The sequence below is a fragment of the Paenibacillus sp. PastM-3 genome (assembly GCF_029893965.1).
In the GTDB taxonomy this organism is placed as follows: domain Bacteria; phylum Bacillota; class Bacilli; order Paenibacillales; family Paenibacillaceae; genus Paenibacillus_AQ.
The window spans coordinates 288,358-346,028 of the sequence record NZ_JARXXP010000001.1; the positions used below are offsets into that span (position 1 = coordinate 288,358).

The following is a 57,671-nucleotide window of genomic DNA, read 5'->3' on the forward strand; positions in this document are numbered from 1 at the left end:
AGCTTCAACTGTTATTGCCCCTTCCGGTAAGGGAGCTTCCAGGGGATTAATTCTGCTTCTGGCTGCTACTTCTGGTCTTGCTGTAGCTAACCTGTATTACAATCAGCCGCTGCTCGCGGAGATCGGCCGCACGTTCGGCGCTTCCTCCAATGCGGTAGGCTATGTCTCTATGTTCACGCAGATTGGTTATGCGCTGGGCATGCTGCTGTTTGTACCGCTCGGAGATATCCGGGAACGGCGGACGCTGATTTCGCTGCTGCTGATCGCGGTGGCTCTGTCGCTGGTTGGCTTTGCCGTTTCGCCGTCCCTGCTGTGGATGTATATTGCCAGCTTTGCTGTCGGCATTACGACCGTGGTTCCGCAGATTATTGTACCGTTCTCGGCACAGCTCGCCCGGCCGGAAGAACGCGGCAAGGTCATCGGAACGGTCATGAGCGGGCTGCTGTTCGGTATTTTGCTGGCCCGCACCGTCTCCGGCATCATCGGCGATTTCTTCGGCTGGCGGTCGATGTATTGGATTGCCGCTGTATTGATGCTCCTGCTGTCGGTGATCCTGTACCGTCTGCTTCCGCTGACCAAACCGGAAACTTCCGCCTCCTATAAGCAGCTGCTTGGTTCCATGGTCCAGCTGGTCCGGAAATACCCCACCTTGCGTGAAGCTTCACTGATCGGTGCCTGCATGTTCGGCTCATTCAGTGTGTTCTGGACTTCTCTGGCTTTTTATCTGGAGGGTCCGCCATACCATTACAGCAGTGCAATCGCCGGCTTGTTTGGTCTGATCGGTGTAGCTGGCGCGGCTGGTGCACCGGTAGTCGGACGCTTGGCAGACAGAGTCGCGCCTAAACGGATCATCGGTTTGCTGATTCTGCTGACCTTACTGTCCTTCGGGCTGTTCGGCTTATCCGGCCTGACCATCTGGAGCCTGGTTGCCGGAGTCATTGTGCTGGATCTTGGTGTGCAGGGAACGCAGGTCAGCAACCAGGCCCGGATCTATGCGCTGGAACCGTCTGCACGCAGCAGGATTAATACCGTGTTCATGGTCAGCACCTTTGCCGGCGGCGCGCTTGGTTCCACGTTGGGCAGCTATGCCTGGCAGCACTGGGGCTGGAGCGGTGTCTGCTGGAGTGGAGGCATTCTGGTAACTGCAGCACTGGCTATATGGGCTGTGCACCGGATTATATATAGGAAAGCAGAGCTTGCGGTAAGCTGATTGCGCATTCTTCTATATTCTATCTGGAAAGAGGAGATTAATATCGCAAATCCTGCTCCGCCATTTTCTGAAGGCAGCAGGTATGATGAATTGACATGTAAAGGCTGAGCACGCATTGTTTGCGGGTTCAGCTTTTTCTTAATGGACGGCAAAGCCGTTTCTTCTTGTGATACAAAAATCACATACAATATGCCCCCGGGGGGGATATATTTCATGATAATGGTTCTCAATATAAACGTAGTGGGAGTGAGGAATATGGTAGAAGTGAATACTGCTGCACATCCGGAAGCATCCGCTCTGCGGGCTGTCTGGGAGAAAAATGGCGGCATCCTTATTGCTGCATCCTGCCTGGTGCTGATTGCGCTGGCCTGGATTCTGGAGAAGCAGGGGCTGCAGGCGGGCGCGGTTGTCCTGTTCGTGCTGGCTTATGCAGTAGGCGGGTACCGCAAAGCCCTTGAAGGGCTTGAGACATTAATCAAAGACAAGGATCTTGATGTCGATCTCCTGATGGTTGTTGCGGCAATCGGGGCAGCTGCTATCGGCTACTGGCTGGACGGGGCGATTTTAATCTTTATTTTTTGCCTGAGCGGCGCGCTGGAGGAATACTCCATGGAGAAAACCAATCAGGATATCGCCGCTATTCTGAAATACCGTCCTGAAGAAGCGGTACTTTTGAAAGACGGGATTGAAGTGACAGTCAGAGCTTCCGGTCTGCTGCCGGAGGATGTTGTCAGAGTAAGACCCGGTGAGCGGATTCCCTGCGACGGCATGATTCTGGAAGGGAGCTCGGCTGTGGACCAGTCGAATATAACCGGGGAATCGGTACCGGTTGACAAAATGCCGGAGGATGAAGTCTATGCGGGTACAATGAACGGGCAGGGGGCACTCCTTATTCGGGTTACCAAGACAGCCGAAGACACGCTGCTCTCACGAATTATACATATGGTACAGGAGGCCAAACATGAGCTTCCGCCCAGTCAGCTTTTTGTAGAACGGTTTGAAGGCTTTTATGCAAAAGCGGTGGTTGCCGCAGCGCTTCTGCTCATGGTACTGCCGCCTTATCTGCTGGACTGGTCGTGGGAGGATACCATCTACCGGGCAATGATCTTCCTGGTGGTTGCTTCTCCCTGTGCTCTGGTGTCCTCCATTATGCCTGCTGTTCTCTCCGGAATCTCCAATGCCGCGCGTAAAGGGGTGTTGTTCAAAGGAGGAGTCCATCTGGAGGGAATCGGTGGTGTGCAGGCGGTGGTTTTTGATAAAACCGGAACCTTGACCGAGGGAAAACCGGCTGTTACAAATGTATGCCCGGCCGAGGGAGTAACGGAAGCTGAACTGCTGGCGGTAGCGGCTTCACTGGAAAAGCTGTCCCGGCATCCGATTGCCAGTGCGGTAGTAGAGTATGCTGATGCGCGGGGGTTTGCGTGCGAACCGGCCGAGGCGATGCAGGATGTGACCGGGCTCGGCGTCAGCGGAATGGTTAACGGGTTACCTTGTGTTGTCGGGAAAAGAAGCATGCTGCATAATCTTGAAATACCGGAATTGTATGAAGCAGCTGCAAAACAGCTTGAGGCAGAAGGGAAGACCGCCTTGTATGTGGAGGCAGACGGGCGGCTGATCGGACTGCTGGCAGTGCAGGATGTGGTCCGCAGTCAGGCGGCGGAAGCCGTTGCCAGCCTCAAGGCAATGAACAAAACGGTCATCATGCTCACCGGCGATGCCCGCCATACGGCAGAGGCAATCGCACGCAAGACCGGGATCGATGAAGTTTATGCCGAAATGCTGCCGGACGGGAAGCTGGAGATGATCAGGGAGCTTACCCGAAAATACGGCAAGGTAGCGATGGTAGGGGACGGTGTCAATGATGCCCCTGCACTTGCAGCGGCTTCAGTGGGCATTGCCATGGGCGCCGCTGGCAGCGATGTTGCGCTGGAAACGGCTAATGTGGTGCTGATGAATGATGATATTACAAAAATTCCGTATGCTATTACACTCGGAAGCCGGACGACCCGGGTTATTAAACAGAATATTACCTTTGCCCTTGCCGTTATTGTTATACTGGTTATTTCGAATTTCTCGGGCGGATTGAATCTGCCATCCGGGGTTGTAAGCCATGAGGGAAGCACGCTGCTGGTGATTCTCAGCGGACTTCGCCTGTTAAGATAAGTTTGATTATGAATCTATTCCTGATATAATACCCCTAGCTGATAGCTTTGACAGAAAATTGTAAATACACCCGGAGGGAATTATGGTCCAGGAAGCAAACGATGAATTTCACGATGAGGATTACGAGCATAAATACCGGAAGCAGATTGTGAACCGTCTGGCCCGGATTGAAGGTCATGTCAGGGCTGTTAAAGTAATGACGGCAGAAGACCGCGACTGCTCGGAGGTGCTGCTCCAGATCGCTGCCATCCAGAAAGCGCTGGACAAGGCCGCGAAGCTGCTGCTGAAGGATCATTTGGAGAACTGTGTAGTCAAAGCCGTCCACCACGGCAACCAGGAGCGGGTGCTGGAGGACCTCAACAAAGCCCTTGATAACTATATCCGTTAAGCAACAGGCCGGAAGATCAGCTCTTCCGGCCTGTTGCTTGCGGACAACCTTCCATAAGGTGGAATGCCCAATGTCATAGAAGAGCTGTTCCGGAATATGATATTTTCTAGGCAAATTTCATGCCAAGGAGGCAGACTCTATTGATTACTCCGGATAATCTTGAAACGTATTATGTGAGAATAGGCAGGCTGAAGCAGCGTTATCTGCCGGAGCGGTTTGAACAGGAATTGCCGGTGTTCAGCTCCCATAAGGAGGCAGCAGACTGGTTCCGCTCGTTATTTAGCGGAGATTTTATTTTTGTCGAGGTCATGGAGGCGGCAGGCGCGCAGCAATATTACCAGTATGACATTATACATGACCGGGAAATCTGGGAACGCAGACAAAGGGATATCCGGGAAAAGGGGGCAGCAAGCGGGCCGGGAATGCTTCTGTGCGCCCAGCGTGTGGATATTTACGAGGACGGCTCGGTGCATTTGGCAGTATAAGCCGAATAAGTTAAAAGCGGCCGTCCGGGACGATTGATCTGTCCGGGCGGCCGCTTTAATTACCGGAGCATTAAGGCGGCGTCAGTACGATGCGCCCGCCGTCCAGCTCCTGTGCAATAACAGCTCAGATTTTGAACCGGGCGGACAATTCCTGCAGCTCCTCAGCCATTTCACTCAGTGATTTGACGGCACCTTCGACGTCCTTCATGGTTGCCGTCTGCTGCTCGGAGGCAGCTGCAACGTTCTGTGTCTTGTTGAAGGAGGAATCCGCGATTTCTTCGGTCACGATCAGGGAGGCGCTGACCTCCTCGGAGCTGGCCGAGATCTGCTGGGCGGCGGCAGAGACATCCTCCAGCTGCAGGTTCACTTCCTGGATGAAGCTGACAATCTGCTCAAAGGTCTCTTTCGCTTCCTGCATGCCAGCAAGACCGAGGCTGATCTCGCTGCTCTCCTTGTCCATCATGGAGGCAGCCTCCTGGGACAGCGTCTGGATTTCCGAGAGGATGGAAGCGATCTGCTCGGAAGACTGGTTGGACTGCTCGGCAAGCTTGCGGACCTCCTGGGCCACGACGGCAAAGCCCCGTCCGTGCTCACCGGCGCGTGCAGCCTCAATCGAAGCATTAAGAGCCAGCAGATTGGTCTGTTGGGCAATCTCTCTGATCAGGTCTACAATAGCGCCGATCTCCTGCGAGTAATGATGCAGCTTGCGGATTACTGCTGCTGATGCCTGGGAGGTGGAGAGAATTGTATCCAGCTGGCCGCTGACGGTGGTGATCTTCGCGCCGCCGTGTACCGCCTGCTCGGTTGTGTAGCTGGTTACGCCGGAGATATCGGTGACCGACTCGGCAACCTTCTGGATGCCGGTGGAGACCTCATCCATGGCCCGGCTGCATTCCCGGGAACTGCTTAGCTGGGTAGCCGACCCGTCGGCTACTGCCTGAATTTCTTCGGCAATGTGACTGCTGGCCTCAGCAGTCTGTACGGAGCTGGCCAGCAGCTCCTCAGAGCTTACTGACAGCATCTGGGAATGCTCGCCGATCTTGGAGATAATGCCCCGCAGTCCGGCAATCATCTCATTAAACCCTGTAGTGAGCACACCGATTTCATCTTTCGAGCTGTAGCTGCCTTTGACGGAGAGATCGCCGTTCTGGACGTCAAGCATCAGCGAGTTCAAATTGTTCAGCGGCCGGGTAATCATACGGGATAGCAAGAGACTTACAGTACCGCACACAAGCAGGGAAGCTGCCAGCATCAGAATCAAATCCAGCATGCTGGTCGAGGCGTCCTTTTTATTGCTGCTATTCAGCTCTGCGGCCGCATTCTGGTTCAGCTTTTTGATGGATTCAAGTCTATTCATAATTTCAGTGCGGACCGGAGTCAGCTGATTTTCGAAAAGGGTATAAGCTTCAGCCGGCTGGTTGGCTTCAAGTCTGCCGAGCATCAGATCGCGGGCTTCGTTGCTTACCGGAATCAGCTCTTTAAATGAATCGTACAGTTGCTGAACATCCTCCGGCATCCCGATCGACTCGATTTCTTTCTGGGCGGCAATGTTACCCGTGATGATCGCAGCGATAGAGTCATTAATTTCCTTTTGCCGTGCGGCTGTCTGGTTGGAAGGGATCACCAGCTGCAGCTGCAGCGTATTGATCTGTGCGTTGCCCATGATAATCCCGCTGATCAGCTCGTTGGGAACCATGTATTGATGGTACATCTGCTTGGCGTTTGCATTAATCTTGCTCAGGTAATGATACCCTGTGAAGCCGACGAGTATCATGAACACAATGGATAGCCCGACTAACCCCGTAATTTTTACCGAAACCTTTTGATCGACCAAAAACCTCATCACGACAACAACTCTCTCTCTCATCTCTAGATGTAATAAATATTAAAATCCATGTTATTAATATCGTAAAAAACAGCTCCAATCTAAAGAGCAGGGATTACTTTTTGTACCAGCTTCCCGGGCAACGGTATGTATGAGCAGCAAGTTATCTGCATAAAGACAAGGATGGGGTTTTATTGCAAAATAGCGTGGAAATGCCTATCTTTCCCGTAGAAACGCCTCTTATTGCCAGGCTGGCCGGGTCTCTATAATGGGGGTGTATACCAACATATTTTTACTGAGGAGGATTATAATGCGTAACAAGTTTGCCATCTGGTCACTTGTAGCGGCGATGCTGGTCTCGACCCTGTACCTGGCTGCCGGTTCCTTCGGAATCGTAGCCGCCGCCGGTGGACAGAATCTGACCCCGGGCAAAACAGTCACCGCAAGCGGCCAATCCCAGACGTACACACCTGACAATGTAAAAGACAGCAATCCGGGCACCTACTGGGAAAGTACGAACAGCTCATTTCCGCAATGGATTCAAGTTGATCTCGGGACAAGTACCAGCATTGACCAGGTCGTGCTGAAGCTGCCGCCTGCCTGGGAGACGCGCACCCAGACCTTGTCTGTTCAAGGCAGTCCGGACGGAGCTTCATTCAGCACCCTTGCCAGCAGTGCTGCTTATGTATTTAACCCTGCATCAGGCAACGCAGTAACAGTTGACTTCATCGCTTCCAGCACCCGCTATGTCCGGATCACTGTGACGGCCAATACCGGCTGGCCTGCCGCGCAGTTCTCGGAGGTTGAAATTTATGGCGCGGCCGGTGCAACACCGACACCTGCACCGACAGCTACACCTGCTGCCGGTACGTATCAGGCTGAGTCAGCAGTTCTCTCCGGCGGTGCAAAGGTGAATACCGATCACACCGGATTTTCGGGTACGGGCTTTGTAGACGGCTACTGGACACAAGGGGCAGCCACTACATTTACGGTTAATGTGCCGGCTGCCGGTACACGCAATGTTACTCTCCGGTATGGTAACGGAAATACCTCCGAACAGACCTTGAGCCTCTATGTGAATGGGGCCAAAATCCGCCAGACCTCGCTGCCGAGCCTGTCTGGCTGGGATACATGGGGTACAAAGACAGAGGCGCTGAATTTGAATGCCGGGAACAATACGGTCGCCTACAAATATGATGCCGGTGACAGCGCCAACGTGAATCTTGATCAGATCACAGTTGCGGACACCGTAACAGCTACACCTACTCCAGTTGTGACTCCAACCGTTACTCCAGCTCCTACGGCGGCGCCCACACCTACGGTTGCGCCTACACCTGCGCCAACCCAGTCCGCAACGCCTTCACCAACCGCTCCTCCGGGCAGCAATATCGCGATCGGCAAAACCATCACCGCCTCCTCTGTAACCCAGAACTTTACAGCAGCAAATGCTAACGACAATAACACCGCAACCTATTGGGAAGGTGGCAGCAACCCGAGCAATCTGACTCTGGATTTGGGAGCCAATCAGAATATCACCTCGATTGTCCTGAAGCTGAACCCGGCTACGGAATGGGGAACACGGACCCAGACCATTCAGGTGCTTGGTCATAATCAGACTACAACCACCTTCAGCAATCTGGTCTCTGCCCAGAGCTATACGTTTAACCCGGCCACCGGCAACACCGTTACTATTCCTGTAACAGCAACGGTCAAGCGCCTGCAGCTAAATATCACAGCTAATAGCGGCGCACCGGCAGGACAGATAGCCGAATTTCAGGTATTCGGCTCACCGGCCGACAATCCCGACCTGACGATTGCCGGAATGTCCTGGACACCGGCAACTCCGGATGAAGCTGCTGCAGTTACGCTGATTGCCACCGTAAAAAACACCGGCAATGCAGCATCTGCAGCAACCACGGTTAACTTTTACCTCAATAATGAGCTTGCCGGTTCCGCTGCCGTCGGTGCGCTGGCCGCCGGTGCATCATCTACGGTATCGGTTAACGCCGGAACCCGCGCTGCAGCCAGCTACACTTTAAGTGCCACAGTGGATGAAAGTAACCTGGTCATCGAGCAGAATGAAGCGAACAACAGCTATAATCATAGTTCTGCGCTTGTCGTTAATCCCATTTCCAGCTCTGACCTGACCGGAACCGTCTCATGGAGCCCGGGTACACCGGCAGCAGGCAGCAGCGTTGCCTTCTCGGTCAGCCTAAGGAATCAAGGCATTATTGCCTCAGCAGGCGGGGCCCATACAGTAACAGTTGTGCTTAAAAATGCCGCCGGTGCCACCGTACAGAGCTTTAATGGTACTTATAACGGTGTGATCGCCGCAGGGCAGGCCGTTCAAGTGTCCGTGCCGGGTACATGGACAGCCGTAAACGGCAATTATACAGTGACAGTTACGGTAGCGGCAGATGGAAATGAAGCCGTTTCCAAGCAGAATAACAATACAAGTATGGCAAATCTGGTAGTATACGCGCTTCGCGGAGCAAGCATGCCATACAGCAAATATGATACAGAGGATGCAGTGAGAGGCGGGGCGGCTGTACTCAGAACAGCCCCGACCTTTGACCAGTCGCTGACCGCATCGGAAGCTTCCGGCCAGAAGTACATTGCTCTTCCGTCAAACGGCTCTTATGCCGAATGGACCGTAAGATCCGGGCAGGGCGGAGCAGGGGTAACGATGCGCTTTACCATGCCGGATTCCCCGGACGGCATGGGACTTAACGGTTCACTGGATGTCTATGTCAACGGCAGCAAGGTCAAGACGGTTGCTCTAACCTCCTATTACAGCTGGCAGTATTTCACGGGTGATATGCCGTCAGATGCACCGGGCGGCGGACGTCCGCTGTTCCGCTTCGATGAAGTGCACTGGAAGCTGGATACGGCACTCAAGGCCGGAGACACCATCCGCATCCAGAAAAATAACGGCGATGCCTACGAATACGGCGTGGACTTTCTGGAGATTGAACCGGTTCCTGCGGCAATTGCCCGTCCGGCAAATTCGGTAGCTGTTACAGACCACGGCGCAGTGGCAAATGACGGCCAGGATGATCTGCCCGCCTTCAAAGCCGCCGTTACTGCAGCAGTTGCAGCGGGCAAACCGCTGTATATCCCGGAAGGAACCTTTAACTTAGGCGGCATGTGGGAGATCGGCTCGGTCAGCAGCAAGATCAACAACATCACCATAACCGGCGCCGGCTTCTGGCATACCAATATCCAGTTCACCAATCCAAATGCAGCCGGGGGAGGCATCTCTCTGCGTGTCACCGGGCGGCTTGATTTCAGCAATGTCTACATGAATTCGAACCTGCGTTCACGTTATGGCCAGAATGCCATCTATAAAGGCTTTATGGACAATTTCGGCACCAATTCGGTGATTCATGATGTGTGGGTGGAGCATTTTGAATGCGGGATGTGGGTTGGAGATTACGCGCATACACCGGCGATTTATGCCACCGGACTGGTTGTAGAGAACAGCCGGATCCGCAACAATCTGGCCGACGGCATCAACTTTTCCCAGGGCACCAGCTACTCTACCGTGCGCAACAGCAGCATCCGCAATAACGGGGACGACGGGCTCGCCGTCTGGACCAGCAATACTAACGGGGCTCCGGCCGGAGTAAATAATACCTTCTCGTACAATACGATTGAGAATAACTGGCGGGCAGCAGCGATTGCCTTCTTCGGAGGAAGCGGGCATACAGCGGATCATAACTACATCATTGATACGGTAGGCGGTTCCGGCATCCGGATGAATACGGTGTTCCCCGGATACCATTTCCAGAACAATACGGGCATTGTGTTCTCAGATACAACGATCATTAACAGCGGCACCAGCCAGGATCTTTACAACGGGGAAAGGGGGGCCATCGACCTGGAAGCCTCCAATGATGCCATCAAAAATGTGACCTTTACCAATATTGATATCATCAATACCCAGCGTGATGCGATCCAGTTCGGCTATGGCGGCGGATTCGAAAACATAGTATTTAACAGCATTAATATTAATGGTACAGGACTCGACGGGATTACAACCTCGCGCTTCTCCGGACCGCATAAAGGTGCTGCCATCTATACCTATACAGGCAACGGATCGGCAACCTTCAACAATCTCGTCACAAGCAACATTGCTTATCCGAATCTGAACTACATCCAGTCCGGTTTTAATCTGACCATTAACAATTGATAGCTTTACCAGCCGGCAGGAAGGAGGGGGTCTTCAGGCCCTCTCTTTTTACCCATAAGATTAATGTTGTTAATAATAAGTGGTGTGAATTTAACTAATCTATCCGGCATAATGCGTTATTCACGATAAAAAACAGGAAACCGGTTTCTGAGTACATAATCAGCAGAAATAGCGAGATTTAACCAGATAAAGCTCGGGATATTAGCTCAAAAGATCCATTGACCGCGCTCCATTGCGGATACTATAATCAGAATCAGGAAAAATTCATTGGTGCAGAAGCGGCAGCCGCCGCTATATTCCATTTAATTTATGCAAGCGCATACAATGCAGCTTTTCCGCTCAAGCCATGGGGGTGATGGAGGGTTTAGCACAGGCCGTGTGCCAATAGCCGAAAGTTCTTTTATTACCTTTTTTGCAAACGTTTGCGCATTAAAAGATGTAGGCTTCAATATCAAACATTTGATCAGGAGGTAGTCTATTTGGTAAGAAATAAAACGAGGCGTTTACTAACCTGGCTGGTTATTTTTGCACTCTGCTTCAGCTTGTTCGGCGCGTCAGGCGGTGCATCCGCCAGCAATACCAATTATACCGTTACTTACACTAACAGCACTGCAACGGCTGTAACCCTGCATTGGACAACGAATAACTGGTCGAGCGTCACAGACACCCCAATGACAAGAAACGGAACGACCTTCACCGCTGATTTGGCAGTTGCTGAAGGAGCAACCTTAACGTATTGCTATCATATCACCGCTCCAACCGACAGCTGGGATAATAACGGCGGTAAAAATTGGACCGTAACAATCCCCTCTGCCGGCAGATATGAAGCGGAGAACGCAGCATTAACAGGCGGGGCCAAAGTAAACACTAATCACACCGGCTACTCGGGAGCGGGCTTTGTTGACGGGTATACGGCCAGCGGCGCGGCTACAGCTTTTACAGTGCAGGCTTCAGCTGCAGGCACATACAATGCTACTCTGCGTTATGCGAACGCGACAGGCAGTGTCAAGACGGTATCCGTATATGTGAACGGGATCAAAATCAAGCAAACCGCACTTGCGAGTCTGAGCAGCTGGGACGCCTGGGGCGAACAGAGCGAATCGCTCAGCCTACAGGTCGGAAGTAATACCATCACCTACAAATACGATTCAACCGACAGCGGAAATATCAATATCGATTATGTAACGATTCTACCCGGATCAACACCAACACCAACGGTAACTCCGGTGCCGACAGTCCAGCCAACCGCAACTCCATCTGCTACTCCTTCACCAACTCCAGTACCAACCGCAACACCAACCCCAACACCTACGAATATACCAACAGCAACTCCAACAGCCAGCGGAACCCCATCACCAACAGCAACGGCAGCCGGCATTACGGTCCATGTGAAAAAGCCGGCAGACTGGAACTCGGCAATACGTATCCATTACTGGAACCTGAGTCCGTCATCGGTACCTGTCAGCGGAGCCTGGCCGGGTATTCTGATGATATCCGACGGTAATGACTGGTACAGCTACACTATTCCAGGCGCTTCAAGCACAAGCCTGATTTTTAACGACAGCAACGGCAAACAGACCGCTGATTTGACCCGTAATGTAAAAGAGAGCTGGTACTATTCAGACAATGTCTGGTATACCGCTAATCCTGAGGCGCTTAAGACACCGGTCATCACAGTCTCGCCGGCTCCAAAAACCTACGATGCTGCACAAACGGCTGCACTATCAAGCAGCAATACCGGCGACAAAATCTACTATACAACCAACGGCTCTACACCTACGTTAGACTCCGCTTTATATACGGCTCCAATCCAGATATCGTCCTCAATGACGATAAAAGCGTTTGGCGTGAACGCGGACGGTGTTGCAGGCAGTGTGTCCTCTTTTGCCTATGTAATTGACCTGGACGCCGATCTGCAGCCGCCGGTCATTACGCCGAATCTGCCGGTAGGACAGTCCGCTACAGCGGTAAATGTCTCTTTTAACATCAAAGACAACAAAGCGGCCGCCGTAACCGCCTACTATACGGATGACGGAACAGAGCCTACTACCGGCTCCAAAGTATATGTTACAGGAAATACACTTGCCGGAGTGACAGGACCGCAGATTCTGATCTCCAAAACAACGACCCTGAAGTTTCTGGTGATCGATGCCGCCGGCAACCGGGCGACCCAAAGCTTTGTTTACAGCATCGGCAGCAAAGGGGATTTCCGCGAGGACTCCATATACTTTGTGATTACCTCCCGCTTCTATGACGGCGATACCAGCAACAACGCCCATGCCTGGGATGATGCCAAGGCCGGCAACCCGGATTCTGACCCTGCCTGGAGAGGGGATTTCAAGGGACTGATCCAAAAACTTGATTACATCAAAGCGCTCGGCTTCAGCGCCATCTGGATAACCCCTGTCGTACAGAATGCCAGCGGTTATGATTACCACGGCTATCACGCGATTAATTTTGCCAAAGTCGATCCGAGATACGAGTCAGCAGGTGCCTCCTACCAGGATCTGATCAACGCCGCCCATGCCAAGGGCATCAAGGTCATTCAGGATATCGTCGTCAATCATACCGGCAACTTCGGCGAGGAGAACCTGTTCCCGATGTTTAAGAAGGATGAAACCAAGCCTGACACAATATCGAATCTGCTCAAAATAACCGATAAGCTGCCGGCCAATTACGATTCCATGACCCCGGACCAACAGTACCAGGCCAGACTGGCCCTGATGAAGACTGCCGAGACCAACAACAATATCTATCACACCGAAAAAAGCCTTTCCTGGGAGTCATACACTGTCCAGACCGGGCAGATCGCCGGGGATTGCGTGGATCTTAATACGGAGAATCCGGTGGTCAACCAGTATCTGATCGACAGCTACAACCAGTATATTGATATGGGGGTTGATGCTTTCCGGGTGGATACGGTGAAGCATGTCAGCCGGTATATTTTTAACAAATACTTTGTTCCGGCTTGGAAGGAAAGGGGCGGCTCGGGCTTCTTCATCTTCGGTGAGGTCGCTACCCGCTACAGAGATGTCTGGAACAGCGGCATCCCGGCGATTTCGACGCCGTTCTACACCTGGAAGTCGGCCAAAGCCTACCCTGGCGACGGTCAAAATGACTACGCTTCCAACAAGCTGTCCGTTGAACAGGAATGGGCGGATAACTCTACAACAGCGGGTCAGCCGACATCGAACAATGCTTTTCTGATCGGCAACAATTATCATACTCCGGACTATTCGATGAAATCCGGCATGGACGTAATCGACTTCCCGATGCACTGGGCATTCAAAACTGCGCAGGAAGCGTTCAGCATGCGCAGCGGAGACCAGTTCTATAATGATGCTACCTGGAATGTGACTTACGTGGATTCTCATGACTATGCCCCTGACCAGGCACCGGAAAATCAGCGGTTTGCCGGAACTCAGGATACCTGGGCTGAGAACCTGGCGCTGATGTTCACCTTCCGCGGCATCCCGGCCATCTACTACGGCTCGGAAATCGAGTTCCAGAAGGGTAAAGCAATTGATGTTGGCCCGAATGCGCCGCTTAGTACAACAGGACGCGCTTATTTCGGCGATCATATTGAGGGTAGCGTTACTGTGCAGGATTTTGGAAGATATACGAACGCTACGGGTACTCTCGCTGAATCACTGAACTATCCGTTGGCCAAGCACATCCGTCAGCTCAATCTGATCAGAAGAGCCGTACCTGCCCTGCAAAAGGGCCAATACTCCACAGAGAATGTCAGCGGCAATCTGGCCTTCAAAAGAAGATATACCGACGCTTCCAAAGGCATTGACAGCTTTGCGCTGGTCACCATCTCCGGCAACGCTACCTTCACAGGCATTCCTAACGGGACCTACGTGGATGCTGTGACGGGGGACATCAAAAGTGTAACGAATGGCACCATCACACTGAACTGCTCCGGTAAAGGCAATGCCAGAGTCTATGTGCTTAACGGCAGCGGCGGGATCGGTGAGAGCGGAACGTATTTGAAATAGGCAACTGGTCAGATGAACAGATGAATTAATTTTGCATAAATTATGGGGCAGCCGTATCCGGCTGTCTTTTTTCTTCAACAATGAAGGTCTTGTGTTAAAATAGATAGGCAATTATCAAGCACGAAAAGAGTGAAATTATGCGGATTGGTTTTTTTGACTCCGGAATCGGCGGAATTACGGTGCTGCATCAGGCCCTGAAGCTTCTGCCAAATGAAGATTACCTGTTCTATGCCGATACGAAAAATGTGCCATATGGAGAGAAAACGAAAGAAGATGTGAAACAATATATTTTTCAGGCTGTGCAGTTTATTGCGGAGCAGCAGGTAAAAGCCATTGTCATTGCCTGTAATACAGCTACCAGTGTCGCTATTGAGGAGCTGCGTGAACGGTATGATTTTCCGATCCTCGGGATTGAACCGGCCGTGAAGCCGGCTGTGCAGAAATGGAAGATTCACCGCAAAAAGGTGCTCGTTCTGGCCACTAACCTCACCCTGAAGGAAGAAAAGTTCAATAATCTGGTCAAGCGGCTTGACCACCGGGATATCGTTGACAGTCTGGCGCTTCCGGGTCTGGTTACGTTCGCCGAGCAGCATGAGTTTAAGGATGAGCTGGTCAAAAGCTATCTGGAGCAGGAGTTATCACGTTTTGATCTGGGCCAGTACGGAACGGTCGTGCTCGGCTGTACCCATTTTCCTTACTTCACCCATGTCATCAGGGAGCTTTTTCCGGAAGGGACGGACTTTATCTCAGGCAGTATTGGTACAGCTAACAATCTGAAGCGGATCCTGGAGTGTGATCATCTGCTGGAGAGCGGAAGCGGAGATATCGCCTTTTACAATTCCGGAATCAGAGTGGAAGATACAGCTACGCTGGAACGTTACGGGCAGCTGCTGCGGATGCTGGATGGGCTATAATCACAGGCAAAATGAATTGAGCAATCTGCCTAATCCTGCTATACTTTTCGCATGTGAATGGGATTGGGGGTTATACTGATGGCACATATTAATTGCTCATTGGCTAGGCTGTCCTCATGCAGAGCCTAATCAGGGGCGATACTTTGCGTGGGGTGCGATAGAATAAGGAATTCATTCGCCCAAACTGGATTTTATCGTTTCTAATAATAGGCTTTGCACCGGTATGAATGCATCTATCATATCAAAGGGGCGAAAACCTATGAATACACCATTTATTAGAAACCATCAATTGAATGTGATTAAGAAACAAACGGATTTCCTGCAGAATACGTTACGTACGGTCGCTGACCGGAGAGTACTGGAGACAGTAAGGTATACAGCAGCTGCAACGGTTGTTAATGCCTTTAGTGAACTGACTGTGGAGCAGCGGCAGATGCTGGAGCAGATCTCTTCTTTCGAGTCGGGCTATGATTTCCAGCGATTCCTGGACAGTCTGGAGCCGATGATGGTTCCTTATCCGGACATTACGCTGAAACAAATCCAGAAGCTTTTTCCCAAGACCAAGAAGCTGAGGGTACCGGATCTGAACACGATTGATTTCAGGTACGTGACCTATCTGAGCTGGATGGACATTGCGGCCAATAAGCTGTTTATTGTCTATCCGCATCACGGGCAGTTTATCGGGATTGAGGGAAGGCTTATCCCAACGAATAAGAAGGGCTACTGCCTGTTCTGCAACCGGCATCAGGAGCTTGCGTTCCTCTCGGTGTCGACCAAGCCTGTGCATGCTTCGCAGGATAACATTGCTTCTGTGGGCCAATATGTCTGTATGGACAATCATGCCTGCAATCACAGCATCACCAGTACGGAGGCATTGGAGAAATTCATCCTGTCTGTGCGGAAATCCTGATGATATTAAGAGACGGCTGCCCTTAGCGGGTCAGTCGTCTTTTTGCTTACACAACATGGCTGGGGCGCGGGGCAGAAATAGTGGCGGTTTTTACATTTAAGAACATATGTTCTTAACCTGAAAAAAGTCCATTTTTCGGGTATACATAACTAGCCAAGGTGAGTAAATCTACCGTTGCAAGCAGAATCCAAAGAGAAGATTCCATGTATTTTAGGGGTTTTGCGTGGCGGTGGTCAAAAGTGGCGTTTTTCGCGCCAGGGAACAAATGTTCTATTTGAGGGGAGTCCTGGTTTCGGGCTTTCTTTTTTTTTGCTATAAATCTCCAGAACGTACAGCAATCTTGCAAAAGTACAGTAACATTTGTATACGCGGCGTGCTATTTTGAGCTTGCAGTAAACATATGAAGGAGGCGGAATAGTTGAACAAGCTGAGAAAATGGAAGCTGACTATTTTTATTATGGCCATGCTGACTCTGATGCCGGCGGGAGCGGGAAATGCGGCACCTGTACTTGAATTGGTTCCTTTTCCGATGGATTCCAGCAATCAGGCCGGATGGTGGTCACCGCTTGCTACTTACGGGCTCGGTTTTGAGTACGCTTACATGGCTTATAATGCGCCGGGGTCCATTCCGGGAAAACACACGGTTGCTATTGCCAGACGGGATAATGACGGGAATTGGAGCAAACTGCCGCTTATGGACGGCACTACACCTGCAGAGTACATCGATGATCTGGGTCATAATCAGCCTTCCATGGCCAGAGACGGCAGCGGCCGGTTTCATGTGTTCGCGTCCATGCACAGCAATCCCTGGCGATATTACCGCTCAGATACGGTAGGCGGGATTCCGCAGAATCATTCAGATGAGCTGCCTCAGGGTATGACGGTAACCTATCCGGTGCTGACAACAGCTCCCAACGGGGATTTGTATTTGCTGGTACGTGCAGATAAAGATCCGGCAGGCAAAAGAGAGGCCGTTCTGTTCCGCTGGAACAACGCTGATTCAGTATGGACTCAGGTCCAAGTCATCGCGTCTCACCTTAACCGGTCTGTCTACCCGGACGATCTTGTTTTTGATGCAAACGGGGATCTTCATATTTTATTCGAGTGGGCGTATTTTGCAGCCAGTCCGCTGCGTCACCAGTTGTCGTATTTAAAATATAGTCCCGCTACGAACGAGTTCACCAAAGCAGACGGAACGCCGGCTGCAACACCGGTAAGCCTGACAACAGCGGATATTGTACAGCCCATGGCTCCAGGAGAAGCCTATGTTCAGAGCGGCAGCGATCCCGGCGGTCCGGGTGTACAAAGCGCCAAGCTAACGGTAGATTCAGCAGGCAGTCCGGTTATCGCGTACCGGTACCGTGAGGAAGGGAGCACGAGCTTTTCAGTTAAGCAGGCTACTTATGGCCCTGGAGGATGGAACCTGCAGACCGTCTATAATGCAGCTCCAACTACAGCGGCAATTGATGTGACCTGGACGGGAAATTCAGCAAGAATCTATTATGTAAAAAGCAGCGGGGCTGACCGCGCCTTCATGGCTGTCAACACAGGCGGAACCTGGACGGAAACTTCGCTTGCGCCGGGCATTCCGATTGAGCGGCTGGCGGTGGACCGCAGCCCTAAAGGCATAGATATTTTGTATCTGGTGGATGTGACGAATCTGAAGCTTTATTACGGACGCAACCAGTAAAATAGAAGGGAGGTGCCCTTACCGCTTTTGCGGAGGACGCCTTCTTTTTACATGAAAAATAGATGGGGTCAGTTACAGAATTGCGGGTTCACAAATTTGCCAATTGCACTGCTAATTATGAGAAGGTTTACACTGTTCAGAACAAGAATATAGCCGAATAACCATTTTGTGAGAAAAGAGCTGAGGAGTATGAGTGACAATACCTGATTTCGGCAAAAATATAACAGAAGCGCTGGATGAAGAGTGCTCCGATTACCAGCATACTGAATGCTAATGACTTTGAGCCTGTAAAAGGGTTATGACAAAAGGAGCGTCTTAATCGAGTCTTAATAAGGTACTGAGGAGTGTTAATACATATGGTCTACGAATTTGACAGTGAGATAAAGATGCTTGAAGGTAAAATGAAATGGAAGGTCATGAGATCATTTTGCCGGAATATTTTACAAAAAGCCTTGTAGATCACCAGCTGCGGGATACCTTTCTGGTACAGCCTGATTACATAAAGCGGGAGCAGATCAACCACATTGAACTGGCTAAAAAGGAGGAAACGAAGCATAACCGGATTCAGGCGTTAATTACTAAGCTGAAAAGCGTATTAGAATCGAATAATCAGATTCTCTAACGAGGGTCTAGCTGACAGCAAGAAGAAACGCGCAAATCCATCGATTCACGCGCTCTTATGAAACCTCTGTATCGCTTCCGTTTGTTCATATCGTCCTTATAATGTCAGAATTCCTGCGAGGTGGGACGCAGAACGATTTCATTGATATCGACCTCCACCGGCTGTTCGATGGCAAATGTGATGGCCCGCGCGACCGCACTAGAGGGAATGGCGGATTTGTAAAACTCCATTACAGTGGACTGCGCTGTGCCCGTGGTGTTGAATTTCAGGTCGCTTTCCACGGCTCCAGGCTCGATAGACGTTACCCGCACTTTGTCGCCTACTTCATGACGCAGCCCCTCAGAAATCGCGCGCACCGCGAATTTCGTACCTGAATAGACGGTGCCACCCGGTGAGAAGACCTTGATTCCGGCAACCGAACTGATGTTGATGATGTGACCGTTTTTCTTGGCAAGGAAGCCCGGTAAAACCGCAGCAATGCCGTATAGTACCCCTCTAAGGTTGATGTCGATCATGGCATCCCATTCGTCGGTGTTCACCTCGGCCATGGGACGGATCGGCATAAGACCTGCGTTGTTGACAAGCACGTCCAGTTTGCCGAAATCGGCAATAACCGCATCGACGACAGCCTTGAACTGCACCTTGTCGACGACATCGAGAGGATAAGCACCGGCCTTGCCACCAGCCTGCTTGATCTGCGCAACTACCTCGTCGAGCTTGTCCTTCCGGCGCGCGGCAACTGCCACGATCGCTCCCTTGGATGCGAGCAGCCGCGCGGTTTCCGCTCCGAGACCAGTGCCCCCACCCGTGATCAGCACAACCTTGTTTTCAATACCTTCGCTCATGTTATATCTCCTCTGTAAATGTATTGGGGTCAGCGCCCCATCAATGCTTTAGGAACTTAGATAAAGTCAAACTGCGATCCTAAGGACTTGTGTAATTAGACAACCAAGTTGGTGTCCGATAAAAATAGGTTACTCAGAGAGTGCTCGGATTATTGTAAATCAAAATTAACAATTATTAACTTTTTACTTTCCTAGTTCCTTTCTAGTACGAACGTATACTATCAAAAACGTGCCATTACGCAAGAAATTGTAATGAATATGATGGAGGCAGTCATTGAACAGCTGGCTAAATTAGGATTTGCCGTGGACATAGCGATAATGGATGATGGGGGGGATTTAAAGGTTTTTTTGGAGGGACAGTGCTCCGTAATTGAGTAGTGAAATGGCCCAGAATAAAGCATTTACAGCATCAGCGATTGGCATTTCACTTCGGAGTGGTATCTATTAATTGGTAATTAATTATAAAAAAAGATGTAGGTGGCATATGCACAATTGACTCGGTATGTCCAACTATGGCTTGTATGGGATGGTCCGGAGTTTTCTAGAGGCTTTTATAATTTGTATAGCAACATTATTACGTAAAATCTAATTTGATGAATTAAAGTAGGGTGGTTTATAATTCCAGTAACATGATAGATAGGAAACTAAATTTGCTTCAACGGACATTCAAGCATAAACCAAGCTGGTCCAGCTTATTTACTTACAACTTATTCACAAAACCCGTATTTTGTACATATGTAGTTGATTTGGATTTGGGGCTCTTCGACCTAGTGTCGGAGGACAAGAACATAGTCCCTTGTAGGACAAGAACTTGGTCTCATTGCCGATTAATCCCCTATTTCGGTCACAAAAAAACAACTCACTCGAGTTGTTTTAATAATCATGCTTCTTTATATAAGAACTAACGTAATTAATCAGTTCATAATTTTCTGGATATTCGATGGATATCCGTGCCGGTACGTAGGATTTCATATTTGAAATAGCTCTCTTTTTTCTTAAGCTATAATTTGGGCATTCATATTCAATGTTTTTTTGGTCGATTGTATTCTCATAGTACAATTAGAATGTTTCCATAATACATTCTTTCTTATGTGTTGATCAACTGTCTGGACTTTCTCGTAAAATTATGATTCAGTATACTAACGATTGGAATAAAGCCATAACCCCATGATTTTCACAGAAGTTTATCATATTCAGTTTAATGTTGATTACGACGTTCTTTCAGTTCTTTTACAATCTGAAGATAATGCCCATAGCGAGAATCCAACCGATCATTCCTGCTGCTAGGCTCATAACGATTTTAACACCAAAGCTGTTTGCACTATTGATCATTCCTACTAAACGATTGCCTGTTTACCAACACCCGGCCCACAGTCATCATTGGAATGGTTTGGTTCAAGCCAAGGTGATCAGCATCTCCCCTTCCTGTTTCCGAATTCCATGGGGGCCGTCTGTCATCATAATTGATGGTATGGTTCCTGACATTGTACTACACATTTACTGAAGCGTCAGCATAGCGGCGGAAACGCAGAAGAAGCCTGCTGCCAGCAGGCTTCTCGGGTTAGAACTATAGTTTATTAATACGCCAATAAGCAGCTTACAGGCCATTATTCTGGATTACATCCTTATACCAATAAAAGCTGTCCTTCCGTCTGCGCTCCAGTGTGCCATTTCCGTCATTATCCTGATCGACATGGATCAGACCATAGCGCTTCTCCATCTCGGAGGAGGAGTAGCTGATCAGGTCAATGATTCCCCAAGCGGTATATCCGATAACCTCTACCCCGTCCAGGATCGCTTCATGCAATTGTTCAATATGGGAGCGGAGGTATTCAATACGGTAGGGATCATGAATGGCTCCGTCTTCCTCAATCTTATCGTAGGCACCCAATCCGTTCTCTACGACATACAGCGGGATCTGATACCGGTTATACAGATTACTCATCGTCAGCCGTAATCCGATTGGATCAATCTGCCAGCCCCATTCGCTAAGTGGGAGGTGCGGATTCTTGATTCCGCCCATCGTATTTCCGCTGACCTTCTCCAGGCCTTCGCTCTCCGCGCTTGCTACGAAGGAATTGTAATAGCTGAAGGAGATGAAATCTGCGGTATGCTCACGTAGCACCAGGTCGTCACCTTCGGCCTTGGCAATGACAATTCCCTTATCCTTGAAGAAGCGCTGAATATATCCCGGGTAAGCCCCGCGTACCTGAACATCGGTGAAGAACAGGTTGAATTCATTATTCTTATGCGCCGCGAGCACATCCTGCGGATTACAAGTATGAGGATAATGCAGCAGGCTTGTGAGCATACAACCGATCTGTGCGCCTGGAATAATCTCATGACATAGCTTCACCGCCAGCGCACTGGCCACAAACTGATGATGCAGCGCCTGATAGACTGCCTGCTCCACTTGCTCTGCCTTTCCAAACCGGTCTGGCACAATGCCGCCGTTCGTGAACGGGTGGCGCACGATCCCGTCGATCTCATTGAAGGTAATCCAATATTTGACCTTGCTCTTATAACGCTCAAATACGGTTGTGCAGTAACGCACGAAGAAATCAACCACTTCGCGGGAGGTCCAGCCGCCATACTGGTTCACCAGATGCATAGGCATCTCATAATGTGACAGGGTCACCAGCGGCTCAATGCCACGCCCCAGCATTTCATCGAACAGCCGGTCATAGAACGCCAGGCCCGCCTCATTGGGCGCTTGTTCATCGCCGTTTGGATAGATGCGTGTCCAGGCGATGGAGAGCCGCAAGGTTCGGAGGCCCATTTCCTGCATGCAGGCCAAATCTTCAGGGTAGCGGTGATAGAAGTCTATACCTCTTCTTTTGGGATAGTCCTGGTCAGACTTGTCTTCCATTGCCTGCTTCAACTGCTCTTCGCTCACTGCATTATGCTTCTTGTAGTCCCCTTTGCCCAAGTTCCTCTTGTACATAGCCATGTCGGCCGTGGACAGCCCTTTACCGTCAACGTTCCAGGCACCCTCTGCCTGATTGGCAGCGATGGCTCCGCCCCATAAGAATCCCTCTGGAAAAATCCGCTTCGTACTCAATATGACCCCTCCACTATTCTTTTCTGTTCATCACCCGGCTGATATGGATAATGAGATAGAGCATTTCCTCATTTGACATGTGCCGGTGGAATTTGGCTCCAATGTAGGTGTTAATGGAAGCCACACACTTTCCCTCTTCCGGATATTTGTTAGAGATTTGATCGAGCAGCTCGCTGTCTTGCGATTCAAGCATCTTGTTCTCCATCAGGCGCTGTACAAAGAACTGGAGATGCGTCAGGAACCGTGAATAGTTAATGCTCATGGTGTCGAAGTCTACACCGTAATGGATTTTGATAATATTCAAAATATCGTTAACCGTCTTGGTCATCATAAGTACCTGGCTCATGTTGTCCTCGGTCTGCTGTGCATTCACCAGATGAAAGGCGATGTTCGCTGCTTCCTCTTCCGGCAGAGAGATTCCGATCTTGTCCCTGATCATCCCCAGCGCCTGCAGCCCGATCTGATATTCACGCGGGTAGAACTTCTGTACCTCCCACCGCATCCGATTCTGGATCGTTATGTTGGATTTGAAGCGTTTGGCGGCCATATATAAGTGATCGGTCAGGGATACATAGAGGTTCTCGCTAAGATGCCTGGATAGAACGCCTTTTGCATACGATATGATCTCATCGGACAGAATCAGGTATTCCTTGGGAGTCTCTCTCATTAAGGCCGTCATATCGGAAGCCATGTCCTTGTTCTCGACGATGTAGACCTTCTCGATCTCGTGCTCATTAACGGTGTCCCCCGGCTTGCTTTTGAAACCGATTCCCTTCCCCATCACGATGACTTCCTTGCCATCCTCACGGTCGGCCAGAACTATGTTTACATTGAGAATTTTCACTACTCTCATAGACGTATACCTCGCGTTCTCCAGGGCATCTTAGACCCAATAATTTCTTATAAAACAGTAATTAACGGCATCTCCGGCCCGATCTTCCCGCTGTATTCATGTCCGAGAATCTCCAGGTAATCTGGAGTATTGGTTACGATCACTGGCGTAGTCGTATCGAATCCGGCTTCCTCAATCGCCTTCTTATCGAACTCAATCAGCAGTTGTCCATGCTTGATGGTATCGCCTTCCTGCACTACTACATTGAAGTGCTTCCCCTTAAGCTTGACGGTATCCAGCCCGACATGAATGAGGACCTCGACGCCCTCCACCGATTTCAGACCAATGGAGTGTTTGGTGCGGAATACCGTCTCCACAGTTCCGTCAAAAGGTGCGACAACCTCTCCCTTGCTTGGCTTAATGGCCATCCCTTGGCCCATAGCCTCCTGTGCGAAGGCTTCATCCTTAACTTCTCTTAAAGGAATAACTTCTCCCTCAATTGGTGCAAAGATGACCATCCGGGATTGCGGTCTTCCGGTTTCCTGCGGAGCTGCAGGTACATCGGCGGAGTTTGCTACAGCAGCTTCCGGCTGCAGTCCGTCGGTGTCCTCTTTGAATCCGATGAAGTACACCGCGATTGGCGTAACGACCAGGGAGATACCCAGCGTAATCAGGGCGTACATAAAGTTGTTCTTTTCCCCGATAAACATTGGCAGCGAGGCAATCCCGGGACCTACTGCGGCGTAAGCCTTCAGATTGACGATCCCTGCGAACAGTCCGGCAGAACCGGCCCCGATCATACAGGCAACCATGGTTCTTTTCAGCTTAAGGTGTATTCCGTATAATGCCGGTTCTGAGATCCCGAACAATCCGGAGATCCCTGCCGGTAAGGCGATCTGCTTCAGCTTCTTATCCTTAGCCAGGAACCATACCGCCAAAGCACCTGCGCCTTGAGCAATATTGGAGGAGAGCATGGCGCTGTGAATCAGAGTTTCATACCCCGGCGAAACCATAGCGGCAAAAATAACCGGGTAGAACACTTTGTGCATCCCGAACATAACAATGAACGGGAGAATGACAGATAATATCACTACCGTCAACCAGCCGAATTTCCCTTGAATCCAGAACAGTCCGTCGGACAATCCCTGGCCCAGGTAGTTTCCGAGAGGTCCCAGTGCGACTAAGGCCAGCGGAGCCATCACCAGAATGACGATCATGGGCTTCAGGAAGATCTTGACGGGTCCCGGCGATACCTTCTCGGCAAACCGTTCCACATAAGACATCAGCCACACGGTAAGGATAATCGGGATAACACTTGATGCATACGAGACATTCGGCACCGGCAGTCCAGCGAACTGGACAGGCACTTCACCTGCCAGCAAGGCGATCAATTTGGGATGCAAGAGCACTCCGGCCAGAGTTACCGAGATGTATGGATTGGTCTTGAATTTCTGGGAACTGGAGTAGGCCAGCAGGACCGGCAGGAAGTAGAACGCTGCGTCTGCAATGAAGCTGAGCAGCAGGTATAGCTGGCTCTCCTTGGTCAGGAGGTTCAGCGAGGTGCTGAGCAGCAGCAAGGCCTTCAGCATCCCTGAAGCGGCAATGGCTGGAATAATCGGCTGGAAGATCCCTGTGATAATCCCGGCGAAGCTGTCGAATAGCCCCTTGAAGCTCAGATCTCTTTTTTTCGGTTCCTGCTGAACAGAAGCCTTTTTCGTATCCATTAGTTTTATCAATTCATTGTACACATAACCTACATCGTTTCCAATAATCACTTGGTATTGGCCGCCGCTGTATAAGGCTCCCATGATACCGTCTATAGATTTGATTTCATCCGTTTTGGCTTCTTTCGGATTCTTAAGATTCATTCGCAGACGGGTGGAGCAGTGAATGACTTCATTGATATTATCATTCCCGCCCACTTTGTCAAAAATAGTCTTCGCGGTTTGTTTGTAGTCCATGCTGAACACCTCACTTTAGGATATAGAAGCATAAAAAAAGGCCTAAATCGGGTAGGAATATTAAACATTCCCACCCAATTCAAGCCTTGCCTGCCGAACAGTAACACGCTGTAATTGGATGATATGAAATTAATTTTTTGTTTTTCCGGAAAAAAATCAATTAACCGTTTACATTGAAACTTTAACATGTCCGAATGAAAAAAACAACACTTAATCCAAATTAAAATTTGAATTTCCCGCCCTCATATCACCCCATGGTTGTTGTATCATATTTAAGCATAGCCAGAAAAATCAAAATGTAGGTTATAATCGGCAGCCATAAAAAACCGGTTTCTATGCTGGTCAACGCCGAAGCAGGTTGAATATTCTGATTAGGGACATAATGGCCTATTGCCAAAATCCACGGGCCCAAGGCACTGCCAAGACTGCTGCCGATTTTCACACCAATCCCGGACAATGAGGTTAAGAGTCCTTGGGCCTTGATTCCGGTTCTCCTGAACCCGTAATCCACGGAATCGGCAATAAACAAGGTGAACATCCCCATAATCAGCCCTTTGCCGAATGAGTTCAAGAGTAAGCCTGCAATTGCAAATCCGGCATGCAGACCATATGCCAGGAATAACAATTGTCCAATCACCGCCAGGAAACAACCGGTCATAATCGAGTATCTTTTCCCGAGTCTGGAAACTATCGTTGGCGTCAACGCAAATATGAGCATCATCGCGAGCGCTTTGATCAGAAATAAATACGGAATCAGCTCTGAAGCCTGCATATTGTATCTAAAATAGTAAACTGTTGTTGCCAAGGAGACAGAGTTGCCAAGCCAGTAGAAAAAAACGATACATAGTGCCAAAAACCACAAATGATTCCCCTTAAATGCTTTTATACCTGTTTTGAGCGGAAGCTTGATTGTTTGGTCAAGGGTAACTCTTTCTCTGATTTTAGAGAAAGAGAATAAGTAGAAGAATACACTGATGACTGCAAAAATAACCGCGACTCTAAAATACCCCTGTCCGTCGTTGCCGTTGCCCAGCCGTTCTACTAAAGGAATCGTTATTGACGTGACGATGGCCATGCCTGCCATGCCGCATACCATCCGAACCGACATTAAAGTGATCCGCTCCCGCGGGTTGCTGGTTATACTTGTCAGCAAGGTATTGACCGAGTTGCCGATACCAGAATTGACGAACAGAATGAGAATATATGTGATATATGCGTATGCGATTTTTCCGTCCTTATTTAAATCGGGGACTGTAAACACCAGAACACTAAGCACCGCTGCCGGGAGGCATAGCCACAGTAGATAGGGGCGGCTTTTCCCCCATCTGGATTTCGTGTTATCAATAATTGCCCCCCATACGAGGCTGTTAGCAGCATCAGCAAAACCGGCAACCAAAAATAAAGTGGCTACCACTGAAGGCTGTAATCCAAACACATCGGTATAGAAAACTACCAAATACGTAATGATCATCTGGGAGACAAAATTAGTTGCCAAGTCGCTGCTTCCATAGCCGATTCGTTCTTTCCAAGAGAGACGTTCCGTTGTTACATGCATTCGCCTGCCTTCTTTCGTCTTAGTCCAGGTCGATTATGGATTCTGTCAGTATTTCGTAGGTTAATCCAGTGTTTCTTTCCACACCCGTGCGTTCCACAGATTTTAACGGATTCTGGTTGAATTTCAAGCTGAGTACATCAGGGGTTGAATAATGACCGGCAGGATCGAGTAAATATTTGGCCTCAATTAATAAATCCAGATCAAGCTCTCCATATACGATCCCTTCCACATCGTCAGGCAATACATTACTGATAATTTCACCTATCGGATTGTAAATTCTAGCACAACCTCCGCCGGGGGTTTCTGGAAAACTAGTTCCGATTACTTCCTGTTTCTGCTGGATGCTCTCTTCTGTGTTGACTTGTGTGCTCATGATTGTAAAACATTGTGCAGCGGCTGAATAATATCTAGTTGCAGTCTCTCCAGGGCCTCGGGATAAGAGACTGTGTGAGTTGACACCTAATCCCGGCCATGCGGCAACATGAATCTGTTCATTCATGCTGTTCATCGCAGCAATGTTAAGAGGCAGCATATGCTCCCAGCACATGAGTCCTCCGAGTCTACCGATCTCTGTATCGTATACACTCATCATACTACCATCGCCCTGTCCCCAGATCAGACGTTCAGCTGCGGTAGGCTTCAGCTTACGGTGCTTTCCGATCAGATTTCCTTTGTTATCAAACCACAGCTGTGTCAAATACAAGGAGCCACCGTCAAGTTCTGTCACCGAAACACAGACATAAATATTATTGTTTCGGGCAGCCTTGCTGATTTTTAATACGGCTTCTCCAGGAATACGGATTGCATTCTGATACAGTTTTTTGAATAGATCCGTTCGTTCTGTAGGAGCCGTATCCCATATCCAGGTCGGGTAGCCGGGAATGTAGGCTTCGGGAAAAGCCACTACTTGTGCTCCTTCCCGTGCTGCTTCTGCGATAAAGCAACATGTCTTGTCTACTGTACGTTCTAAATCCATAAATACCGGTGCCGCCTGAACGCCTGCAACTCTAATATTCTTCATATGATTCGCTCCTGATTAATTAATTTGTTATTCAAGACTATTCTTTGACAGCTCCAACCATGGCCCCTTGCACGAAGAAGCGTTGGAGAAAGGGATAAACAATCAGAATAGGTAAAGTTCCTAAAAGCACCTGAGCTGCTTTTAACGTTACCGTGCTGATCTGTGAAATATCCTGGGCATTAAGATTCCCCATATCCTGTTGCACCATAATACTCTGCAAATAAGTGGCCAATGGGATATTATTGCCTCGCAAGTAGATGGAACCGTCGAACCAGGAATTCCACTCGTTAACGACTACAAACAAGCCGACGGTTGCCATCGCGGGCAGGGATAGCGGTATAAATATCTTTAACAGCAGAACCCAATGACTGGCACCGTCCATCAATCCAGCTTCCTCCAGTTCCTGGGGTACCGCCTTAAAGAAGTTCAACAGCAAAATCATATTGAAAATATTAGCAGCAGTAGGCAACACAACCGCCCATATTGTATCCATCAGCCCGAGACTATTAATTAAAATATAATTGGGGATTAACCCTCCATTGAAGAGGAGCGCAATGATAAAGAAAGTAATATACAGCCTGTAGCCTTTTAACATTCCGCTGCCCTTGGATAAGGCATAAGCTCCAGCAACGGTAACGCTCATTCCAATCACTGTACTTAGAAATGTCCGCAGCACGGTTACCCCCAAGGATTGAAACAACTCATTTTTCTGTAAGGCTCCCTTGTAAGCATCAAAGGTAAGTCCAACTGGCCAGAGTCCGACAGCCTTGGATTGTACAGCACCGGTAGAGCTAAGTGAAATAGAGATATAGTGTATAAACGGAACGATGCATATAAGTGCCAGAATAATCATGATCATGTAATTCAGTAGGGTGAAGCCTTTATGTGCCTTGGTGTAATACTGCATCGCTGTTCCTCCTAAAAAATCCTGTAATTCGCAAATTTGTATGCAAGCCGATAACTCACGATAATTAATACCATTGAGATAAATGACTTAAAGAAGCCTAATGCCGTTGCAAAACTATAGTTGGAATTGACCAGCCCCATCCGGTAAACGAATGTATCAATGATATCGCCTTTATCGTATACTAGCGGGTTGTAGAGGTTGAAAATTTGATCAAAGCCTGCACTGAGTATATAGCTCATCGACAAAGTCACTACAACTGTGATTACCGGAAGAATAGATGGCAGCGTAATATGCAGCGTTTGCTTCCAGCGGGTAGCACCATCGATCTCAGCGGCTTCATAGAGGGAAGGATTAATGCCGGTCAAAGCCGCCAGGAAAATAATGGAGTAGAATCCAAACTCCTTCCATACTTCGGTGAAGATTGCGGTGAACCTGAACCAATTACCCTCACCTAGAAAAAACACTGGATCCATTCCAAACCAGGACTGAAGCATCTGGTTCACCAGACCTCCATCTACCGACAACAACTGACTGAATATCCCGCCAAGGACTACCCAAGACAAAAAATGAGGGAAATATACCAAGGTTTGAACCCAGCGTTTGATGACCTTCTGTCTAACCTCATTTATCAGTAAGGCGAAGATTACACTAATCAATGTAATAAAGAAAATTTTGAACAAAGCAAGAATTAGCGTATTCCAAATGACCTGTACACTGTCCGGCATCGAAAACATAAACTGAAAATGTTCAAGCCCAACCCATTTCGAACCGCTTATCCCGAGATACGGTTTATAATTCTGAAAAGCAATGATCAGTCCTCCAAAAGGAAGATAAGTGAATATAAGAACCAGCAATACGGCCGGTAATAATAGCACATGCAGCTGCCATTGATCGGAATTAATTTTTTTTTGTGATTCCATCGTTCGTAGTTCACTCCTTGCGTTTTCATTGATCGTAAGTGGTATGGAGCAGGCTGAGCCTACTCCACACTTGAAGATGCTACTTCACCGAATTGTACCAATCATTGACTTCCTGCGTGATTTGTTCCCCGCCGGATTTCTTCCATTTATCTACAAAGGCATCAAATTCATCAATCGAATTCTTTCCATAGATAATACTGGAGAATGTTTCCAGCTCCATTTTGTCGAGGAAATCCTGCCGGGTAGTCATTGTTTCTGTTGCGGCACCTATAAAGGTATTGACCTTGGTAATATCCCTTTGTTCATTAACAACGTTCAACGCTTTCCCTTGCATAATAGTTGTGGGTTGCTTCGCATCGATTCCTTGTGTGCCCATAAAAGCTGTTTCCTGTGCATTAAGTTCGCTGCCTGTTCCTATTTTAGAATATAATTCCAAATATTTGGACGGAATAAGCGGAAGGGTATTACTTAAAATCGTATATTTACCTGTTCCAACATATCCGCCGGGAATTTTGGATTGATCCGGATCAATCTGTCCATCAATAACGGCGTAGTCATAGCCTTCTTGGAATCCTTGGAATAAAAGCGGATTATCCGAGTCAGCGCCCTGGTACAAATAGTTCATGTAATGGAAGAAGCCTTGTAGCGATTCGGAAGAGATGTCTTTGTTGAGCATAATGCCACCGGAGGTCAAAGCAGTTCCTTGACGGGCTGCTTTTCCATCAGGACCGGAAGGGATCGGGTAAGGTTCATAATCGGCATCCGGGTTATTCTGAAGCAGCATACTGCCCGGATAGGCCAAATACCATGCAGGCATTGCTATAATTCCTACTTTTCCTGCTACGATATTTTCTGTTACCTTGGCATAATCGTGAAGAGAAATATCTTCGGCCAGATAACCCTTGTCTTTCCATTCCTTTAGTGTTAACAATGCCTCTTTGGTACCTGGCTGAATAGAGCCATATGCCACTGTTCCATCCTCTTCTAAATTCCACTGCCCCGCCACAGTACCGAACATTCCGAAGAACCAGCTGGGATTGCCAATCGGTTCAAGCGGCTTCGAAGCAAATCCATTTTTAATCGCCAAATCAATTCCATACGTATCCTTAACTCCGTTACCATCAGGATCATCATTAGTAAAAGCATCGACCACTTGTTCCAACTCATCGAGTGTCTTAGGTGCCTGTAATCCCAGCTTGTCCAACCAGTCCTTGCGAATCCACAGTACCGGCGTACTATCATCAGGCTTGCTCAAAATTGGAAAAGCATAGGTTTTCCCTTCACTTCTATAAGGGAGCCACGCATCGGGAGCATCTGCCATGGCTGTTTTCCAGGTATCGGAGGCGTATTTTTCAAAAGATTCATCAATACTCATGACTTTACCGGATTCAATCAGCATCTTGGCTGTACTGGCGCTATTGACAACGACTACATCAGACATCTTTTCATTAGCCGACAGCATTAGTTTTAGCTTGGTGTCATAACTATCTTGTCCGGCGCTCCAAAGAGTCCGTATATTTACACCCAGCGTTTCCTTGGCCCATTTGATATGAACGTTATCCTCTATGGACTCACCATTCTTAAATGAGGTTGCAGCATCAGTTCCACGGATTAAGGTGAAAGTAACTTCAGGCTCAATTTTTCCGTTCACGACTGTTAATTGATTTTCTTCACTTCCAGACGCATTCTGGGATGCCCCATTTTCTGTATTTCCCGAACACGCTGACAACAAGCCTGCAAACAATGTTAGAATAACTCCCACTCTTGCTTTTTTTTGAAGCTCCAAAAGAATCACCCCTTATGTCTTATCTGCCCCTTCGGGCGTAATATTATTATAGGAGAGCGAAAGGTCTGCTTTATATAGTGTTATCTTAGGAATGAATGTCGATTTATAAAGGTTAACGTAATGAAAGTTGACATATTAGCCATTCAGCGGTTATATTGCATTCAATTATCCTCTATTCATTCCTGGGAAAGAAGGTAACTATATTGAGGAAATTCAAATTAAGTATTTATCATAAAATAAATCTGTTAATCTTCCTGCTGGCAGGCTGCGCAATCGTCTTATATTCATACTCCATCAACAACTCTCTAAAAATTGTCCAATCGGATATCCAGAAGAATAACCTCAATCAAAATATTTATTTGGCAAATCAATTGGACCAGAATATTGATCAACTCTCCATGATAGCCACTGCGTTGAACCAGGACAGCACGATTAATCAGCTCAGCTCCGTTGATCTCATGGATATGTACCAGCAAGTTGGGTTAAAGCGAAATATTGCGGAGAAGCTTAAATTACAAAGCTTATCAACCGGCTGGAATAATACCATCTCCATCTATTCCAATTTGCTTGATGAATGGATTGTCCGAGATACATGGGACCCTTCCCCCACTGTCGATAGCGAAAAAGTGAATCAGGCTTGGAGTATAGAAAAAAACCATTTCGTTCGTTATTCTTCCTTTCCTTTCTTGGCGGAAGCTAGTCAAAGAAGATTTGTGATGCGCATCTCCTTTCCTGTCCAGAATATGGTTGCCTTATTGAACGACGCCAAACAGGGAACTACATCAGACCCCTTTTTTTATCATCCTTCAGATCAGATGATCCTGAACAGCAGCTCCGATACGTTGTTAACTAAAAGTATCATTGCCAGACTCGGAGATCTATCCGGAATGACAGGAACCAAGATTATCAATATCCAGCAGCAAAACTTTCTGGTTAATTACGTGAAATCCCGTTCGCTCGGCTGGTACCTTGTTGATTTTATCTCCCTGCAGGAAGCCTTACTTCCTATTCAGAATACCAAAATTATTTTTTATTTCGCTTGCCTGATATTGGTACTATCAGGAGTCACGACTTCCTTCTTGTTGTACCGGAAAATTCAAATCCCTATTAAAGAGCTGACTAGAGGTGCGCGGAGCATTAAAGAAGGTGATTTCTCCGCAAGGGTCAGAAAAACCGATATGGATGAATTCACTTTTTTGCATAACAACTTCAATGATATGGCTGAACAGATCCAGCAATTAATTGAAAATGTGTATACGGAAAAAATTATATCAAGGGAATCTCTGTTCAAGCAGCTGCAGGCCCAGATCAATCCTCATTTTCTATACAATTGCTTATTCTTTATCAATAACATGGTTCGCTTGGGGAATTATGATGCGATAACCGCAATGACCAAAAATTTAGCTGAATATTTCCGTTATACAACGAGAGTGGAGCAGTCTATTATCACTTTGCAGTCAGAACTTAAAGTAACCATTAATTATTTGAATATTCAAAAAATGCGAATGCCAAGAATACACTTCGAAATAGATATTCCTGAAGCAATGCAGAACCTTTCCGTTCCGCGGCTTATCTTGCAGCCACTTGTAGAAAATAGTGTTGTCCATGGTATTGAGCAGAAAAGAGACAGCGGGCATATCCGTATTTGGGGAGAACGAGATAAAGAAACGTGTTATCTCTATGTGGAGGATGACGGGAAAGGTATGACCACCGATGAGATTGCGGAATTGAAGCTGAAATTAAATGATTCCCTGAAGGAAGAAATGGGCTGTGCCTTATGGAATATCACCCAAAGATTAAAAATCCAGTTTGGTGAAGAAGCCGGAGTCCAAATCTCCAATTCGCTTTCTGGCGGACTAATGGTATGTGTATCTTGGGATGTAATAAAGGAGGAGAAAAATTTTGTTCAACTTGCTGATCGTAGATGATGAACAATCTGTTGTAGATAGCCTGACTTTAACTATTCCGTGGGAGTCTTACGGGGTTGCAGAAATATACGGAGCCAGCTCAGGAGCCGAGGCGCTCGAGCTGCTTAGCCAGCAAACGATTGATATCGTTATAACAGACATCCGTATGCCCGAAATGAGCGGTATTGAACTTCTTGAACGCATAAAACAGTTATCTTCGAAAATGAAATGCATTGTATTATCAGGACATGATGACTTTGTGTATGCTCAAAAAGCACTGGAATACAGAGCAGTCAGCTATTTATTGAAGCCAGTTGACGTCGAGCAGATTATCGAGGAAGTTGTAAAGGCTGTGAATGAACTCAAAGAGGAATGGACTGCTCTTAGTTCACTGGAAAATCTGAAGTACACACTGAATACAAGTCTCCCCGTGCTTAGAGAGCATCTTTTAAATGACATTCTGAACAATAAGCCCCTGAAGCAGGAGGTTCTTAATGAAAAGCTGCAGTTGTTTGAATTACCTTTTTTTGCAGGTGATCTGGTGAACTTGGCGCTGGTCCGGATGGAAGAAGGCTTCTCCAATTATGATGTACAGTCGCTCTCACTTTTGGAGCACGCTTTGGCCAGTATTGCAATTGAGGTATTTCAAAATAATTTTTGGGTCTGGCATTGCTTCTCGGATCACGGCTATCTTGTCCTGCTGCTCAAAAGCAAATCTAGGTTATCAGACTCCTTATTACATTCCGTTGCCTCGAAGTTTCAGCAGCATACTCAAACCTTCCTTAATGAGGATATTTCGATTTATCTTAGCCCGGCTGAACGCTTCCCCGAGCAAATATCTAGCTTATATCAGCAATCCCTGAGTGTGTTCACCCGGTATGCAGGCAGCCAAAATGGATTGTTGTTATCTTACAATGCAAGCATGGTGGACAATATACCTTTAAAGATAATGTCATTATACGAACCTCCGTATTTATTCGTACTGCTCGAAGCCGGCCGCTGGATCGAATTCGGCCAAAAGTTGGAATCTATCTTTGCGGAAATGAAACTCATGGACGATCTGACGTCCGATGTGGTATATGAAGTGTTTATTGTTCTTGCTGCCGCCTTTATACATGCCGCTAACAAAAACGGTAGAAATTATGATCATACCGTCTTTGAAATAGAACAACTGCAACGCAGACCCGGCTTCCTGTCGGCCAATAAGTTGGAGGAGTGGTCCTATCGACAATTGAATGACTTAAGGGAAAATCTGGCTACGAACATGGAAAATAAACAGCAGGGATTGGTAACTCGTGTTCAATTGTATATCCAAGAGAATTTAAGCGAAGGAATCTCTCTACAGTCTATCGCGGACTATGTCTGCCTCCACCCTGTCCATTTGTCCAGTGTGTACAAGTCAGTCACCGGGGAGACGATCGGAGATTACCTATTGAAGATCCGCATGGAAAGGGCTGTGTTTCTTCTGAAGAATACAGACCTTAAAGTCTTTGATATATCCGGTAAGCTTGGTTACACCTCTGTTCCTCATTTTATCAAGGTGTTCAAAAAGCAGATTGGCTTTTCCCCCCAGGAATTTCGGGAGAACTCCAATTAAAACACTTCCCCATCCCATTTAAACAGCTTTGCTTGATTCGTACGCAGCCAGGACAACGCAAAATCCTGAAAAATTTCGGCTTCTTTACTAATTACCTTACCTTTTTTGGTAATGAGATATGTGTCCCAGGTACATTCATCGAAATCCTTAAAAGGTCTAATTACAGTGTTCTTGTGCGGGTTGTTGAAGGCGCAGTAATCGACGGACAATCCAATTCCTTTATTGGCGCTTGCAATTTGATGAGTAAACTCAATTTCAGAGGTTTCCAGAAGGATTTGCGGTGTAACTCCCGCTTTTAGGAACCGGTTCATATTGTTGTGATAGGGCCGGAAAGCACGTCCCTCCAGGGCAATTGGCTCATTTTCCAAATCTTCGTATGCAATAGCTCGTTTTTGTGCCAGTCTATGTTCTTTATGGATAACCAGACAATGCTTATGTGAGGTGAAGAAGGTAGCGTTAAATTTAACAGTATTAATGGGTCCTGCAAGAAATCCGAGTTCGGCTTTTTCTGTCCATATCTTTTCCTCGGTTGAATCATCCGGAGCCTCAATAATATCCAGTTGAATATCGGGATAAGCTTCCCGGAAATCAATTAAAAAGTCTACTGTTAAATATGCGATAACTCCGAATGTAGATGCAATCGTCAGAGGCGTTAGTCTTTCAGAGGCTTTCATTTGGGTAGTCTTCTTAAGAGAAGTTAATTCTTTGATGATTTGTCCGGATTTTTCGTTTAGGACATCCCCATACTTTGTTGGAAAGACACCCTTTGGTGTTCTGCTGAACAGCTCCAGGTCCAGTTCCCTTTCGAGCTTTTTAATCGTTTGACTCAATCCTTGAGGCGTCATAAACAAGGCCTGTGCTGCCTGATTAATACTTTTGTATTGGTACACCGCCACAAATGCTTTTAGATCTTTAGTATCCATATCCTCACCTCATGTTATCTTGTCCATCTATCCTCCCCTACACTATCAAGTATAAGTTTAGACCTATCAACAACAGCTTGATTGTTAAATAATATAACATGAATTATGATTTGGACAAGAAATTATTATTAAATGTCATTAAATATATCATAATGAAAATGATACTTATTTAGGAGGACTCTTAATGGAAAACTACGCTAAATTTAAAGCAGCTGCGGTTCAGGCCGCCCCCGTATTTTTAAACCTTGAAGCCACTGTTGATAAAACTTGCCGATTGGTAGACGAAGCCGCTGCAAACGGAGCAAAAGTGATTGCCTTCCCTGAAGCATTTATCCCGGGATATCCCTGGTGGATCTGGCTTGGCAACGCTGATTATGGGATGAAATATTACATTCAGTTATATAAAAATGCTGTTGAAATTCCAAGCCAATCGATTCAGAAGTTAAGTGAAGCCGCCAGACGAAACAAGGTTTACTTCTGCGTGTCCGTCACAGAAAAAGAGGGCGGCTCCTTATACCTCACCCAATTGTGGTTCGACCCGGCTGGAAGTTTGATTGGCAAGCATCGTAAGCTAAAAGCGACCAATGCCGAAAAAACGATTTGGGGAGACGGGGATGGAAGTATGATGCCGGTCTTCAATACCGAATTCGGAAATCTTGGCGGTCTGCAATGCTGGGAGCACCTACTACCTTTGAATATTGCCGCGATGGCCTCCATGAACGAACAAGTGCACGTGTCCTCCTGGCCGATCTTCATGCCTTATGACGGTCATTTATTCGGTACAGACGCCTGTGAAACAGCCGCTAAATTTTATGCAATATCTAACCAAGTCTTCTGCTTAATGGCGTCTCAGATATGGACGGAGGAAATGCGGGATATTGTTGGAGAAACGGAATACCAGAAAAATTACATGCAGCTTGGTCATGGATGTACCAAAATCATGGCGCCTAATGGCACAACAATAAGCAATACACTGGCCCATGATGAAGAGGGTATCGCTTATGCCGATGTTGATCTGGAGCAGATTATACCGGGTAAATTCCTCATTGACCATGCCGGTCACTACTCTACCCCTGGATTTTTAAGCTTGACGTTTGACAAGACTGTACACAAACCGGTGAAGACTATAGAAGGCAGTAAACCACAAACAATGACATACGAAGAAATTCAATTTACGGAGTAAGAGATTGTCGTGTAATCAGCAAAATCTCAAGAACTGTATGCATGAATTTACTAAATGGGATCATCGCGCTTTATGGCCGCCCGATGATCCCTCTAAATATATGTAATTTAACAGTACACACACCTTATCCACAAATGAAGTAAATCATCATTTAACAAGTAGCTTTTTATGAAATCTTAATCATCCAGCCTCTCTAAGCTGATCCGGCGACAGCGGCAATCATAGGTATCGTCAGCACGGACAGCAAGGTTGTAATGAAGATCAGCTGCGCGGCCAGATAGGAGTCCGCCTGATACTGCTCGGTAAGCACTGTAAGATTAGGCGGCGCAGGCATGGCTGCAATGACAACGGGGATGGCTTTGTTCGAAAAGGTTATCAATATGATGTAATTTTCGTCTTGTGTAATCGTAAGGTTAAGGATTAGATTAAAAAAGCTTTGCGAAATTACTTCTTAATATACCTAAATGATCTTATGATTAGACATTCATCAAATCGGCAATAGTACCATGTTCTTGTCCATTTTCGGCAATGGGATCAAGTTCTTGTCCAGAGCAAAGGACAAGAACTTGATCCCATAAAACAGAAAACCCGCGCTGGGCGCGTGCTCTAATGGGACTATGTTCTAGTCCACCGACAGTGTCGGAAGACAAGAACATAGTCCCTTGTAGGACAAGAACATGGTCCCATTGCCGAAACAAAGCGCAATCACTTCTCCAAAATTTGCGTCTTCCCGGATCAACAAAAGGCAACCGGTTTCTAGCCGGCTGCCAAGTTGAGTACAGAAGATCGTTCAAGCGGATGCCTCCCCATTTGACCCGCTCGAAATTTAGCACATTTAAATCCTCTTCCACATATTCTCGATCCGACATGAGTTGATGAAAATTACTATCCCTGCAGCTGCTGGTATTTGTCCACACCGAGCTCCGCTGTTAATAGTTATGCAGATGCAATCCTGAAGTTAGATCCCAGCTTGAAAGGGAGCTCCTCAGATAGACTTTTCTCGTTGACAAACTGTGCAGGAACGCAGCGGCTACCCGTTCCTTAGTAATCTCCTGATGCAATTCGTGCAATCGCTTGATGAGATCATCATGATGGATCGTTTTAGGATCGAACATAAGCCCTTTGCTATTGGCATAGTTGAAATCCTCAGCAGGAGCATTACATAGAGCAGCAGCAGGCCAACGATACTACCCGGAACCGGGAGATGCAGCAGCTTCTGCAGCTATTCTTCAGCCAAAAAAACACATACAATAGAGCAACTTCAGCAATAATACGGATAATTTTCACACAGCAGGAATTCCTTCAATCCTAAATTAAAAATCCTATGTAACACTTCCTCCTCTAGACTATCAGAACTTTCAGCAAATTTTCAATTATTTTTCGACTCTTGTAAGGATTTTCATTAAAAAATTCTAGTGCTCCTCCGTCAGTTTATGAATCAGTGCTAAAATGGCCCCTCTTCAAAGGGGCCGGACACTTGCTATTTGGCTTTATCCTTCAAAAGCCATATCAATCAGGTTTTCGTAAATTTGGTGAAGCGGCACCTGCCGGTCCGTCAGTCCCGCTTCATGGACGGACCTCGGCATACCGTAAACTACGCACGATTCCTCCGCTTCCGCAAGCACTCTGCCCTTCATCTTTTTTAGTTCCCGGCAGCCGGCCGTACCGTCGGTCCCCATACCGGTTAGGATTACGGTTAGTATCCGCCTTCCGTATACAGGGACCGCTGATGTCAGCGCGGCGTCGATTGACGGCTTGTAGAGATATCGCCCCATTGTATCACCAGCGACGGTAAGAAGAACAACTCCGTCCTTCTGCCGGACGACCTGTGTCTGAAACCCGGCGGGAGCGACATAAACGTTGCCCGGGGCCGGCACTTCGCCATTCTCCGCTTCCTTGATCGTTATCGGACACAGATTGTTGAAGCGGTCCGCCAGCGGCTTCGTAAAGCCGGCAGGCATATGCTGTACGACCAGTACCGGTATCGGAAAGGTTGCTGGAAAACGGAGCAGTATCGACTGCAGCGCAGAAGGTCCGCCGGTAGAGGAGCCGATAAGAATGAGGTCCACGGCAGGACGGCGCGACGCCAACTCCACTGAAGGAATCTCAGCCGGACGGCCCTGCCGCTCAATCCCCGACGGTTTCGCCTGAGCTACGCATTTCACCCGCTCCAGGAATGTTTTATGCTCACCCGCTTGTCCGTCTCCCCCGATCAGATGGTCCTTCAGAAAAAAATCAACCGCTCCATGCTCCAGCGCTTTTATGGTCGCTTCGGTCCCATGATCCGTCTGAACGCTGAGCATCACTACCGGTACGGGGTGGTCGGCCATGATGATTTTCAACGCTTCGATGCCGTCCATTTCGGGCATCTCCACATCCATAGTTACGATATCCGGTTTAAGCCGGTTTACCTTTTCTACCGCCTCCGCCCCGTTCCTTGCGATTCCTACTACATAGAAGTCAGGGTCTTCGTCGAACAGGAGGTGGATCGCTCTGCGCATAAAAGCGGAATCGTCCACAATGAGAACTCCGTATCTGCTCATAGCGCCTCAGTCCTTTTTCTGAAATAAAAAGTCTCCTTCGCCTTCACCGTATCGAATCCGAACTCCTGTCTCCGGATCGTTTCGGCATGGCCGAGGAACAGATAGCCTCCCGGCTTAAGCATCATGTAAAACCGCTCGATAATTCCGGAGACCGTATCCGGATCAAAGTAAATCAGCACATTGCGGCAAAAGATAGCGTCCATTGTCCCCATCCGGTCCTTATGGAACGGGTGGAGCAAATTTGTGTGATTGAATTCCACCAGACTCCGGATCTCCGCTTTAACCCTGTAGCCGTTTCCTTCGTCGTCGAAAAATTCGTCCAGTTGCTCGCCGGTTGTTCTCCGGAAACACAGGGATTGTTTAGGGTATAAGCCCTTCTCCGCCATAGAAAGCACCCGCTGGTTAATATCGCTGGCAATGATCTGTAAATTTCCGCGGCCGGCTATCCCTTCACGGGCCAGCACCATGCCGATGCTGTACGGTTCTTCTCCTGAAGAGCAGGCAGCGCTCCAGATACGCATTACGCCGCCCTGTCCCTGTGCGGATACTATGCCGGCCAGTTCCTTAAGCTGGGCTTCTTCCCGGAAAAAATAGGTTTCGTTGATTGTGACGCACTGCATTAAAAGTTCGATTTCCCTGGCATCCCTCTGTACATGTTCCGCATATTGCAAGACGGTCAAATTCAGCTCCTGAAGCCTTTTGGCGATTTTGGTCTGCAGGCTGTACAGATTATTTCTGTAATTCAGGCCGCTGTGGTCATAAATAATTTCGGCGATACGGCGCAGCGGAGCCTCATCCGCTTTCAGTTCATTTACACTCATGATCCTTTCCCTTTCTGATTGCTGCTATCCTAAAGAAAGCTTAGCGGAACCGGATTATGCCAAGGGCATGCCTAACCGTCTGGAGACGTTCACCCGCTCCCCTGCATTGCTGTCCGAAAAGCTGAAGCTCCTGAGCCGCTGCCGCCATACGGTCCGCCGCATCATGGGCTTTCACAGCCATTTCGCCCCCCAGTCCGCTGCTGGTGTTCAGCTGACCCCGCAAATGGCGAGACTCTGCCGCAGTTTGTACCGTCTGTTCTTCGAGCGTCTGAGCCAGTCGAAGCGAATCTTCCAGGCTCGCTGACAAGCGGGCTTCCGACAAATCCGCCGCGCTGGAGTGAAGTGTCATCCCCAGCTTCAAATACCGTCCGGCCGCCTCGCTGATTGTACCAGACCCTTCCTCCGCCTGGCCGAATTTTTCCATCAAGGCATTCCCTTCCTCAACCGAACTGCGGCACAGCTCCCGAAGCGAAGCTTGACGTTCGCCCAGTGTTTTGAGGCGTACCAACATCGCTTCCGCTTCGCCATGCTGAAGCTTAGCCTCGCGGCTCAGCATTCCGGATCCTTCCATCACCAAACCAAACCGCTCCTCCAAAGTGGAGAAGGCGCCGTCCTGTGCGGACAACACTTCATTCATCCAAACCAGCTTCTCCTTGGCCGAAGCGGAGCCGCCCGTTACAGCCTTGCCAATCTCCGCCTGCCGTTTCACCGCTTCCGTTACGGCAGCCGCCTGGTTGGTCACATTATTCGCCGCCGTAACGATACTGCGGCTTTGGCTCGCCTGCTCGGAAGCCGCCGCTGAAATCTGCTCCACCTGCTCGCGTGCATTGGTAATGCCTTGAATAACGTCCTCTGCGAAAGCGGCTTGTTCCTTAACGGCCGCTGTAACCATTTCGGCCTGTTTTGCCACATTCTCGAAGGAGGATGCCAATGACTGTCCTTGCTGGGTCTGCTGTTCCATCGCGGCGCTGATCATTGCAATTTGCTCGCGCGCATCGCTGATTCCCTGTTCCATCTCTTCGGCGCCGCGCTCCTGCTCCAGCGTCGCCGCCGTGACCATTTCCGCCTGCTTGGTCACATTCGTAACTGCATTCACGATTTCACGGCTCTGTTTCGCCAGCTCGCCTGTAGCATAGGAAATCTGGCCGACCTGCTCACGGGCATTGAGTACACCCTGGATCACCTGCTCCGCCGTATTCGCCTGCTCTTTGACAGCCGTCGATACCGTTTCCGCCTGCTTCGTTACATTCAGCGCAGCATCCGAGATCTCTTTTCCTTGCTTGGCCTGCTCGATCATGGCCTGGGAAACCTGGCGAACCTGCTCGCGTGCATTGCCTATTCCCTGAATGATCTCCCGAATTCCCCGCGCCTGCTCCATCGTGGCGATGGTTACGGCTTCCGCCTGTTTCGTTACATTTTCAACAGCGGTCACCACATCCCGGCTCTGCTTAGCCTGCTCGTTAATGGCTGTACTGATCTGTGCCACCTGCTCACGGGCATTTACAATCCCCTTGACGATTTCACCTGTACCGATAGACTGCTCCCGGACCGCATGGGTCACCAGCTCCGCCTGTTTGGTTACATTGGTTATGGCTTTGGCGATATCTTGTCCCTGTTTCGCCTGCTCCACGGTGGCGTGTGTCACCTGACGAACCTGTTCACGCGCATTGGTAATGCCGCGGATAATTTCCTCTGTTCCTGAAGCCTGTTCTTTGACCGCAACCGTGATCATTTCCGTCTGCTCCACCAGTTGGGAAATGACGCTGACTACATTTTCGGCGCCTTTCGCCTGTTCGGCGGTCGCCGTCGATATTTGACTGATTTCACCGGTAATGCGGTCTACCCCGGTCACGATCTTCTGGATGGCGCTGTCGGCTTCATCGGCGAGAACAGTGCCGTGCTGGACCTTCTGCGTACCCATATCGATTGCCTTGATTGCCTCCGACGTTTCGGACTGGATACCCTTGATCAGCTGGGCGATTTCCTTTGTCGCTTTGGCGCTCCGTTCAGCCAGCTTTCTCACTTCATCGGCTACAACGGCAAAACCTTTGCCGTGTTCACCTGCACGGGCCGCCTCGATGGCGGCGTTCAGCGCCAGGAGATTGGTCTGTTCAGCGATATCGTCGATCACCTCAATGATGCTGCCGATCTCATCGGAGCTCTTGCCCAGGTTGACCATGACCTTAGACGCTTGCGTTACCACCTCTTCGATCTCCTTCATCCCTTGCACCGATTGAATGACGGAGGACCGGCCTTCCTTCGCGTCTTTAAGCACCTCAACGGCCAGTCCGTTGACTGATTGAGCGTTCTTTGCAACTTGTTCAATGGAGGCTGCCATCTGCTGTATGGTGGCCGAGGTATCGCCGGTAAACCGCTGGAGCTGTTCGGCATTCCCTGCGACTCCCTTAACGGATTTCCCCATCTGTTCGATGGAAGCGGAGATCTGCTCCACCGAACTCGCTGTGCTTTCGCTGTTTCCCGCCACCTGCTGGATGGATGCCACCATTTCCTGTACGGAGTCATTCGTTTCCTTAGCGGATGCCGTTAAGCTTTCGGCATTGTCCTTAACGCCCTGGATGGAACGGCTCATCTCCTCAATGGAAGCTGAAATTTGTTCCACCGAACTCGCCGTGCTGTCGGCATTGCCGGCCACCTGCTGCACAGATGCCGCAATTTCCTGGATCGCCGCCGAGGTTTCCTCAGCCGAAGCAGTCAGACTTTCGGCGTTTGCCGCCACGCTCTGGATAGAACCGCCCGTCTCCTCGATAGATGCGGAGATCTGTTCCACTGAGCTCGCTGTGCTTTCCGCATTGCCGGCTACCTGCTCTATTGAGATGATCATCTCCTGTACGGAATCGGTCATTTCCTTAGCCGATGCGGCCAGGCTGTCCCCGTTTTGCGCTACGCCCCGGATAGAGCCGCCCAGCTCTTCGATTGAAACCGAGATTTGCTCCACTGAACCGGATGTACTCTCGGCATTGCCGGCGATTTGCTGCACGGAAGCTGCCATTTCCTGAATCGCGGCCGACGTTTCTTCCGCTGAAGCCGTGAGGCTCTCCGCATTGCGGGCAACCCCTTTGATGGAATTTCCCAGCTCCTCTACAGAGCGGGAAATTCCGTTTACCGATCCAACCGTGCTGGCTGCGTTACCCGCCACCCTGCCGATGGAGACGACTAGCTCGCCGATGGAAGCGTTGCTCTCCAGCGCAGATCCTGTCAGGCTGTCTGCATTTTGGGCAACACCTTTAACGGATACGCCCATCTCTTCCATCCGATCAGAAATCTCTTCGACTGAAGCGGATGCCGAGGCCGCATTGCCCGCCACCTGTTGAACCGAGGCGGCCATTTCCTGAATGGCTGCTGACGTTTCTTCCGCTGATGCCGTGAGACTTTCGGCGTTGTCTGTCAGGCCTTGTATGGAACCCGCCAAAACCTCGGACTGGACGCTTACATCTTCCACCGCATGGGCGCTAGCTTCAGCCTGGGCGTAGAATTGGGCGGAGGATCGGTTAATCTTCATAAAAGCAAGAAGGAATTCTTCAAGGCCTTGGTTTAACCGGCCCGCTTTTTCATCCAGTTTAAGGGAAGAACCCCCAAATCGCTCCGCTTGTTCGGTTACCCCCTGCAGTTCGGCACCGGACTCCCTTGTTTCCTCCGAGATCCGTTCGGCCGCTTCCTTCCAGCGTCCGCCCGCCGACTTCGCTTGCCCGAACACCTCATTTGTATCAGATGTGTATTCCTGAAGCATCTTCACGTTCTCCCGGAGTTCCTGGCCGGCTAACTTAAAAACCTCTTCCAGTGGCCCCGGGGAGCGATCTTCCATGACGGCCTGCTCCAGGCTGCGTCTAAGCAGTCCCGCAGTCCGGTGGGCATCATCGGTCGACCGACCCGTTTGTTCCGCCATCGTGGAGGCTGTATGCAGCGCATCCGCCATATTGCTCAGTTCCCGGGCAAGCGTCTTGGAGTCGCCTGCACGCCCGGCGCTTCCTTCTGCCAGCCTTACTGCCTGCTGTGCGGCTTCCTGCAGCGTTTCTCCAAGCAGCCCTGTCTGTTCGCCGGCCTGATTAACCTGAGATTCAATCCCCAGCTCAGCCATTCTTTTTTGTGTGATTTTTGAAATAAAACCCATCTGTAATTCCTCCTATTGTCAGCAGAACCTGCCGCTTCCCTGAATTAGATATTCTTCGCTTCCCAGCAGCGCTTGGGTGCCGAGAAGCATATAAATGCATGTATCTGTCTTGTACATAGCTTCCAAATAAGCATTGCTGCCAGACACAACCGCGGGCGGAAGCGGCTCCAGCCTGTCTGGAGATATCCGCAGCACCTTGGTCACTTCATCGACCAGCAAACCTGCTGAAATTCCATCTCGCTTTATTACGATAATCCGCTGTTTCTTCAACCTTGCTGAAATCGGAATTTCAAAAAGAGCCCTGACATCTACAACCGGGACCGTCTCCCCTCTGAGATTCAGCATCCCTGAAAGCATTCCCGGCATACCGGGAACTTTCGTCAGCTCCGGTACGAACAGAATGTGAACGACATTGGTAATCGGAACGGCGAGCTCCATCCCGTCAATCAGAAAAGCGACCAATTCATTCACGGCTGCCAGATCCTGCTTAGCGCCAGAGAAGGAAGGATTGTTCATCCGTTTATCTCCTCCTTAGCGATCCGGTCTCTGCCGGCCAGGTTAAAAATTCCAGTGACATCCATAATAAGGGCCACTCCGCCGTCGCCGAGTATAGTCGCCCCCGATATTCCCTCAACTTTCCCCACATAAGCGCCCATGGATTTGACGACGATCTCCTGATTACCGATCAATTCATCCACAACCAGCGCCATACGGCGGTCCGCAGACCCGATAATGACGATAAATACATTATTATCGCTGCCGAACTCCCGCTTGGGAACGTTGAAAAAGTCGTGAACCCATACCAGCTGAAGTACTTTGTCCCTGATCATGACAACGCGCTGCCCCTTGATCGAATGGATCTCGCGACCCGGCAGCCGCATGATTTCCACTACGCTGCTTATGGGGAGAGCGTAGACGGATTGATGGATCCGGATTAGCAGTCCACGGACAATGGCGAGCGTCAGAGGCAGCTTGATGGTAAACGTTGTACCTGCTCCCAGCCGGGTGTCCACATCAATCAAGCCGTTCAGCTTCTCAATATGACTGCGGACGATATCCATACCGACGCCGCGCCCGGAAATGTCGCTGAGCTCCTTCGCCGTAGAGAAGCCCGGTTCAAAAATTAGCTGTATCAGCTCTTGTTCTGACATTTGAGATGCCTGTGTCTGGGTGATTAGCTGCTTGCTTACAGCTATCCGGCCGATTTGCCGGGGATCGATCCCGGCCCCGTCGTCCACAAGACTTAAGACAACCTGATTCTCCTTGTGTTCTGCGCTCAGACGGATAATGCCCGTTTCCGGTTTGCCCGCACGGCGGCGGACGTCCGGCGTTTCTATGCCATGATCAAGACTGTTTCGGATGAGATGAATCAGCGGATCAGTAATTTCTTCAATTACGGTGCGGTCCACCTCTGTCTCCTTGCCTTCAAGGATAAGCTGTATGGACTTGCCCACCTTATGCGATAAATCCCGCACCATGCGGGGAAACCGGGTAAAGAGCCGTTCGATCGGGAGCATCCGGGTCTTCATCACGCTTTCCTGCAGCTCGCCCACAACACGTGAAATATGATTGGCGATGCTGTCGAAATCGTCCATCGTGTCGTCGGCGCCGCTTCCCAGCAGGTCGCGTATGACACTCCCAACCTGGGTAATCCGGGTTTGGTCGATAACCAGCTCGCCTACCAGGTTGATCAAATTTTCAAGCCGTTCCACATCTACGCGGACACTGGCTCCCGCAGTCCGTTTCGAATCGTTTCCCGGCTGCTGGACAGGCGAGGATGATTCCATAAGTGAACTCTCGTCGGCCGCAGCCGGCTGGGCCTGCTCAAGCGGGTGCAGCTCCTCATCCAGAAAGCGGATGTCCTCAACGCCTTCACCTTTGCAGATCTCGCGGCATTCCGACTCGATGCGCTCCCATTCATGGCCTGTTAGCAGAAAACGCAGCTTCAAGGGTTCCTCTTGCTCCTCTCCGATTTCTTGAACTGGAGGATACATATACAGAACCATCAACTTCTCTTCCAGCCATTTGTGCAGCAGAAGTGCACGCGCCGCTTTCATCTGGCAAGCGCCGTCGACCTTAACTTCGACGAACCGCCCCTGAAGCCCGGCTGCCCGTACTTCGTTCAAGAGCTCCCTCTCCTTGGAAACCAGAGGGATGTTCTCACCACAGGTCTTCCGTATCGCCAACCCGCTGATCGCGGCGGCTTCCTCCCCGGCGGCCAGCCTGCGCAGCTCCTTGACGACTTCACGGATATCGGCGCCTGTCGTCACTCCCTGCTCGACCTGACTCTTGAGCATGTTTAAGGTATCCAGACACCGGAACAGTGTATTGATCAGCTCCTCGGAAACCGACATACTCCCGGTCCTCATCCTGTCCAATACATTCTCCATCTCATGTGTAAGGTTTTTGATGTCTTCAAATCCCATTGCCGCCGAAGATCCCTTAAGCGTATGCGCCGCGCGGAACAGGCGCTGGATAACCGCCTCTTTGCCGCCCTCCTGCTCCAATATCATAATTTCCTGCTCCAGAAGCTGAATTTGTTCTTCCGCCTCTTCCAGATACAGTTTCATTAACTCGTTCCGGTTCAATTGGCTTCTCCCTCCTTCTCCGCCGGTCTAACGCAGAATGCTTCCTATATTGAGCAACGTAACGAATGCTTCGCCGAAATATCCGATTCCCGAAAAGTAGCGGCTGTCGATTCCGGCCGCACTCTCGCCCGGCTCCTCGATGGAGTCCAGTTGGATTACCTGCTGCACACAGTCCACCACCATTCCGACGATCTCATCGTCATGATTAACTACAACAATTCGGGTTGACCGGCCTGCGGCGGCCTCTTCCATGCCGAACCGTCTTCTCAGACTAATGATCGGTACGATTTTGCCCCGCAGGTTAGTCACGCCTTCCATAAAAAAACGGCTGTTAGGAACCTCGGTAATTTTTTGCATTTTAATAATTTCATATATTCCGGATATGGGGAGCGCGTATTCTTCCCCTCCCAGTTCGATAACGATAAATTGCTGGTCCGTCTGCTCCATGACCACCCTTGCCTTTCCTGTTTCTTGAGATACGGCGCGCAGCGCAGTAAGCAAATGTAAAACTGATTTCATCATACCTGCGGCACCCGTTTTGGTAACCGCAATTTTTCAAGTGCGTGCACGCAAAAGAACGCAACTTTGGATTGCGTTCCCTGTTTGCGGTCCGGCGCAAAATATAAAAAAAACTGCGGGAGCTTACGCAACTGGTATTATCCCCTTCAAGTAGACACTCGTAAAAAACCTTATGTGTTAACATGAGGAAATGAGTGAACTTGGAGGGGATTTTTGTATGGCGAAAAAGGGACAAGTATTTCAATCGTACTCAGAGGAATTCAAGGTAGAGGCTATTCAAGCCTATCTTAAAGGAGTAGAGAGCTACAAGATAGTCGCAGAAAGGTTGGGGATTGCGAACTGTACCCAGCTTAAAGTATGGGTAAAGAAATATCGGAATGGGGAGCCATTCGATACACGAAAAGGGGCAACAAGCCCTTTAAAAGGACGTCCACGTTCTACATTTGCCAGTATAGAAGAAGAACGGGACTACTTAAAGGCACAGGTGGACTACTTAAAAAGCGGTATCCAAATCTGTAAATGGAGGAGAGCTTGGACTACAAGACAAATATGCCATAATCGAAGAACTACGTGACCAGCATGGCGTCACCCGTCTATTAGCCATTGCAGATGTATCGCGGGCAAATTACTACAAGTGGCGAGGTGCACAGGCTCGACGAATAGATGCCCATGAGCAAGAGCACGCCATTAAAGAGCATATGGTGGCTATTCACTTGGCTCATCCCTATTTCGGGTACCCCCGAATGCAGGCAGCCCTGCGGGAGGCAGGCTGCCTCGTCAACCACAAGAAGGTATGGGGGCACACGAAAGAGCTGTCGATCCAGTCCGTCATTCGCAAGAAAAGGAGTCGTGCTGGCTCTGCTCCTTCTGTGGTCTACCCGAACCGATTAAAGCGTAAGTTTCATGCAACAGCACCTCAGCAGAAGCTAGTAACGGACATCACGTATATCTCAGACGGCACCCGCTTTTACTATCTGTCTGCTATTCAGGACCTCTTTAACAATGAGATTGTAGCTTGGCAGATCTCGGAGCGAAACGACGTAAACCTCGTCCTGGATACTGTTGCACAGTGGACACGGAAAAGAGACGTGTCTGAGGCCGTGCTCCATTCGGACCAAGGCTTTCAGTACACGTCTCAGGCGTACAACACACGATTAGAGGCATTCAGCGTCAAGGGCAGCCACTCTCGCAAAGCAACCTGCCTGGATAACGCCTGCATCGAATCCTTCTTTTCGCATCTGAAGACAGAAAAGTTGTACCTTCACCAGTGTAAGTCAGAAGCAGAGATTCATCAAGCCGTCGAGGAATATATCTACTTTTATAATTACCAACGTTTCCAGGCGAAACTCAAACAGCGCGCGCCGATCGAGTATCGGCACACGCTGGCTGCTTAGCTTTTTTTCATCTGTCTACTTGACAGGGGTATGACCAAACTACCGCAGTTTTTATAGAATGATATTCTCAAGGATACCAATATCCTTCGCTTTGCTGACAGCCTCGATTCTCGATTTGACGCCAAGCTTCTGAAACAGATGGGTCAAATGGTACTCCAGCGAGCGCTGACTCATATGCATCTGTTCCGAGATCTCCCGGTTTCCCTTCCCCAAAGCCACTTGGCGAAGCATTTCAATGTCACGGTGTAGCAGCGACGGCTTCTCTCCCGGTTCAGACCCATCCGCAGACGCGGACAAATTCCTCCGCATCGCCCGGAACATATCCAGCGGAAGTACCACCTCTTTGCGTGCCGCGCAGCGTATGGCCGTTATAAGCTGATCCCGCGTCCCCGTCTTTGGGACATACCCGGACAGGCCATGATCAATAAGACGGTTCAGATGAGGCATAATATCAAAACCGGTATATATGAGTATGCATGATTCCGGATATACATTCAGCACTTCGGCTGCAAGATCGATCCCGTTATACGGGGGCATAAAAAGATCGAACAGCATAACTTCGAACTTGCGACATTTCAGCAGCTCTATAAGTCCCGAGCCATGATTTTGTACTGTTACCTTAAAAAACGGATCCTGTTCAAGAATAAGCTTGGTTCCCTCCGTAACGGCAGGGTGATCGTCTAACAGCAAAATGTTCATTCTGATTCCTCCATAATCATGGTGTCGGGGAACATGGTGTTTTTAGAAGAATGATGACCGGGAAGGTAAACGTGAACTGTTAACCCCTCTCCCGGACAAGACTCCAGCTCACAATCGCCGTCAAGACTGCGAATACGTTCTTTTATGCCGTAAAGGCCCATTCGGGCATAAACATCCTCCAGCTGTGCAGATGGCAGGCCGATCCCGTTGTCCTGATATAACATTAAAATCCCGTCGTCATGGTTGACTAAAGTAATGTTCACGTCTTTAGCAAAAGAATGCTTTACCGCATTATTCAGCAGCTCCTGATTAATCCTGTAAAGAGCGAGCATTTGCTCATCCGGCAGTTTGGCTTTAAACCCGTCACTGTTAAAATGAATCTGGAAATCAGACCTCATCTGCACCTGTTCATACAGCGTTTCCAGCGCTTGCGTCAGTCCCCATTCCTTCAAAAAAGGAGGCCTCAGCTCGTTGCAGGTCGCTCTGATCTGGTACATCACATCCAGCATCCCCTCTCCGATCCGGTGCAGCTCCGGCTTTAGATCAGCGTTTACGTGAGGCGAATATTGGAGCATATCGAGTTTACGGTACCAGATGATTTGTTCCTGCAAAGCGGAATCGTGAAGATCCTGGGAAAGATGCTTGCGTTCCTTTTCGGATACAGCATACATCAGCCGGAGCAGCCAAGACGGCGTCCGGTGTCTTTGCGACAGCATCTCAAGCTCCGCTGTCAAATCCTTGATCTTCATCATATTTTCATAGACAGCGCTGGTATACCTTGCCAGCGTCTGAATCCAGGCACGGATAGCCTTGTTCTCTGTCCAGGCGCCGGCATCGCCGATCCAGGCCAGGCAGATTATTCCCCTTAGCTCACCTACCACAAAACATACGGAACGGTCCAGCCGGAACAGCTCTCCCACCGGCATTCGGATCCCGTTAAAGGTTTCCAGCCGCTTTATCTCCGCGTCGGGAGGAAAAACTCCCGTATGACATGCAAAGTGCCGAAATCCGGTGGTTTGAATAATAGCCTGGCTAGGGACACGGAGAACTTCCTGAAACTCGGTACAAAGACGCCTCTCCAGCTCCATAGGATTCATCATAAAGGAAACGTCCTCGGTAAAACGGTGCAGACTGTTCTGGAGCCTCAGATATAAATGTTCACTGTCGATGACCGTCTGTTCTGCCCGCTTACGGTCCGTGATGTCCCGGACGACTATAACCAGCTTCTCGACGGTTCCGCCAGAATCGGTCAAAGCTGTTCCATTTCCCTCCAGGTATACTTCAGTTCCGTCTGCATGAAAGAAGCGGAATTCGAAGTGAATTTCCCGTTCACCGCCGATCAGCTGGCCAAACTTCGCCTGGATAGGAGCTGCTGCCTCCGGGGACAGATAGTCCGTAACCGGGTAACGGTACAAATAAGAGCCTTTCGCATACCCCAGAATTTCCTCAAAGGAGGGTGACACATAAGTCGGAACCAGCCTTGGCGTGAGCACAAACACCATATCCGGCAGACTTGCCGCCACACGTTCGTATCTCGTCTTCTGTTTATTGAGCTGGAGCTGCATTTCCGCATATTCGGTCCGGTTAGCGGCAACGACAAATACGCCGCAGATGCTGCCGTGACGGTAGGCCGGACTGTAAGTCGTGCGCCAATAGGTTTGCTTTGAACCCATCTGCACTGGGGTATTCTCCAGCACGACGGTGTGTCCCCGGGAAGCTTTGAAGAACGCATCCTTAACCATTTCGCGGTTCCGGGGGAGGGCCAGCTCATATATGAAGGCACCCAGAGGAGCAACCCCCGCCCCGTCTACGAGTTGCTGTGCAACGGGATTGATGGCTGTAACCTTCCCGTGCAAGTTTAGCTCGAAGATAGCGTCCGTATGATGTTGAAGCAATGATTTGTAGTAACCGGCATTCATCTCGGCCGTTTCCAATTTAACGGCCTGTCTAGCATGACGGATCTTGTATACAGCGGCCACCCACAGCAACAAGACGGAGGCCGACAGCAAGAGGAGGTCAGTGGCTTTCTGGATGTTCACTCTAGATGTTCACTCCTGATTATCCAATAATTATTGTATTGAAACGTGCTTTCTTAATATGCGAAGCCGTGCCTGGAACGGTTTTTGACCGTCAGCATTTTCGAATCGGCCTGATGCAGCAGTCCCGTCAGCCCTTCGGTCCACAGCTCGGAGAACGCCAATCCAGCGCTGGCCAACAAGGGGCTTCCGTCCGGCAGAGACACTTTTTCCAAAGCCGCCAGAAGCGCCTGACTCTGCTCCAGCATCCGGCTGGGCGAACGCTCCCTGCTCAAGTTTACAAAGTAATCGGCCTGAAGCCGAATGGTTAACGAACCCTCTCCGAATACTTGCCTTTGAATGCGGGCGCACCGCGCCAGAAGGCTGTCACCGAACGCCTGTCCATACAGGCGGTTAACCGTCTTGAAGCCGTTAATGTCCATAACGACAACACTGAGCGGACGGAGCTTGAGATCTGCAGACTCCTGGAACTTTTCGAGAATTCTTCGGTTATACCCTTCGGTAATAGGGTCCACATACTGTTCGTACTGCGATCTCATCACATTCGACAATAGTGCGGCCATTGCATTAAACATATCAATGTCAGACTGGGTGAACCTGCGGATCCTGCGATCCAGTGCGCAAATGGTGCCAAAGGGCGTAGATTCGCCAAATATCAACGGGACCCCAATAAAGGAGCAATCGCCCAGCTTGCGTGTAACCTGGAGTGTGGCGGTTAACGGATCCGCAGCGGTGGAAGGGATAACCGTAGCTACCCGGCCTCCGGCGCATACGATCCTGCAGTAGGTCTCTTCAAAGGGCGCGTTAGTGCCCTCGGGAACCAGCTCTTCCCCGTTGCTGTAACTTTTGATAACACGGTTAATCCGGTTTTCATTCACAGCCACGAAGAGAGAGGTTACGTCTACAGACTTTTTAAGCACGTCGATGATATTCCGGGAAGCGGCTATAAAAGGCTCTGCGCTTGCAATCTCTTGGATAATCATTTCTGTTCTCCTTGAACAATAGTAGATGAATCCGTACATTTGCTTCCCGAGACGATATGTTCATCCCAATCATATGTATCGGAATTTGTTAACTTTTTTTTAATCTTTATTTTCTCTGTATTCCGGGAACCCGTCCTGCCCCTCTGCGGCAGCTAAAAAAGAAACAGGAGGTACCAGCGTTAACATCGCTTGCTTATTATAAGGGAGGCGCTAAACGTTAGAAACGAAAATCGCTTTTCGGTGAGCGCAACCTCTTTTGCGCGGTTACTACATCGGGCACTCAAAAACGCCTGGGACAACCCATGCAGGGCTTCCGGAGCGTCAACGGGAACATACGATTCTTATACCTGTAATGACATTCTTTTCTGGCACTCTTTCTGTCACCAGCAAGTTTCGATTGCCTGGCAAGTGATCAAAAGATCCATCACTAAGGTATTTTCATTAAAGGGTGGTTCTTAAATCAACCTATTTGAGAAAAGTATGTGGTCATTAAATCAGTAGATCTACGTGATCGATTGCTTTTGTTTCATTTACAAACAGGTTAATCGGATAAATGTTAAAATGGGATAAAGTCAGATTAAGGAGGCTGAGAGTGGAACTTCTTATTATCATCATTATTGGAGTTGGTTTAGCGGGTCTGATTGGGAACCAATATTCGATGCTAAGGAAAATGGAGAAAATCGAAGCAATTCTTCGTGAGATAAGGGATAAAAAATAAACAATATGCTATTCTAACTTACGGGAAACGTTAGTTCAACGACAGTAGCGGCAGTCTAAGACTTTATTTATCTAGTCTTGGACTGCCGCTGCTTTTATTTATGGATCAGTCTAAAACTTATTTTTCAAAAGCTACAGATTATTCAATTCAAAAACCGCGTTTAATCAATGACTCCAGTCTAAGACTTTATTTTCACCGAACAGCAGCTTGTGAATCGTCCCCTGGATGTGGATCGTTCTAATCACGGCCGTCAGCAGCTCGACGTTCATCGGCAATAGTACCATGTTCTTGTCCATTTTCGGCAATGGGACCAAGTTCTTGTCCTGAGCAAAGGACAAGAACTTGGTCCCATAAAACAGAAAACCCGCGCTGGGCGCGGGCTCTTATGGTACTATGTTCTTGTCTTCCTACAACTTATTTTAATCATCAAGTTACAACACACTTTTTTGATGAATCAAGTTTTTTATCAAAGTTCGTGTTGTAGGAATTATTATTTCCAAAGATTATTTAAATAATCAATGCTCAGAAATTATATTTTAATGAATCTCATCAAATATTTTTTTTAGTTTTTCCAAACCATTTTTACTGAATTCACCTTTAGTTACTCCAGCCTTTATTAAATCAATCATTAAATCTTCCTCCAAATCAAGCGGCCTAGGTTGGAAATGTTGCTTCCCATCCTCATCAATATTATAGTATGCAAACCTAATTTCTTCACGATCAAGTTCTTAAATTTTAATTTTTTGAATCACGGGTCTGTATGTTTTGAGATTAAGTTCACCCTCTACTTTAACTGTACAGTAGCGTGTATCATTCACCATCATAGTTTCACCGAGTTGTTCAATATCTTATTGTGGTAATGATATTCGCCGTACTCTAAGCCCCATTTGGAACAATTCTTTTTGCATGTCCGCCGTTCGAATCCGTCCGCCCTGGATGAGTGACCCGCTTGCTGCACTGGATATAAGAATTAAAGACAATAAAGAAGTAACAATGACCTTTTTATTCTGCACATTCTCCTGCTGGTTCTATTTACCTATGAATCATAACATATTGAATATCATAAAGGAATATAATTACTGGTATTAATTGTGATATAATTCACTAGAAAAGATAAGGAAGGCGGCAGTACCTGTTAAAGCCAGCTGCTTTGCAGGTCCTGCCGCATAAATAATTGATTCAGGAAATTTTAGATCTTAGTAAGGAACCTTGAACATGTAACGGCGGTGCTCCAGAGGATGGTTGCGGGCCGCAGCCAGTTCTACCGCATAGACACGAAGAATGAAGTTAAGTGCTAGCGGAGCAAGGTAGCCTTTCATTTCTTCATCTACCCCTGTCCAGTCCACCTCTTTGGCATCGAGTACCAAGAATTTCTCCCCGTGCTCCTTCAAAAATTTCAGCGCGCGCTCTTCCATTGGCCGGGTGGCATCAAGACCCATCAAGAGAATGAAAGGCATTTTTTTATCCAGGATTTCGAACGGTCCATGGAAGAATTCGCCGGCATGAATGGCATGGGAGTTGATCCACTGCATCTCCATCAGTATACAGATTGCGAAAGAGTAAGCAATACCGTAGTTAGAACCGCTCGCCATTGTGTAGATGACGGGCTCATCTTTGTAGGCTGCAGCGAATTCTTTTGCCGGAGCGGTATAGTTTGTTTTAATAAACTTCATGACCTTATCCAAATGAGGGAGGCTCGACAGTAGCTTTTCATACTTCTTGTTGCCTTCTTTGACATAAAGCAGGCCCATCGTTAAGCGGTATAGAATGGCATAGTTAGCGATCTCCGGATGTGGATCAAGCTCGCCTGGAGGCGCCCAGCTGTAATTAACAATATAATCGGACTCGTCGGCAAGCGGAGCAGTTTCTACATACATCAGTGAGACGGTCAGGGCACCCTTGCTCTTCGCGAATTTTGCAGCTTCCGTTGTTTCCGGCGTCTTGCCTTTGTGGGAACAAAGGATTACCAAGGAGTTTTCGCCGAGCAATGACGGATCTCTGTAGATGAATTCATTGGAATTGAATACTTCAGCCTTGACTGTAGTAGATTCACGGTCAATGAAATATTTACTTGGGTACATCAATGCGGAGGAACCGCCGCAGGCGACTAAAAATACCTGGTTAATCGTTCTTGTTTTGTAAGCCTCGATAATCTGGTTTACCTGATCTTGTGCAGTTTGCAACACGTTTGCTACGCTCATGATTTCTCCTCCTGGCTCAACATGTTATAAGTTGTTATATATATACTTATACATTTTTTGGCGCGAAATGTCAACTTTTTTATAAACTTTTTTCTCCTGCAATGCCGGGACTGGTCATTTGGAAGGGATCCAGTATAGCGTCCAACTGATTTTCATCAAGCAGATCATAGTAAAGCACCATCTCCCGCACTGACCTTCCTGTCTTCAGTGCTTCGCTGGCAATCATTGCGGATGCCTCATAGCCCAGATATGGATTAAGCGCGGTCATAACACCCACACTCTGCTCTACGTACTGCCGGCAGCGCTCGGCATTCGCTGTAATACCCTCCAGGCAATATTGACGGAACACGCTGAAGGTCTGTTTCATCATGCTGAGGGACTGCAGAAGATTGTATACCATGACCGGCTCCATTACATTCAGCTCCAGCTGGCCTGCTTCAGAAGCGAGGCAAATCGTATGGTCATTGCCGATCACCTGGAATGCAACCTGGTTTACGATTTCACACATTACTGGATTGACCTTCCCTGGCATAATAGAAGAACCAGGCTGACGGGATGGCAGCTGAATTTCCCCCAGCCCCGCTCTTGGACCTGATGCCATAAGGCGAAGATCATTGGCAATTTTGGACATGTTAATCATGCAAACCTTCAGTGCAGAGGATATTTCGGTAAACACGTCCGTGTTTTGTGTCGCATCCGGAAGATGCTCGGCCTGACGGAGCGGCAGTCCGCTTATGTCTGCAAGCTCTTGAACAACATGCGTCACATAAAGAGGATCGGCATTCAGGCCGGTGCCGATCGCCGTGGCGCCCATATTAATCTCTAACAGATTTGCCCTGGTGCGCTCAATCCGCAAGATATCCCGCTTAGCCACTCTGGCGTATGCCTCGAATTCCTGGCCGAGCCGGATCGGCACGGCATCCTGCAAGTGTGTCCTGCCCATTTTAATTACGCTGTCAAACTCCTGTGCCTTCCCTGCAAATGTGTCCTGCACTAGACGCAATTCATGAAGCAGCTCGTCGATCAGACTGGCTGCAGCAATATGCGCAGCTGTGGGGAAGCAATCGTTGGTCGACTGCGACATGTTCACATGTGTATTCGGACTGACCAGCCCGTAGTCACCTATGACGCCTCCAAGCAGCTCGATCGCTCTGTTCGCCAGTACTTCATTCGTATTCATATTGATGGACGTGCCTGCCCCGCCCTGCAGCGGGTCTACAACAAATTGATCATGCCACTGGCCTGCGATAATTTCTGCAGCTGCTTGTTCAATGGCAAGGCCGATTCTCGGTTCAAGTCTTAAGGTCATACGATTGGCGCGCGCAGCAGCCAGCTTCACCATGGCAAATGCCTGGATTAGACGCTCGTGAAGCCGGTATCCGGTGATCGGAAAGTTTTCGGCCGCCCGCAATGTCTGAATGCCGTAGTATACATCTCCGGGAACATGACGCTCTCCCAGAAAATCCTTTTCAACCCTACAGTCCCGGAGCTGCATAGGCGGCACTCCTTTCTTCCTGGGCGGGGCCGCGGAAATCAGGCGGGATACGCCTTGCGACTGATGTCTGAATGGCCGCCTCGATCACCGCCGCTCTCACCTTGGCGACCACCTGATCATTAAAGATGCTTGGAATGATATACTGCTCGTTCAACTTGGATGTGCCGACAACTTCAGCGATTGCCCGCGCAGCAGCCAGCTTCATCGTTTCATTAATCTCGCCGGCCCGGCAGTCCAGCGCGGCGCGGAAAACTCCGGGAAAAACGAGCACGTTGTTAATCTGGTTCGGATAATCGCTTCGTCCTGTCGCATAAATGCGGACATGCGGAAGTGCCTCCTCCGGTGAGATTTCGGGATCTGGATTGGCCATCGCGAACACGATTGCATCCCCGGCCATTTTCCGTACATCGCTTGACGCAAGTACCTTTGCACGGGAAACACCAATAAATACATCCGCTCCTTCGATGACTTCACTGAGGGGGCCGTGACATGTGCTTACTCCGGGCTGCGCGGCCAGCCACTGCCACATGGGCTGCTCGTAGCTTCCACCACGTTCAAGGGCACCGTCACGGTCAACAGGGGTCAGCTGACTTACACCTGCGGCAAGAAGCATTTTGCAGATCGATACTCCCGCTGCCCCGATTCCA

Annotated in this window: 42 protein-coding genes and 3 pseudogenes (2 of these 45 only partly in view); 16 read left to right on the forward strand and 29 right to left on the reverse strand. The window is 48.9% G+C overall.

Annotated elements, in window-relative coordinates:
- From M2108_RS01355 to M2108_RS01370, 4 genes are all read left to right on the forward strand, one after another.
- Positions 1–1,210: the 3' portion of an MFS transporter gene (locus M2108_RS01355; RefSeq protein ID WP_277469239.1), read on the forward strand. 11 nt of this gene lie to the left of the window's left edge; 1,210 of the gene's 1,221 nt are visible here — the last part of the coding sequence; its start codon lies beyond the left edge, outside the window; it ends in the stop codon at positions 1,208–1,210.
- Between the two features lie 255 nt (positions 1,211–1,465).
- Positions 1,466–3,373, forward strand: coding sequence for a heavy metal translocating P-type ATPase (locus tag M2108_RS01360; protein WP_277469240.1), 1,908 nt, complete (start codon positions 1,466–1,468; stop codon positions 3,371–3,373).
- 82 nt (positions 3,374–3,455) lie between these two features.
- Positions 3,456–3,761: a metal-sensing transcriptional repressor gene (locus tag M2108_RS01365; RefSeq protein WP_277469241.1), complete on the forward strand. Its 306-nt coding sequence runs from the start codon at positions 3,456–3,458 to the stop codon at positions 3,759–3,761.
- Between the two features lie 140 nt (positions 3,762–3,901).
- The gene (locus M2108_RS01370) at positions 3,902–4,246 is read left to right on the forward strand and encodes a hypothetical protein (protein ID WP_277469242.1); all 345 of its coding nucleotides are present in this window, start codon (positions 3,902–3,904) and stop codon (positions 4,244–4,246) included.
- 124 nt (positions 4,247–4,370) lie between these two features.
- On the opposite strand, the gene M2108_RS01375 is transcribed toward M2108_RS01370, so the two are convergent.
- On the reverse strand, positions 4,371–6,089 hold the full coding sequence (locus tag M2108_RS01375; RefSeq protein WP_277469270.1) for a methyl-accepting chemotaxis protein: 1,719 nt from the start codon (positions 6,087–6,089) through the stop codon (positions 4,371–4,373).
- A gap of 292 nt (positions 6,090–6,381) precedes the next feature.
- On the opposite strand from M2108_RS01375, the gene M2108_RS01380 reads away from it, so the two are divergent.
- From M2108_RS01380 to M2108_RS01405, 6 genes are all read left to right on the forward strand, one after another.
- Positions 6,382–10,263 carry a discoidin domain-containing protein gene (locus M2108_RS01380; protein ID WP_277469243.1) on the forward strand — a complete coding sequence of 1,294 codons (3,882 nt, stop codon included), beginning with the start codon at positions 6,382–6,384 and terminating at the stop codon, positions 10,261–10,263.
- Between the two features lie 479 nt (positions 10,264–10,742).
- Positions 10,743–14,264 carry an alpha-amylase family glycosyl hydrolase gene (locus M2108_RS01385; protein WP_277469244.1) on the forward strand — a complete coding sequence of 1,174 codons (3,522 nt, stop codon included), beginning with the start codon at positions 10,743–10,745 and terminating at the stop codon, positions 14,262–14,264.
- A gap of 137 nt (positions 14,265–14,401) precedes the next feature.
- Complete coding sequence (gene murI / locus M2108_RS01390) at positions 14,402–15,178, forward strand: glutamate racemase (RefSeq protein ID WP_277469245.1); 777 nt, start codon at positions 14,402–14,404, stop codon at positions 15,176–15,178.
- 259 nt (positions 15,179–15,437) lie between these two features.
- A complete protein-coding gene (locus M2108_RS01395) occupies positions 15,438–16,088 on the forward strand; it encodes a FusB/FusC family EF-G-binding protein (protein WP_277469246.1) in 651 nt (216 codons plus the stop codon).
- A 418-nt stretch (positions 16,089–16,506) separates the two neighbouring features.
- Positions 16,507–17,778, forward strand: a complete 1,272-nt coding sequence (locus M2108_RS01400; protein WP_277469247.1) for a BNR-4 repeat-containing protein — start codon at positions 16,507–16,509, stop codon at positions 17,776–17,778.
- Positions 17,779–18,184: 406 nt separating this feature from the next.
- Positions 18,185–18,400 carry a YdeI/OmpD-associated family protein gene (locus tag M2108_RS01405; protein WP_277469248.1) on the forward strand — a complete coding sequence of 72 codons (216 nt, stop codon included), beginning with the start codon at positions 18,185–18,187 and terminating at the stop codon, positions 18,398–18,400.
- A 104-nt stretch (positions 18,401–18,504) separates the two neighbouring features.
- Here M2108_RS01405 and M2108_RS01410 read toward each other — a convergent pair whose 3' ends face one another.
- From M2108_RS01410 to M2108_RS01450, 9 genes are all read right to left on the reverse strand, one after another.
- Positions 18,505–19,245 carry an SDR family oxidoreductase gene (locus M2108_RS01410; protein ID WP_277469249.1) on the reverse strand — a complete coding sequence of 247 codons (741 nt, stop codon included), beginning with the start codon at positions 19,243–19,245 and terminating at the stop codon, positions 18,505–18,507.
- Between the two features lie 1,597 nt (positions 19,246–20,842).
- Complete coding sequence (locus M2108_RS01415) at positions 20,843–22,306, reverse strand: glycoside hydrolase family 1 protein (protein ID WP_277467720.1); 1,464 nt, start codon at positions 22,304–22,306, stop codon at positions 20,843–20,845.
- A 13-nt stretch (positions 22,307–22,319) separates the two neighbouring features.
- Positions 22,320–23,159 (reverse strand): BglG family transcription antiterminator LicT, encoded by an 840-nt coding sequence (gene licT / locus M2108_RS01420; protein ID WP_277467719.1) that lies wholly within the window; start codon positions 23,157–23,159, stop codon positions 22,320–22,322.
- A gap of 47 nt (positions 23,160–23,206) precedes the next feature.
- Positions 23,207–25,099: a beta-glucoside-specific PTS transporter subunit IIABC gene (locus M2108_RS01425; RefSeq protein WP_277467717.1), complete on the reverse strand. Its 1,893-nt coding sequence runs from the start codon at positions 25,097–25,099 to the stop codon at positions 23,207–23,209.
- Positions 25,100–25,346: 247 nt separating this feature from the next.
- Positions 25,347–26,654 carry an MFS transporter gene (locus tag M2108_RS01430; protein WP_277467715.1) on the reverse strand — a complete coding sequence of 436 codons (1,308 nt, stop codon included), beginning with the start codon at positions 26,652–26,654 and terminating at the stop codon, positions 25,347–25,349.
- Positions 26,655–26,673: 19 nt separating this feature from the next.
- Positions 26,674–27,675, reverse strand: a complete 1,002-nt coding sequence (locus M2108_RS01435) for a carbon-nitrogen hydrolase family protein (protein ID WP_277467714.1) — start codon at positions 27,673–27,675, stop codon at positions 26,674–26,676.
- Positions 27,676–27,712: 37 nt separating this feature from the next.
- Complete coding sequence (locus tag M2108_RS01440) at positions 27,713–28,582, reverse strand: carbohydrate ABC transporter permease (protein WP_277467713.1); 870 nt, start codon at positions 28,580–28,582, stop codon at positions 27,713–27,715.
- Positions 28,583–28,593: 11 nt separating this feature from the next.
- Positions 28,594–29,502: an ABC transporter permease gene (locus M2108_RS01445; RefSeq protein ID WP_277467712.1), complete on the reverse strand. Its 909-nt coding sequence runs from the start codon at positions 29,500–29,502 to the stop codon at positions 28,594–28,596.
- A gap of 79 nt (positions 29,503–29,581) precedes the next feature.
- A complete protein-coding gene (locus tag M2108_RS01450) occupies positions 29,582–31,288 on the reverse strand; it encodes an extracellular solute-binding protein (RefSeq protein ID WP_277467710.1) in 1,707 nt (568 codons plus the stop codon).
- A 203-nt stretch (positions 31,289–31,491) separates the two neighbouring features.
- Here M2108_RS01450 and M2108_RS01455 point away from each other — a divergent pair, with 203 nt between their 5' ends.
- Together M2108_RS01455 and M2108_RS01460 are read left to right on the forward strand one after the other, a co-directional pair.
- Positions 31,492–33,216 (forward strand): sensor histidine kinase, encoded by a 1,725-nt coding sequence (locus M2108_RS01455; RefSeq protein ID WP_277467709.1) that lies wholly within the window; start codon positions 31,492–31,494, stop codon positions 33,214–33,216.
- Positions 33,191–34,792 (forward strand): response regulator, encoded by a 1,602-nt coding sequence (locus M2108_RS01460; RefSeq protein WP_277467708.1) that lies wholly within the window; start codon positions 33,191–33,193, stop codon positions 34,790–34,792. Before M2108_RS01455 ends, M2108_RS01460 begins: the two co-directional genes overlap by 26 nt.
- On the opposite strand, the gene M2108_RS01465 is transcribed toward M2108_RS01460, so the two are convergent.
- Positions 34,789–35,715, reverse strand: a complete 927-nt coding sequence (locus M2108_RS01465; protein WP_277467707.1) for a LysR family transcriptional regulator — start codon at positions 35,713–35,715, stop codon at positions 34,789–34,791. The genes M2108_RS01460 and M2108_RS01465 overlap by 4 nt on opposite strands.
- Before the next feature lie 184 nt (positions 35,716–35,899).
- Here M2108_RS01465 and M2108_RS01470 point away from each other — a divergent pair, with 184 nt between their 5' ends.
- Positions 35,900–36,898: a carbon-nitrogen hydrolase family protein gene (locus tag M2108_RS01470; RefSeq protein WP_277467705.1), complete on the forward strand. Its 999-nt coding sequence runs from the start codon at positions 35,900–35,902 to the stop codon at positions 36,896–36,898.
- Between the two features lie 193 nt (positions 36,899–37,091).
- On the opposite strand, the gene M2108_RS01475 is transcribed toward M2108_RS01470, so the two are convergent.
- The 10 genes and pseudogenes from M2108_RS01475 to M2108_RS01515 form a co-directional block, all read right to left on the reverse strand.
- On the reverse strand, positions 37,092–37,277 hold the full coding sequence (locus M2108_RS01475; RefSeq protein WP_277467704.1) for a hypothetical protein: 186 nt from the start codon (positions 37,275–37,277) through the stop codon (positions 37,092–37,094).
- A gap of 97 nt (positions 37,278–37,374) precedes the next feature.
- Positions 37,375–37,692 (reverse strand): hypothetical protein, encoded by a 318-nt coding sequence (locus tag M2108_RS01480; RefSeq protein ID WP_280776834.1) that lies wholly within the window; start codon positions 37,690–37,692, stop codon positions 37,375–37,377.
- Positions 37,675–38,046: pseudogene (locus tag M2108_RS01485) on the reverse strand (hypothetical protein); the annotation flags it as partial. The pseudogene M2108_RS01485 and the gene M2108_RS01480, both read right to left, overlap by 18 nt.
- Positions 38,047–38,048: 2 nt before the next feature.
- Positions 38,049–38,120: pseudogene (locus M2108_RS31520) on the reverse strand (hypothetical protein); the annotation flags it as partial.
- A gap of 268 nt (positions 38,121–38,388) precedes the next feature.
- The gene (locus M2108_RS01490; RefSeq protein ID WP_277467702.1) at positions 38,389–39,441 is read right to left on the reverse strand and encodes a protein-glutamate methylesterase/protein-glutamine glutaminase; all 1,053 of its coding nucleotides are present in this window, start codon (positions 39,439–39,441) and stop codon (positions 38,389–38,391) included.
- Positions 39,438–40,262, reverse strand: a complete 825-nt coding sequence (locus M2108_RS01495) for a CheR family methyltransferase (RefSeq protein WP_277467701.1) — start codon at positions 40,260–40,262, stop codon at positions 39,438–39,440. Before M2108_RS01495 ends, M2108_RS01490 begins: the two co-directional genes overlap by 4 nt.
- Before the next feature lie 40 nt (positions 40,263–40,302).
- The gene (locus M2108_RS01500; protein WP_277467700.1) at positions 40,303–44,391 is read right to left on the reverse strand and encodes a methyl-accepting chemotaxis protein; all 4,089 of its coding nucleotides are present in this window, start codon (positions 44,389–44,391) and stop codon (positions 40,303–40,305) included.
- Positions 44,392–44,409: 18 nt separating this feature from the next.
- Positions 44,410–44,907, reverse strand: coding sequence for a chemotaxis protein CheW (locus M2108_RS01505; protein WP_277467699.1), 498 nt, complete (start codon positions 44,905–44,907; stop codon positions 44,410–44,412).
- On the reverse strand, positions 44,904–46,979 hold the full coding sequence (locus M2108_RS01510; RefSeq protein WP_277467698.1) for a chemotaxis protein CheA: 2,076 nt from the start codon (positions 46,977–46,979) through the stop codon (positions 44,904–44,906). Before M2108_RS01510 ends, M2108_RS01505 begins: the two co-directional genes overlap by 4 nt.
- Before the next feature lie 27 nt (positions 46,980–47,006).
- Complete coding sequence (locus M2108_RS01515) at positions 47,007–47,501, reverse strand: chemotaxis protein CheW (protein ID WP_280776836.1); 495 nt, start codon at positions 47,499–47,501, stop codon at positions 47,007–47,009.
- Between the two features lie 214 nt (positions 47,502–47,715).
- Between M2108_RS01515 and M2108_RS31525 the strand changes: the two genes are divergently transcribed.
- Both M2108_RS31525 and M2108_RS01520 read left to right on the forward strand, forming a co-directional pair.
- Positions 47,716–48,072 carry a transposase gene (locus tag M2108_RS31525; RefSeq protein ID WP_481857199.1) on the forward strand — a complete coding sequence of 119 codons (357 nt, stop codon included), beginning with the start codon at positions 47,716–47,718 and terminating at the stop codon, positions 48,070–48,072.
- Positions 48,056–48,892: an IS3 family transposase gene (locus M2108_RS01520; protein WP_481857204.1), complete on the forward strand. Its 837-nt coding sequence runs from the start codon at positions 48,056–48,058 to the stop codon at positions 48,890–48,892. Before M2108_RS31525 ends, M2108_RS01520 begins: the two co-directional genes overlap by 17 nt.
- Positions 48,893–48,943: 51 nt before the next feature.
- Here the strand turns inward: M2108_RS01520 and M2108_RS01525 are convergent, their stop codons facing one another.
- The 3 genes from M2108_RS01525 to M2108_RS01535 are packed head-to-tail and all read right to left on the reverse strand — an operon-like array spanning position 48,944 to position 52,610.
- Positions 48,944–49,591, reverse strand: coding sequence for a response regulator transcription factor (locus tag M2108_RS01525; protein WP_277467696.1), 648 nt, complete (start codon positions 49,589–49,591; stop codon positions 48,944–48,946).
- Positions 49,588–51,630: a sensor histidine kinase gene (locus M2108_RS01530; protein ID WP_277467695.1), complete on the reverse strand. Its 2,043-nt coding sequence runs from the start codon at positions 51,628–51,630 to the stop codon at positions 49,588–49,590. Before M2108_RS01530 ends, M2108_RS01525 begins: the two co-directional genes overlap by 4 nt.
- Before the next feature lie 53 nt (positions 51,631–51,683).
- Positions 51,684–52,610, reverse strand: a complete 927-nt coding sequence (locus tag M2108_RS01535) for a sensor domain-containing diguanylate cyclase (RefSeq protein WP_277467694.1) — start codon at positions 52,608–52,610, stop codon at positions 51,684–51,686.
- A gap of 592 nt (positions 52,611–53,202) precedes the next feature.
- Here M2108_RS01535 and M2108_RS01540 point away from each other — a divergent pair.
- Positions 53,203–53,328, forward strand: a complete 126-nt coding sequence (locus tag M2108_RS01540; RefSeq protein ID WP_277467693.1) for a hypothetical protein — start codon at positions 53,203–53,205, stop codon at positions 53,326–53,328.
- Between the two features lie 164 nt (positions 53,329–53,492).
- On the opposite strand, the gene M2108_RS01545 is transcribed toward M2108_RS01540, so the two are convergent.
- The 5 genes and pseudogenes from M2108_RS01545 to M2108_RS01560 all read right to left on the reverse strand — a co-directional run.
- Complete coding sequence (locus M2108_RS01545) at positions 53,493–53,633, reverse strand: hypothetical protein (RefSeq protein ID WP_280776838.1); 141 nt, start codon at positions 53,631–53,633, stop codon at positions 53,493–53,495.
- A 527-nt stretch (positions 53,634–54,160) separates the two neighbouring features.
- Positions 54,161–54,267 (reverse strand): annotated as a pseudogene (locus M2108_RS31530) (YHYH domain-containing protein); the annotation flags it as partial.
- 257 nt (positions 54,268–54,524) lie between these two features.
- Entirely contained in the window at positions 54,525–55,511 is a 987-nt protein-coding gene (locus M2108_RS01550) for an SIS domain-containing protein (protein WP_481856846.1), read from the reverse strand.
- A 97-nt stretch (positions 55,512–55,608) separates the two neighbouring features.
- Positions 55,609–57,024: an aspartate ammonia-lyase gene (aspA, locus tag M2108_RS01555; RefSeq protein WP_277467690.1), complete on the reverse strand. Its 1,416-nt coding sequence runs from the start codon at positions 57,022–57,024 to the stop codon at positions 55,609–55,611.
- A protein-coding gene (locus tag M2108_RS01560) for an NAD-dependent malic enzyme (protein WP_277467689.1) crosses the window boundary here: on the reverse strand, positions 57,005–57,671 show its end. Its footprint extends 785 nt past the window's final position; the window shows 667 of its 1,452 coding nt (coding positions 786–1,452); its start codon lies off the right edge, out of view — the gene reads right to left on this strand; it ends in the stop codon at positions 57,005–57,007. Before M2108_RS01560 ends, aspA begins: the two co-directional genes overlap by 20 nt.

What these genes read in the sequence shown, in the direction of transcription:
- M2108_RS01360 (WP_277469240.1), top strand. Translation starts at nt 1,466, where the DNA reads ATGGTAGAAGTGAATACTGCTGCACATCCGGAAGCATCCGCTCTGCGG.
- M2108_RS01365 (WP_277469241.1), top strand. Translation starts at nt 3,456, where the DNA reads ATGGTCCAGGAAGCAAACGATGAATTTCACGATGAGGATTACGAGCAT.
- M2108_RS01375 (WP_277469270.1), bottom strand. Translation starts at nt 6,089, where the DNA reads ATGAGGTTTTTGGTCGATCAAAAGGTTTCGGTAAAAATTACGGGGTTA.
- M2108_RS01380 (WP_277469243.1), top strand. Translation starts at nt 6,382, where the DNA reads ATGCGTAACAAGTTTGCCATCTGGTCACTTGTAGCGGCGATGCTGGTC.
- murI (WP_277469245.1), top strand. Translation starts at nt 14,402, where the DNA reads ATGCGGATTGGTTTTTTTGACTCCGGAATCGGCGGAATTACGGTGCTG.
- M2108_RS01395 (WP_277469246.1), top strand. Translation starts at nt 15,438, where the DNA reads ATGAATACACCATTTATTAGAAACCATCAATTGAATGTGATTAAGAAA.
- M2108_RS01405 (WP_277469248.1), top strand. Translation starts at nt 18,185, where the DNA reads ATGGAAGGTCATGAGATCATTTTGCCGGAATATTTTACAAAAAGCCTT.
- M2108_RS01410 (WP_277469249.1), bottom strand. Translation starts at nt 19,245, where the DNA reads ATGAGCGAAGGTATTGAAAACAAGGTTGTGCTGATCACGGGTGGGGGC.
- licT (WP_277467719.1), bottom strand. Translation starts at nt 23,159, where the DNA reads ATGAGAGTAGTGAAAATTCTCAATGTAAACATAGTTCTGGCCGACCGT.
- M2108_RS01425 (WP_277467717.1), bottom strand. Translation starts at nt 25,099, where the DNA reads ATGGACTACAAACAAACCGCGAAGACTATTTTTGACAAAGTGGGCGGG.
- M2108_RS01430 (WP_277467715.1), bottom strand. Translation starts at nt 26,654, where the DNA reads ATGCATGTAACAACGGAACGTCTCTCTTGGAAAGAACGAATCGGCTAT.
- M2108_RS01435 (WP_277467714.1), bottom strand. Translation starts at nt 27,675, where the DNA reads ATGAAGAATATTAGAGTTGCAGGCGTTCAGGCGGCACCGGTATTTATG.
- M2108_RS01440 (WP_277467713.1), bottom strand. Translation starts at nt 28,582, where the DNA reads ATGCAGTATTACACCAAGGCACATAAAGGCTTCACCCTACTGAATTAC.
- M2108_RS01445 (WP_277467712.1), bottom strand. Translation starts at nt 29,502, where the DNA reads ATGGAATCACAAAAAAAAATTAATTCCGATCAATGGCAGCTGCATGTG.
- M2108_RS01465 (WP_277467707.1), bottom strand. Translation starts at nt 35,715, where the DNA reads ATGGATACTAAAGATCTAAAAGCATTTGTGGCGGTGTACCAATACAAA.
- M2108_RS01470 (WP_277467705.1), top strand. Translation starts at nt 35,900, where the DNA reads ATGGAAAACTACGCTAAATTTAAAGCAGCTGCGGTTCAGGCCGCCCCC.
- M2108_RS01490 (WP_277467702.1), bottom strand. Translation starts at nt 39,441, where the DNA reads ATGAGCAGATACGGAGTTCTCATTGTGGACGATTCCGCTTTTATGCGC.
- M2108_RS01495 (WP_277467701.1), bottom strand. Translation starts at nt 40,262, where the DNA reads ATGAGTGTAAATGAACTGAAAGCGGATGAGGCTCCGCTGCGCCGTATC.
- M2108_RS01500 (WP_277467700.1), bottom strand. Translation starts at nt 44,391, where the DNA reads ATGGGTTTTATTTCAAAAATCACACAAAAAAGAATGGCTGAGCTGGGG.
- M2108_RS01505 (WP_277467699.1), bottom strand. Translation starts at nt 44,907, where the DNA reads ATGAACAATCCTTCCTTCTCTGGCGCTAAGCAGGATCTGGCAGCCGTG.
- M2108_RS01515 (WP_280776836.1), bottom strand. Translation starts at nt 47,501, where the DNA reads ATGATGAAATCAGTTTTACATTTGCTTACTGCGCTGCGCGCCGTATCT.
- M2108_RS31525 (WP_481857199.1), top strand. Translation starts at nt 47,716, where the DNA reads ATGGCGAAAAAGGGACAAGTATTTCAATCGTACTCAGAGGAATTCAAG.
- M2108_RS01525 (WP_277467696.1), bottom strand. Translation starts at nt 49,591, where the DNA reads ATGAACATTTTGCTGTTAGACGATCACCCTGCCGTTACGGAGGGAACC.
- M2108_RS01535 (WP_277467694.1), bottom strand. Translation starts at nt 52,610, where the DNA reads ATGATTATCCAAGAGATTGCAAGCGCAGAGCCTTTTATAGCCGCTTCC.
- aspA (WP_277467690.1), bottom strand. Translation starts at nt 57,024, where the DNA reads ATGCAGCTCCGGGACTGTAGGGTTGAAAAGGATTTTCTGGGAGAGCGT.